At 71.0% G+C, this 50,240-nt stretch carries 55 protein-coding genes and 1 pseudogene; 23 read left to right on the top strand and 33 right to left on the bottom strand.

From position 1 onward, the window contains the following. The first annotated feature begins 88 nt into the window (after positions 1-88). Positions 89-2,965: a phosphoenolpyruvate carboxylase gene (locus FV234_RS14470; protein WP_147829980.1), complete on the top strand. Its 2,877-nt coding sequence runs from the start codon at positions 89-91 to the stop codon at positions 2,963-2,965. A 126-nt stretch (positions 2,966-3,091) separates the two neighbouring features. Here FV234_RS14470 and FV234_RS14465 read toward each other — a convergent pair whose 3' ends face one another. The 4 genes from FV234_RS14465 to FV234_RS14450 form a co-directional block, all read right to left on the bottom strand. Next, on the bottom strand, positions 3,092-3,541 hold the full coding sequence (locus FV234_RS14465) for an NfeD family protein (RefSeq protein ID WP_147829990.1): 450 nt from the start codon (positions 3,539-3,541) through the stop codon (positions 3,092-3,094). Between the two features lie 5 nt (positions 3,542-3,546). Beyond that, positions 3,547-4,530, bottom strand: coding sequence for an SPFH domain-containing protein (locus FV234_RS14460; RefSeq protein ID WP_147829978.1), 984 nt, complete (start codon positions 4,528-4,530; stop codon positions 3,547-3,549). Positions 4,531-4,687: 157 nt separating this feature from the next. Further along, positions 4,688-5,974, bottom strand: a complete 1,287-nt coding sequence (locus FV234_RS14455; protein ID WP_147829976.1) for a nuclease — start codon at positions 5,972-5,974, stop codon at positions 4,688-4,690. Between the two features lie 10 nt (positions 5,975-5,984). Continuing rightward, a complete protein-coding gene (locus tag FV234_RS14450; protein ID WP_238272655.1) occupies positions 5,985-6,869 on the bottom strand; it encodes a hypothetical protein in 885 nt (294 codons plus the stop codon). 351 nt (positions 6,870-7,220) lie between these two features. Here FV234_RS14450 and FV234_RS14445 point away from each other — a divergent pair, with 351 nt between their 5' ends. The 3 genes from FV234_RS14445 to FV234_RS14435 all read left to right on the top strand — a co-directional run bounded on the left by FV234_RS14445 (position 7,221) and on the right by FV234_RS14435 (position 9,239). Then, the gene (locus FV234_RS14445) at positions 7,221-8,195 is read left to right on the top strand and encodes a lipid kinase (RefSeq protein WP_147829986.1); all 975 of its coding nucleotides are present in this window, start codon (positions 7,221-7,223) and stop codon (positions 8,193-8,195) included. Between the two features lie 13 nt (positions 8,196-8,208). Then, positions 8,209-8,928, top strand: a complete 720-nt coding sequence (locus FV234_RS14440) for a TerC family protein (RefSeq protein WP_147829974.1) — start codon at positions 8,209-8,211, stop codon at positions 8,926-8,928. Positions 8,929-9,014: 86 nt separating this feature from the next. Then, the gene (locus tag FV234_RS14435) at positions 9,015-9,239 is read left to right on the top strand and encodes an AbrB/MazE/SpoVT family DNA-binding domain-containing protein (RefSeq protein WP_147762190.1); all 225 of its coding nucleotides are present in this window, start codon (positions 9,015-9,017) and stop codon (positions 9,237-9,239) included. Positions 9,240-9,473: 234 nt separating this feature from the next. Here the strand turns inward: FV234_RS14435 and rho are convergent, their stop codons facing one another. Continuing rightward, positions 9,474-10,832 carry a transcription termination factor Rho gene (gene rho / locus FV234_RS14425; RefSeq protein ID WP_187273690.1) on the bottom strand — a complete coding sequence of 453 codons (1,359 nt, stop codon included), beginning with the start codon at positions 10,830-10,832 and terminating at the stop codon, positions 9,474-9,476. Positions 10,833-11,074: 242 nt separating this feature from the next. Between rho and FV234_RS14420 the strand changes: the two genes are divergently transcribed. After that, the gene (locus tag FV234_RS14420; protein ID WP_147829970.1) at positions 11,075-11,347 is read left to right on the top strand and encodes a hypothetical protein; all 273 of its coding nucleotides are present in this window, start codon (positions 11,075-11,077) and stop codon (positions 11,345-11,347) included. A gap of 97 nt (positions 11,348-11,444) precedes the next feature. Here FV234_RS14420 and FV234_RS14415 read toward each other — a convergent pair whose 3' ends face one another. The 10 genes from FV234_RS14415 to FV234_RS14370 all read right to left on the bottom strand — a co-directional run bounded on the left by FV234_RS14415 (position 11,445) and on the right by FV234_RS14370 (position 17,731). Continuing rightward, positions 11,445-11,987 (bottom strand): ferritin-like domain-containing protein, encoded by a 543-nt coding sequence (locus FV234_RS14415; protein WP_147829968.1) that lies wholly within the window; start codon positions 11,985-11,987, stop codon positions 11,445-11,447. A gap of 209 nt (positions 11,988-12,196) precedes the next feature. After that, a complete protein-coding gene (locus tag FV234_RS14410; protein WP_147762186.1) occupies positions 12,197-12,424 on the bottom strand; it encodes a type II toxin-antitoxin system HicB family antitoxin in 228 nt (75 codons plus the stop codon). Then, entirely contained in the window at positions 12,421-12,663 is a 243-nt protein-coding gene (locus FV234_RS14405) for a type II toxin-antitoxin system HicA family toxin (protein WP_147829966.1), read from the bottom strand. Before FV234_RS14405 ends, FV234_RS14410 begins: the two co-directional genes overlap by 4 nt. Positions 12,664-12,709: 46 nt before the next feature. Continuing rightward, entirely contained in the window at positions 12,710-13,399 is a 690-nt protein-coding gene (coaE, locus tag FV234_RS14400) for a dephospho-CoA kinase (RefSeq protein WP_147829964.1), read from the bottom strand. A 10-nt stretch (positions 13,400-13,409) separates the two neighbouring features. Then, positions 13,410-14,252 (bottom strand): shikimate dehydrogenase, encoded by an 843-nt coding sequence (locus FV234_RS14395; RefSeq protein WP_147829962.1) that lies wholly within the window; start codon positions 14,250-14,252, stop codon positions 13,410-13,412. After that, positions 14,240-15,223 carry a cation diffusion facilitator family transporter gene (locus FV234_RS14390; RefSeq protein ID WP_147829960.1) on the bottom strand — a complete coding sequence of 328 codons (984 nt, stop codon included), beginning with the start codon at positions 15,221-15,223 and terminating at the stop codon, positions 14,240-14,242. The genes FV234_RS14395 and FV234_RS14390 overlap by 13 nt, the downstream gene beginning before the upstream one ends. Positions 15,224-15,232: 9 nt before the next feature. Then, positions 15,233-15,877 (bottom strand): Maf family nucleotide pyrophosphatase, encoded by a 645-nt coding sequence (locus FV234_RS14385; protein ID WP_147829958.1) that lies wholly within the window; start codon positions 15,875-15,877, stop codon positions 15,233-15,235. Positions 15,878-16,093: 216 nt separating this feature from the next. Next, positions 16,094-16,513 (bottom strand): helix-turn-helix domain-containing protein, encoded by a 420-nt coding sequence (locus FV234_RS14380; RefSeq protein ID WP_238272658.1) that lies wholly within the window; start codon positions 16,511-16,513, stop codon positions 16,094-16,096. A 14-nt stretch (positions 16,514-16,527) separates the two neighbouring features. After that, the gene (locus tag FV234_RS14375; protein WP_238272659.1) at positions 16,528-16,851 is read right to left on the bottom strand and encodes a BrnT family toxin; all 324 of its coding nucleotides are present in this window, start codon (positions 16,849-16,851) and stop codon (positions 16,528-16,530) included. 49 nt (positions 16,852-16,900) lie between these two features. Then, the gene (locus FV234_RS14370) at positions 16,901-17,731 is read right to left on the bottom strand and encodes a pyruvate, water dikinase regulatory protein (protein WP_147753725.1); all 831 of its coding nucleotides are present in this window, start codon (positions 17,729-17,731) and stop codon (positions 16,901-16,903) included. 498 nt (positions 17,732-18,229) lie between these two features. Here FV234_RS14370 and FV234_RS14365 point away from each other — a divergent pair, with 498 nt between their 5' ends. From FV234_RS14365 to FV234_RS14355, 3 genes are all read left to right on the top strand, one after another. Beyond that, positions 18,230-19,387, top strand: coding sequence for a uroporphyrinogen decarboxylase (locus FV234_RS14365; RefSeq protein ID WP_147829984.1), 1,158 nt, complete (start codon positions 18,230-18,232; stop codon positions 19,385-19,387). A 292-nt stretch (positions 19,388-19,679) separates the two neighbouring features. Beyond that, a complete protein-coding gene (hemJ, locus tag FV234_RS14360) occupies positions 19,680-20,126 on the top strand; it encodes a protoporphyrinogen oxidase HemJ (protein ID WP_147762178.1) in 447 nt (148 codons plus the stop codon). Positions 20,127-20,300: 174 nt separating this feature from the next. After that, positions 20,301-20,651, top strand: coding sequence for a lysozyme inhibitor LprI family protein (locus tag FV234_RS14355; RefSeq protein WP_147829954.1), 351 nt, complete (start codon positions 20,301-20,303; stop codon positions 20,649-20,651). A gap of 31 nt (positions 20,652-20,682) precedes the next feature. Here FV234_RS14355 and hisG read toward each other — a convergent pair whose 3' ends face one another. Both hisG and FV234_RS14345 read right to left on the bottom strand, forming a co-directional pair. Next, the gene (gene hisG, locus FV234_RS14350; RefSeq protein ID WP_238272660.1) at positions 20,683-21,675 is read right to left on the bottom strand and encodes an ATP phosphoribosyltransferase; all 993 of its coding nucleotides are present in this window, start codon (positions 21,673-21,675) and stop codon (positions 20,683-20,685) included. Then, positions 21,672-22,817: an ATP phosphoribosyltransferase regulatory subunit gene (locus FV234_RS14345; RefSeq protein WP_147829952.1), complete on the bottom strand. Its 1,146-nt coding sequence runs from the start codon at positions 22,815-22,817 to the stop codon at positions 21,672-21,674. The genes hisG and FV234_RS14345 overlap by 4 nt, the downstream gene beginning before the upstream one ends. 179 nt (positions 22,818-22,996) lie before the next feature. Between FV234_RS14345 and FV234_RS14340 the strand changes: the two genes are divergently transcribed. After that, on the top strand, positions 22,997-23,269 hold the full coding sequence (locus FV234_RS14340; protein WP_147829950.1) for a YARHG domain-containing protein: 273 nt from the start codon (positions 22,997-22,999) through the stop codon (positions 23,267-23,269). A gap of 54 nt (positions 23,270-23,323) precedes the next feature. Here FV234_RS14340 and hisS read toward each other — a convergent pair whose 3' ends face one another. The 3 genes from hisS to FV234_RS14325 form a co-directional block, all read right to left on the bottom strand. After that, positions 23,324-24,859 (bottom strand): histidine--tRNA ligase, encoded by a 1,536-nt coding sequence (gene hisS / locus FV234_RS14335; RefSeq protein WP_147829948.1) that lies wholly within the window; start codon positions 24,857-24,859, stop codon positions 23,324-23,326. Between the two features lie 336 nt (positions 24,860-25,195). After that, positions 25,196-25,699, bottom strand: coding sequence for a DUF3429 domain-containing protein (locus FV234_RS14330; RefSeq protein ID WP_147762173.1), 504 nt, complete (start codon positions 25,697-25,699; stop codon positions 25,196-25,198). Between the two features lie 157 nt (positions 25,700-25,856). Next, positions 25,857-27,119, bottom strand: coding sequence for an MFS transporter (locus FV234_RS14325; protein ID WP_147829946.1), 1,263 nt, complete (start codon positions 27,117-27,119; stop codon positions 25,857-25,859). Positions 27,120-27,591: 472 nt separating this feature from the next. Here FV234_RS14325 and FV234_RS14320 point away from each other — a divergent pair, with 472 nt between their 5' ends. After that, on the top strand, positions 27,592-28,581 hold the full coding sequence (locus FV234_RS14320; RefSeq protein WP_238272661.1) for an MCP four helix bundle domain-containing protein: 990 nt from the start codon (positions 27,592-27,594) through the stop codon (positions 28,579-28,581). A gap of 88 nt (positions 28,582-28,669) precedes the next feature. On the opposite strand, the pseudogene FV234_RS26685 reads toward FV234_RS14320, so the two are convergent. From FV234_RS26685 to FV234_RS14300, 3 genes and pseudogenes are all read right to left on the bottom strand, one after another. Further along, positions 28,670-28,860: pseudogene (locus tag FV234_RS26685) on the bottom strand (hypothetical protein); the annotation flags it as partial. Positions 28,861-29,000: 140 nt separating this feature from the next. Next, positions 29,001-29,885 (bottom strand): SDR family oxidoreductase, encoded by an 885-nt coding sequence (locus FV234_RS14305; RefSeq protein ID WP_147829944.1) that lies wholly within the window; start codon positions 29,883-29,885, stop codon positions 29,001-29,003. Positions 29,886-29,993: 108 nt separating this feature from the next. Further along, positions 29,994-30,383: a tautomerase family protein gene (locus FV234_RS14300; protein WP_147753979.1), complete on the bottom strand. Its 390-nt coding sequence runs from the start codon at positions 30,381-30,383 to the stop codon at positions 29,994-29,996. Positions 30,384-30,478: 95 nt separating this feature from the next. Between FV234_RS14300 and FV234_RS14295 the strand changes: the two genes are divergently transcribed. Beyond that, a complete protein-coding gene (locus FV234_RS14295; RefSeq protein WP_147829942.1) occupies positions 30,479-31,339 on the top strand; it encodes a LysR family transcriptional regulator in 861 nt (286 codons plus the stop codon). Positions 31,340-31,343: 4 nt separating this feature from the next. Here FV234_RS14295 and FV234_RS14290 read toward each other — a convergent pair whose 3' ends face one another. The 3 genes from FV234_RS14290 to secB form a co-directional block, all read right to left on the bottom strand. After that, positions 31,344-31,745 carry a hypothetical protein gene (locus FV234_RS14290; RefSeq protein ID WP_147754732.1) on the bottom strand — a complete coding sequence of 134 codons (402 nt, stop codon included), beginning with the start codon at positions 31,743-31,745 and terminating at the stop codon, positions 31,344-31,346. Next, a complete protein-coding gene (locus tag FV234_RS14285) occupies positions 31,742-31,984 on the bottom strand; it encodes a DUF433 domain-containing protein (RefSeq protein ID WP_147829940.1) in 243 nt (80 codons plus the stop codon). The genes FV234_RS14290 and FV234_RS14285 overlap by 4 nt, the downstream gene beginning before the upstream one ends. Before the next feature lie 130 nt (positions 31,985-32,114). Further along, positions 32,115-32,615 (bottom strand): protein-export chaperone SecB, encoded by a 501-nt coding sequence (gene secB, locus FV234_RS14280; protein WP_147754730.1) that lies wholly within the window; start codon positions 32,613-32,615, stop codon positions 32,115-32,117. Between the two features lie 456 nt (positions 32,616-33,071). Here secB and FV234_RS14275 point away from each other — a divergent pair, with 456 nt between their 5' ends. From FV234_RS14275 to dnaQ, 4 genes are all read left to right on the top strand, one after another. Beyond that, positions 33,072-33,788 carry a Tim44/TimA family putative adaptor protein gene (locus FV234_RS14275; protein ID WP_147829938.1) on the top strand — a complete coding sequence of 239 codons (717 nt, stop codon included), beginning with the start codon at positions 33,072-33,074 and terminating at the stop codon, positions 33,786-33,788. A 31-nt stretch (positions 33,789-33,819) separates the two neighbouring features. Beyond that, the gene (locus FV234_RS14270) at positions 33,820-35,007 is read left to right on the top strand and encodes a murein transglycosylase A (protein ID WP_147829936.1); all 1,188 of its coding nucleotides are present in this window, start codon (positions 33,820-33,822) and stop codon (positions 35,005-35,007) included. 337 nt (positions 35,008-35,344) lie between these two features. Further along, positions 35,345-36,031: a Smr/MutS family protein gene (locus FV234_RS14265; protein WP_147829934.1), complete on the top strand. Its 687-nt coding sequence runs from the start codon at positions 35,345-35,347 to the stop codon at positions 36,029-36,031. Between the two features lie 67 nt (positions 36,032-36,098). Continuing rightward, on the top strand, positions 36,099-36,827 hold the full coding sequence (dnaQ, locus tag FV234_RS14260; protein WP_147829932.1) for a DNA polymerase III subunit epsilon: 729 nt from the start codon (positions 36,099-36,101) through the stop codon (positions 36,825-36,827). A gap of 32 nt (positions 36,828-36,859) precedes the next feature. On the opposite strand, the gene FV234_RS14255 is transcribed toward dnaQ, so the two are convergent. After that, positions 36,860-37,225, bottom strand: coding sequence for a helix-turn-helix domain-containing protein (locus FV234_RS14255; RefSeq protein ID WP_238272662.1), 366 nt, complete (start codon positions 37,223-37,225; stop codon positions 36,860-36,862). Next, positions 37,222-37,494: a BrnT family toxin gene (locus FV234_RS14250; RefSeq protein ID WP_147829928.1), complete on the bottom strand. Its 273-nt coding sequence runs from the start codon at positions 37,492-37,494 to the stop codon at positions 37,222-37,224. The genes FV234_RS14255 and FV234_RS14250 overlap by 4 nt, the downstream gene beginning before the upstream one ends. Before the next feature lie 101 nt (positions 37,495-37,595). Here FV234_RS14250 and FV234_RS14245 point away from each other — a divergent pair, with 101 nt between their 5' ends. Both FV234_RS14245 and FV234_RS14240 read left to right on the top strand, forming a co-directional pair. After that, positions 37,596-38,030 (top strand): CopG family transcriptional regulator, encoded by a 435-nt coding sequence (locus tag FV234_RS14245; RefSeq protein WP_238272668.1) that lies wholly within the window; start codon positions 37,596-37,598, stop codon positions 38,028-38,030. A 47-nt stretch (positions 38,031-38,077) separates the two neighbouring features. After that, on the top strand, positions 38,078-39,391 hold the full coding sequence (locus FV234_RS14240; protein ID WP_187273688.1) for a PHB depolymerase family esterase: 1,314 nt from the start codon (positions 38,078-38,080) through the stop codon (positions 39,389-39,391). A gap of 297 nt (positions 39,392-39,688) precedes the next feature. On the opposite strand, the gene panC is transcribed toward FV234_RS14240, so the two are convergent. The 4 genes from panC to bla all read right to left on the bottom strand — a co-directional run bounded on the left by panC (position 39,689) and on the right by bla (position 42,479). After that, complete coding sequence (gene panC, locus FV234_RS14235; RefSeq protein WP_147829926.1) at positions 39,689-40,546, bottom strand: pantoate--beta-alanine ligase; 858 nt, start codon at positions 40,544-40,546, stop codon at positions 39,689-39,691. A 129-nt stretch (positions 40,547-40,675) separates the two neighbouring features. Next, positions 40,676-41,026, bottom strand: coding sequence for a hypothetical protein (locus tag FV234_RS14230; protein ID WP_147829925.1), 351 nt, complete (start codon positions 41,024-41,026; stop codon positions 40,676-40,678). Positions 41,027-41,106: 80 nt separating this feature from the next. Continuing rightward, complete coding sequence (locus FV234_RS14225; protein ID WP_147829923.1) at positions 41,107-41,598, bottom strand: aminoacyl-tRNA deacylase; 492 nt, start codon at positions 41,596-41,598, stop codon at positions 41,107-41,109. Continuing rightward, positions 41,598-42,479, bottom strand: a complete 882-nt coding sequence (gene bla / locus FV234_RS14220) for a class A beta-lactamase (RefSeq protein WP_147829921.1) — start codon at positions 42,477-42,479, stop codon at positions 41,598-41,600. The genes FV234_RS14225 and bla overlap by 1 nt, the downstream gene beginning before the upstream one ends. 148 nt (positions 42,480-42,627) lie before the next feature. Here bla and mnmE point away from each other — a divergent pair, with 148 nt between their 5' ends. After that, positions 42,628-43,932: a tRNA uridine-5-carboxymethylaminomethyl(34) synthesis GTPase MnmE gene (gene mnmE, locus FV234_RS14215; protein WP_147829919.1), complete on the top strand. Its 1,305-nt coding sequence runs from the start codon at positions 42,628-42,630 to the stop codon at positions 43,930-43,932. A 264-nt stretch (positions 43,933-44,196) separates the two neighbouring features. Here the strand turns inward: mnmE and FV234_RS26235 are convergent, their stop codons facing one another. Continuing rightward, complete coding sequence (locus FV234_RS26235) at positions 44,197-44,346, bottom strand: hypothetical protein (protein WP_187273687.1); 150 nt, start codon at positions 44,344-44,346, stop codon at positions 44,197-44,199. A 366-nt stretch (positions 44,347-44,712) separates the two neighbouring features. On the opposite strand from FV234_RS26235, the gene mnmG reads away from it, so the two are divergent. From mnmG to FV234_RS14190, 5 genes are all read left to right on the top strand, one after another. After that, complete coding sequence (mnmG, locus tag FV234_RS14210; RefSeq protein ID WP_147829917.1) at positions 44,713-46,593, top strand: tRNA uridine-5-carboxymethylaminomethyl(34) synthesis enzyme MnmG; 1,881 nt, start codon at positions 44,713-44,715, stop codon at positions 46,591-46,593. Beyond that, complete coding sequence (rsmG, locus tag FV234_RS14205) at positions 46,593-47,225, top strand: 16S rRNA (guanine(527)-N(7))-methyltransferase RsmG (protein ID WP_147829915.1); 633 nt, start codon at positions 46,593-46,595, stop codon at positions 47,223-47,225. The genes mnmG and rsmG overlap by 1 nt, the downstream gene beginning before the upstream one ends. A 72-nt stretch (positions 47,226-47,297) precedes the next feature. Further along, positions 47,298-48,143 carry a ParA family protein gene (locus FV234_RS14200; RefSeq protein ID WP_147829913.1) on the top strand — a complete coding sequence of 282 codons (846 nt, stop codon included), beginning with the start codon at positions 47,298-47,300 and terminating at the stop codon, positions 48,141-48,143. A 204-nt stretch (positions 48,144-48,347) separates the two neighbouring features. After that, positions 48,348-49,244, top strand: a complete 897-nt coding sequence (locus tag FV234_RS14195) for a ParB/RepB/Spo0J family partition protein (protein WP_147752578.1) — start codon at positions 48,348-48,350, stop codon at positions 49,242-49,244. Between the two features lie 278 nt (positions 49,245-49,522). Next, a complete protein-coding gene (locus tag FV234_RS14190; protein ID WP_147829911.1) occupies positions 49,523-49,774 on the top strand; it encodes a hypothetical protein in 252 nt (83 codons plus the stop codon). Positions 49,775-50,240 lie beyond the last annotated feature (466 nt).

Genomic DNA, 50,240 nt, shown 5'->3' with positions numbered 1-50,240 from the left:
CCTCTCCGGTCCCCGGGCCGCCTGCGCCTTGCGCGCGCCGGGCGTCCCCGCCAAAAGCCCCTGCCCCCGTCCTCCCGGAGCCAGACCGATGCGAACGCACGCCCAGCGCGACCCGGAGGAGCTCGAAGGCCACCTCGTCGGGCTGATCGAGGCCTCGCGCGAGCAGGCGAGCGAGGACCCGTTCCGCAACCCCGTGCTGGCGGTGACGCTGGCGATCACCCGCCGCTTCGACCGGGACGAGATCGGCGAGGCCGACCTCGACGCGCTGTTCGTGCGCTTGCGGGCGCAGGCTTTGTCCGACCGCGCGGCGCGGTTGCGCGCCTACGTCGGGATCGAGCACCATCCCGATGCCGACGCCGCGATGCCGGCGCGCCTCGTCGCCGCGGTGCCGGACCGGTCGGACGCGTTCGAGCGCTTCCGCGACGGGATCGGCCGCACCGCCTTCGCCGTGGTGTTCACCGCGCACCCGACCTTCGGGATGCCGAAGGCCGTGGCGGCGCTGCTCGCCGAGGCCGCGAGCCTCGACGACCCGGCGGCGCGCGCGCCCCTGATCGAGAAGGCCGCCCAGCTCTCGACCCGGCCGGACGCGCCGATCACCCTGGACGGCGAGTTCGAGCAGGCCTGCGTGGCAGCCAACCACGGCCGCGAGGCGGTGGACGCCTTCAACGGCGCGCTCCTCGACGCCGCGCGCAAGCGCTGGCCCGACCGCTGGACGGAACTCGTACCGAAACCCTTCGCCATCGCGAGCTGGGTCGGCTGCGACACCGACGGGCGCACCGACATCGGCTGGTGGGACACCCTGCGCTACCGCCTCGAATCCAAGCGCATGCAGCTCGACCGGGTGATGCGCCGCCTGCCCGCCATCCCCGCCGCGGGCGCGGTGCGGGGTCTCGCCGAGGCGGCGCTCGCCGCCGTCAACCGCCAGCTCGCGGTGGCGCCGCGGCTCGGCGACAAGCCGTCGCTGGAGGCGGTGCACCGCTTCGCCCTGGCGCTGATCATCGAGCGCGAGCGGGCGCAAACCGATTCCGCCGCCGTGCTCGCCGGCCTCTCCGCGGCGGTGGCGGGGGCCGAGGACGACGCCGACCGGCGCAGCCTCGCGGTCCTGCGCTCCGGCATCGCCACGCATGGGCTTTCGAACGCGCTGCCGCATTTCCGGCTCAACGCCAGCCAGATCCACAACGCGGTGCGCCGGGTCATCGACCTCGAGGGCGAGCCGACCGATGCGGCGCAGCGCCGCTCGCACCTCTCGGCGATCCACACCCTGCTCAACGACGTGCAGCCGGTGGCGGTGGATTTCGGGGCGCTCGCCGCCGAGCGGGCCTCGGCCGCCCGCCTGATGATGACGATCGCGCAGATCCTCAAGCACGTCGACGGCACCCACCCGGTGCGCTTCCTCATCGCAGAGACCGAGACCGGCTACACGCTGCTGGCCGCGCTGTGGCTCGCGCGGCACTACGGCATCGCCGACAAGCTCGAGATCACGCCGTTGTTCGAGACCGCGAGCGCCCTGGAGCAGGGCATCCGCGTGCTCGACGACGCCCTGCGCAACCCGCACTGGCGGCGCTACCTCAAGCGCATCGGCCGGCTCACCGTGCAGTTCGGCTATTCCGATTCCGGCCGCTACGTCGGCCAGCTCGCCGCCACCTTCTGGATCGAGCGCCTGCGCCTGCGCATCACCGAGATGCTGGTGGCCAACGGGCTCGCCGACGTCGAGCTCGCGATCTTCGACACGCACGGCGAATCGATCGGTCGCGGCGCGCACCCGACCAGCTTGCGCGACCGCCTCGCCTACCTCGCGCCGGAGGACGCGCGCACGCGCAACCAGAAGGCCGGGATCAAGGTCCGCCTCGAATCGAGCTTCCAGGGCACCGACGGCTACCTGCTGTTCGGGTCGAAGGAGATCGCGGAAGCCTCGATCGCGCGGGTGGCCGAGCACGTCTACGCGCTCGAGGTCGCCGAGGACGACGCCTTCCCCGACTACGCCCTCTCCGACGCGGCCGAGGGCGCGGACGCCGACGACGACCCGGTCTACGCCGAGACCGACTTCGCCCTGGAGTTCTTCACGGTCGTGCGCCAGGACATGGAGGCGCTGGTCGACGACCCCGGCTACGCGGCCCTGCTCGGCACCTTCGGCCCGGGGCTGATCGACCGCACCGGCTCGCGCCCGGTGGCGCGCCAGTCGGATTCCGGCGGGCCGGCGCTGATCACCCATCCGCGCCAGATGCGGGCGATCCCCAACAACGCGATCCTGCATCAGCTCGGATACCTCGCGAACTCGCTGCACGGGATCGGCCGGGCGGCGGGCCGCGCGCCCGACCTGTTCCGCGACATGCGCCGCGACTCGGTGCGGTTCTCCCGCGCCTTCCGGCTGGTCCAGCACGCGGCCTCCGTCGGCGACCTCGACGTGCTGCGCGCCTACATCGACACCCTCGACCCCGCCGTGTGGCTGGAGCGCGCCCGCCGCACCCGGAAGGACGGCCGCCGCGACGAACTCGTCGTCATCGCGGGCGCGCTGGACCGCCTCGACCTCGCGCCGAACCTGCGCCGCCTGTTCGGGCGGCTGACCACCGACGCGCTGAGCCTGCAGAGCACCGCCCCCGACCTCAAGAAGATGTCGGTGCGCCTCACCCTGCTCCACGCGATCCGCCTGGCGCTGATCCACCGGATCTGGTTCACCGCCGTCCACATCCCCGGCTTCCGGCCCCAGGCCGGGGTCAGCCGCGACCAGCTGCTGGAGCGGTTCCTGCGCCTCGACATCGACGGCTGCCTCAAGCTCCTCGACGAGATCTTCCCGATCACCCCCGACCCGACGCTCGGCCTCAACTTCGGCGAGCCGGCGGGTCCGCGCGACGTCGGCACCTACGAGGCCGAGCATTCGGGCCTGTTCCAGCCGATCAAACGGATGTTCGCCCAGGTGCGCGAGATCTCGGGGATGATCCAGCACGAGGTCGGGGCATTCGGGTGAGGCGGCGGCTTTTACGTGGTTCCGACCGGTAGGGGTGCGCCGCCCCCGCCATTCCGGGGCGCCGCAGGCGAGCCCAGGATGACGGGGTGGAGCGGGGACGGCCGTGGCCCGTGAGAAACCGCCTCCTCACACCCCCGTCACCCGCAGCACCGTCCCGTCGATCCCCGTGACCCGCACCCGCGCGCCGGCGGGGAGCTCGGGGCCGGTGATGCGCCACAGGGTGTCGTCGAAGCGGATACGGCCGGCGCCGTCGCGGATCGGCTCGGCGAGGAGCCCTTCGCGGCCGAGGAGGCCACGGTCGGCGCGGTTGAGGGTCGGGACGTGGCCGCGGCCGAGGCGGCGGGCGAGGAGCACCGCGGCGACGGCGAGGCCGGCGAAGAGCAGCACCTGCGCCTGCCACGGCAGGGGCGCCAGCGCTGCGACGAGGCCGGTGGCGAGCGCCGCGAGCCCGAGCCAGATCAGGAAGACGCCGGGCGCGGCCAGTTCCAGCCCGGCCAGCGCCAAGCCCGCGAGGATCCAGGCCCAAGCGGGACCGAGGATCGCGAGGGTCTCGGCGACGGTGTCGCGCAAGGTCACGACGCTCACGTCCGCGGAACCCCGACGCTGGGCGGCGCGCCGGAGCGTGGGCGCGCGGGCGCCGCGCCCTCTCCGAACACCGACTTCGTGATCTCGGCGATGCCGCCCAGCGTCCCGGCGAGCGCCGCCGCCTCGATCGGCACCACCACCACGCGCTGGTTCGGCGCGGTGGCGAGCGCCTTGATCGCGTCCACGTACTTCTCGGCCACCAAGAAGTTCGCCGCCGCGATGTCGCCCGCGGCGATTGCGGCGCTGATCATGCCGGTCGCCTTCGCCTCGGCTTCCGCCGAGCGCTCGCGCGCCTCGGCGTCGCGGAAGGCGGCTTCCTTGCGGCCTTCCGCCTCCAGGATCGCCGACTGCTTGCGCCCCTCGGCGCGCAGGATGTCGGCTTGGCGGTGGCCTTCCGCCTCCAGCACCGAAGCGCGCTTCTCGCGCTCGGCCTTCATCTGCCGGGCCATGGCGCCGGCGAGGTCGGCGGGGGGCACGATGTCCTTGATCTCGATGCGGGTCATCTTCACCCCCCAGGGCGAGGCGGCGGCGTCCATCACCCGCAGCAGCCGCTCGTTGATCTCGTCCCGGTGCGAGAGCAGCTGGTCGAGGTCCATCGAGCCGACCACGGTGCGGATGTTGGTCATCGTCAGCGTGCGGGTGGCGACGTCGAGGTTGGAGATCTCGTAGGAGGCGCGGGCGGCGTCGAGCACCTGGTAGAACACCACCGCGTCGATGGTGACGCCGGCGTTGTCGCGGGTGAACGCCTCCTGGCTCGCCACCTCGATCACCTGCTCCATCACGTTGACGCGGCGCCCGATGCGCTCGACGAACGGCGTGATCAGCCCGAGGCCGGATTCGAGGGTGCGGGCGTAGCGCCCGAAGCGCTCGACGGTGAAGACGTAGCCCTGCGGTACGATGTTAATGCCGGTGGCCAGCGTCACGATCACCAGGATCGCCGCCACGACCGCGAACGTGCTCAGACCGATCGAGAGACTCATCGCCATCCCCCTGGCGCCGACGCGGCGCGCCGGCATCCTAGCGCAGCCGGAGGCGACTGCGCGATCGGGCGCCGCTCTTCCTGGTCAGGGGCTGGGTTTCTCCACGTCGTCCGGTAGGATCGGGTCCCCGCTCCCGAACGGGAGTGGGATCCGCGGCTTACCGCTTCCACACGCCGATGCGCTCGGTGCGGGCGTGGTCCTCGGCCGCCACCAGCTCGGGGGAGGCTTCCGGAGAGGCGCGGCCGCCGCCGTTGAACAGGACCACCTCGGAAAGGTCGCGGCCCTCGACGGTGCAGGAGACGCTCTCGCTGCCCGGCACCGGCGTGCAGGTGACCGCACGGCCGGCGAGGTACTTGGAAAGCTCGTCGGCCTGCCCGCCCCGCACCCACTCGACGCCGAACAGGTGCAACACCTTGCCGGCGACGCGCACGGTCGCGGTGTCGATCACCTCGGCCTTGCCGCTGATCGCGTTGGCGGCCGGCGCGGGCGGCGGCTCGGGCAGGCCGACCGTGTCGGCGGTCTCCGGCGGCGGCGTCACTGGGTCGGGCGACGGGGTATTGGGCACGGATGCGTCGGCTTGCGTCGCGGTCTTCGTCGGGGTCTCGCCCTCCGGCGCGCGGTTTCCGACGACGAGCCCGGCCGCCAGCACCGCGAGCAAGGCCGCCGCGGTGCCGCCCGCCAGCCAGCGCCGGTGCTGGCGCACGGATTCGCCCTCGCCCTGCCAGTCGCGCAAGCCGGCGGCCACGCGGCCGATCCCGTCGCGGGCCGAGGCGCCGACCTGCGAGGCCCGATCGCGCCAGGCCGGCTGGGCGACCGGGTTTGGCGCGGCCGTGCCGGGCGTGGCGGCGCCAGACGTGGTGGCGTTGAGCGTCGTCGCGTCGGACCTGGTTCTGTCGGCCGCGGCCCGGCGCGCGGCGAGCCAGGCGGCCATTCCGGCCCGGACGCCGGAGACGCGGTCGACCGCGGATTCCGCGAGCGCCCTGCCCTGCTCGGTGGAGCGTTCGGCGAGGGCGCGGGCGCGCTCCGAGCCGGTCTCGACCAGGCGGGCGGTGGCCGCCCGCATCTCGGCGGCGCCGGCGATCAGCGGGGCGTCCCTCGTCACCTCGGGCTCGGCCGGCGCGATCGCGGGGGGCACGACCGCCGGCAGGAACAGGGCCGGGTGCCGGGCCTGGATCTCGTCGACGAGCTCGGCCAGCGTCAGCGGCGCGTCGGACCCGGCGTGGCGGCGCGGACGGCCGTGGCGATCGACGACGCGATAGCCCGCCGGCTCGGCCGACGGCTCGACCGCCGCCTCGGCCAGCAGCTGCAGCGTGCGCACGGCCACCGGCTTCGGGTTGCGGCGCGCGATCTCGGCCTGGACCTCGCCGCGAAGAGTCGCGCGCTCGGGGGCGCCGAGGACTGGGCGCTCCGTCGGGGCCAGGGTTTCCGCATCCGGGGTTGTCATGGCGTCTCGTCTAGCCGTTGGCGCCGGCTCCGGGAAGCGCGCCGACCGTGGCGCCGCGGCGCAGCACGCGGCTCGATTCCGACACGATCACCGGGCGGCCGCCGGCGAAGCTGACCTCCAGCACCAGCTCGGCCACCCCTTGCGAGCGCGCGCCGCGGGCCGGGCTGCCGGCCTGGAAGTCCACGAGGGTGCGCACGACGCAGCTCTGGAGCGCCGCGTTGCAGGCGGTGCGGGTGTCGCGCGGCTCGTAGCGCCGCTCCGGCCAGCGCTGCGCGAAGCGGCGCTTCTCGGCGAGCAGGGCCGCGAGCGTCGTCATCCGCCCGTGGAAGCGCAGGCGCTCACCGTAGAAGCGCGACGCGCCCGAGACCATGGCGCCGTTCGAGCCCGAGAAGGCGGCGAGGTAATCCTCGGTCAGGCCCTGCGCCTGTCCCGCCCAACCGGAGAAGCGTGGATCGGCAGCCGCCTCGCGCGGGGCGGCGGAAATCCGCGGCGCGACGGTCAGCGCGTTGGCGGCCGGCGTGTCGGAGAGGCGCTGCGCGGCACGCCGCCGAAGCCGCGGCCGCTCGGCCCGGCGGCTTGGGCCGCCCATGGCCGCGCCGTCGCGCTCGGTCTCGGCGAAGGCCGGCGTCGGGTTCGACGCGTTTCCGGCGGGCTTGGCCGCCTCCCGTGTCACCGGGGCGGCCGGAACCGGCGCCGCGGTTGCGGCCGGCTCGACTGGGGCAGGCGGAGCCTCGGCCTTCGGGGCGAGCGGGGCCGCCGGCGTGCCGGGCGCGGCCTTCGCCGGCGGGTCGACCCAGCCCGGGCGCGGCTCGGCCCGGGCCGCCCCGGCGGCGAGGATCAAGCCGAGCGCGAGCGCGGAACGCAGGCCGCCGACGCGTGAGGGATCAGGGCACATGGGATCACCGGAGGGTGGCCGGGCGGGGGGCGACGCGTTCTACGACGGCCGAGGTTAACGCGAACCGGTGGGCGCCCGGTTCCGTGCGGCTCTGCTCCGAAGCGCATCGGAGCCGGCCGATAGCGCTCGGGACACGCGAAACCGCATCTGCGGTCCCGGCAAGTTCGGAATTGCGGGGGCAACGGGGTTGAGATCGCCGGAACGGTACGCCACCTAGGCCGTATTCCGGGTCCGGGCCCCTCTGGCGGTCGAGGCGTCGACCGCGATGTCGGATCTCTGCCACGCCGTCGCCCCCGCGCCTCGCGGGTGGCGGCGAACGCGCCGAAGAGGTTACCGCCCTTGTCCGATCCGTTGAGCCGGTCCGTCGCCGGAGGTTCGCCGACGAGCGCGGAGGCCGAGTCGTCGGGGGCGTCGCGTCCGCGCCGGGCGCTGCTCCTGTGCAACCCGAAGGCCCGCAACGGCGGCGCGGCGATCGATGCCGTGCGCGAGGCGTTGCGCGCGGGCGGCCTCACGCTGGTCGAGCCGGAGCCCGAGCGCGATTGCTGCGCGGTGATCCGGCGGCACGCGCAGGACGTCGACCTCGTGATCCTCGGCGGCGGCGACGGCACCATGAACGCGGCGGCGCCCGCCCTCGTCGAGACCGGCCTGCCGCTCGGCATCCTGCCGCTGGGCACCGCCAACGACCTCGCCCGCTCCCTCGGACTGCCGCTCGATCCGGTGGCCGCCGCGGAGCTGATCACGCAGGCCGCGCCGCAGCCGGTCGACCTCGGCTGGGTCAACGGGCACTACTTCTTCAACGTGGCCAGCATCGGCTTCTCGGCGGATCTCGCCGGCGGCCTCACCGCGGAATCGAAGAAGAAGTGGGGCACGGTCGGCTACGCCATCGCCGCCTTCCGGGTGCTGCGGCGGGTGCGGCCCTTCACGGTGACGATCGAGCACGACGGCAAGCGCGAGCGCGTCACCACGATCCAGGCCTCGGTCGGCAACGGGCGCCACTACGGCGGCGGCATGACGGTGGAGGAGACAGCGACCGTCGACGACGGCAAGCTCGACTTCTACTCCCTTGAGGTGAAGCACTGGTGGCGCCTGCTCGCCCTGCTGCCGGCGCTCCGCCGCGGCACCCACGGCAGGGCCGAGGACGTGCGCGCCTTCCAGACCACCGAGGTGGTGCTGAGCACGCGGAAGCCGCGGGCCGTCAACACCGACGGCGAGCTCACCACCCACACCCCGGCCCACTTCAAGGTCTTCCCGAAGATCCTGAAGATCTATGCCCCGGATGCGGCCGACCGGCCGGGAGCCGGCGGCACCCGCTTCCTGCCGCTCTGACGCGAGGCGCCCGATGGACCATCTCGTTCAACTCGCCGCCGACCCGACGGTGTGGGCGGCGCTGGCGACCCTCGTGGTGATGGAGGTGGTGCTCGGGATCGACAACCTGATCTTCATCTCGATCCTCACCAACAAGCTGCGGCCCGAGCACCAGGCGAAGGCCCGCCGCATCGGCATCGGGCTCGCCCTGGTCCTGCGGCTGGGGCTGCTCGGCACGGTCGCCTTCATCGTGCAGCTGACGAGCCCCGTCTTCTCGGTGCTCGGCCACGCCTTCTCCTGGCGTGACCTGATCCTGCTCGCCGGCGGCCTGTTCCTGCTGTGGAAGGCCACCACCGAGATCCATCACAGCGTCGACCCAGCTCCGGAGAAGGCGACGGGCGACGCGACGCTGGGCTTCGCCGCGGCGATCGGCCAGATCCTGCTCCTCGACCTCGTCTTCTCGATCGACTCGATCATCACGGCGGTGGGCATGACCGAGCACGTGCCGGTGATGATGATCGCCGTCGTGACGGCAGTGGTCGTGATGCTGGTGGCCGCCGAGCCGCTCTCGGCCTTCATCGCGAAGAACCCGACGGTGGTGATGCTGGCGCTCGGCTTCCTGATCATGATCGGCATGACGCTGATCGCCGAAGGCTTCGGGGCGCACGTGCCCAAGGGCTACATCTACACCGCGATGGCGTTCTCGGCCGGCGTTGAAGGGCTGAACATGCTGGCGCGGCGGAGGCGGGCGTAGCGGCCGCCCGTCCCGCGCTTGCGCATCCGCACGGTCCCGCCCATTCTCGAAGGGACCGATCCCCGGCAACCCGTTTGGAAGACGCGATGGTGGCGCTCAAGCTCACGCAGATCGGCGACGCCGTCGGCGTCGTCCTTCCGAAGGAGGTGCAGGCGCGGCTCAACGTGTCGACGGGAGACACGGTCTTCCTCGTAGAAACGCCGGACGGCTACCACCTGACACCCGAGACACCGGATTTCGCGGATCAGATGGCAGTCGCCCGCGCCGTCATGAAGGATCGCCGCGACGCGCTCCGCGAACTGGCGAAGTAGCCGCGACACTCCGCCCTCCACCCCGCGACCTTATCCTGAGGTGCCCGCGCCGGCGGGCCTCGAAGGAGGTCTCCAGACATCGCGCGGCCGGCTGGAGGGCTCCTTCGAGGCTCCCGCTTCGCGTCCGCACCTCAGGATGAGGGCGAGGGGAGGATCGACGGTCAGTCGGGCTGTCATGAGAAAGGCCCCGATCCTGCGATCGAGGCCTTTTTCTCGTTCGAGTCCTAAAAATCGTCAGGTGTTCATCGAGTCGAAGAAGTCGCCGTTGCTCTTGGTCTGGCGCAGCTTGTCCATGAGGAACTCGATCGCGTCGGTGACGCCCATCGGGTTGAGGATGCGGCGCAGCACGTAGGTCTTCTTGAGCGCGTCCGGCGGAACCAGCAGCTCTTCCTTGCGAGTGCCGGAGCGGGTGATGTCGATCGCCGGGAAGATGCGCTTGTCCGAGACCTTGCGGTCCAGGATGATCTCGGAGTTGCCGGTGCCTTTGAACTCCTCGAAGATCACCTCGTCCATGCGCGATCCGGTGTCGATGAGCGCGGTGGCGATGATCGAGAGCGAGCCGCCCTCCTCGATGTTTCGGGCCGCGCCGAAAAAGCGCTTCGGGCGCTGCAGGGCGTTGGCGTCGACGCCGCCGGTGAGTACCTTGCCCGACGAGGGCACCACGGTGTTGTAGGCGCGGCCCAGACGGGTGATCGAATCCAGCAGGATGACAACGTCGCGTCCGTGCTCGACCAGGCGCTTGGCCTTCTCGATCACCATCTCGGCGACCTGCACGTGGCGGGTGGCCGGCTCGTCGAAGGTCGAGGCGATGACCTCGCCCTTCACCGAGCGGATCATGTCGGTCACCTCCTCCGGGCGCTCGTCGATGAGCAACACGATGAGGTAGCACTCCGGGTGGTTGATGGTGATCGACTGCGCGATGTTCTGCATCAGCACGGTCTTGCCGGTGCGCGGCGGCGCGACGATCAGGGCGCGCTGGCCCTTGCCGATCGGGGCGACGATGTCGATGATCCGCGGCGAGAAGTCCTTCTTCGGCGGCGCGTCGAGCTCCAGCTTGAAGCGCTGGGTCGGGAACAGCGGCGTCAGGTTGTCGAAGTGGACCTTGTGCTTGATCTTCTCCGGGTTCTCGAAGTTGATCGTGTTGACCTTCAGCAGCGCGAAGTAGCGCTCGCCGTCCTTCGGTCCCCGAATCGGGCCTTCGACGGTGTCGCCGGTGCGCAGGCCGAAGCGGCGGATTTGCGTGGGCGAGATGTAGATGTCGTCGGGCCCCGGCAGGTAATTCGATTCCGACGAGCGCAGGAAGCCGAACCCGTCCTGCAGCACCTCACAGGTGCCGGCGCCGATGATCTCGACCTCCTTGGCAGCGAGCTGCTTCAGGATCGAGAACATTAGCTCGGCCTTGCGCATGGTCGAGGCGTTCTCGACCTCGACCTCCTCGGCGAAGGCGATCAGGTCGGTGGGCGTCTTGGACTTGAGGTCCTGGAGCTTGACCTCGCGCATGGCGTCGAGGTCGGAGGCCGCGAGCGCGCCCTCGGTCGGCGTGTTCGAGCCGGTGATGTCCGCGAGGGCGGAGACGTCGGACTGTTCGTTCATGGGATGTCTTGAACCGACGAAAGCGAAGGTTGAGGCGGGGAGCCTGGCAATCGGGAGAAGGCGCCGGATGTCTGGCCGCGAAGGGTGCGGCGGACCCGTGCATCGTCTTGGTGGAGCCCCGGGGGCTCACGGATGCTGCGGTGGCGCTTTTTGGGAGGGCAGATCACGCATATCGTGTTTTTCGTGCCGGCTCAAGGGCTGGGTACACGCTCCCGTCCCGGATCGAACGATCCGCCGCGGAGATGCGCGATACCAGCGTTAAAGATTCCGGCTCAAGCCTCGAAACCGTCTCGCCCCGGGAGTTGGTCATGCGTGTGGGGAAGGCGCTTGAGTTGGTGCTGGGGTTCGCGGCGTACAGTCCCGCAGCGCATGCAGCGTCTTCCGCGTGGGCAACGCGCAGTGAGGCGGCCTACCTTGAGGCGGCGTTCAGCCATGATTTGTGGACGCGTGATGACAGCGAATTGCGGACGCTCAACAAGCGGCTGAGCCGGAAGCCGGCAAACACCAAGCCGTAGGGCCGCTCCCAAGATCATCGGACCCCGGGGACGGTCTCGTCGCGACACGCCGGACCGAATGATCAGACCGGCCCGGCGTCATCGCATCGGATCGAGTTCAGGCCGCCTTGCGGCCGGACTTCTTCGTGGCAGGCTCCTCCTCCGTCGGCTCGGTGCCGTCGAGGTTGAGGCTCTCCGCGATCTCCGAGAGCAGCGCGTCGGTCTTCTTCTCCTCCTGCAGGGTCTCGTCGAGGAGCTTGGCCGCGTCGGCGTAGCCGAGCTGGGCGGCCCAGGTCTTCAGGGTGCCGTAGCGGGCGATCTCGTAGTGCTCGACGGCCTGGGCGCAGGCGGCCAGGACCGCGTCGGCGGCGGGGCTGTCGCCGAAATCCTCCAGGTCCTCCTCCATCTCCAAGGTGATGCCCTGCATCGCCTCGCAGGTCTTGGCGCGGGCCGGCTTGCCGATCATCTCGAACACCTGGGTCAGGCGCTCGACTTGGTTGGCGCTCTCCTCGGCGTGGGTCTCGAACGCCTGCTTCAGCTCGGCATGCTCGGCGGCCTTGGCCGACTTCTTGAGCGCCTTCACCGACTGCTTCTCGGCGTAGTAGACGTCCTTCAAGGTCTCGTAGAAGGCATCGTGCAGCGTCTTCGGCTTGGTGGCCATGGCAGGTCTCCGGGTTCTCGCGGGCCGGCCGCGACGGCAGGCGGCCCCTGGGCTGCCAACCCGGCGACGCCGCCTCGGGTCCCGACGAGATCCCGATGAAATATCGCGCCCTGTGGAGGAACCGGACGGCTCCGACAGGCGATCGCTCGCGGCTCATACCGATCACGCGCGTCGCGATGCGGTCCCCGATCGCGGACGGCGGGAGCCGTTCAGCCGACGGCGCGCTGCAAAGTGCGCGAGGGGGCGGGCACGGCATGCCCGAGTTCGCGAGCCATCGCGATCCAAGCATCGATCGCGTCGCGGACGTTCACCAGAGCTTCCTCGGGGGTCTCGCCGTCGGACATGCAGCCTGGGAGATCGGGCACTGTCGCAGCGAAGCCGCCGCCGTCATCGTGGGTCAGCGGGGAAATGACGACGGGATAGGTGAGTTCGCTCATGGCGCGGCTCTGACCTTGTCGATGAACCGGACGAGTTCGCGGATGTACCATCCCTTGATCGGCCGAGCAGCGAGGATCGTCAACTTTTCGAATTGGGAGCGGTGGCCGATCCGATAATGCGAACCGCCGCCGCGTGGGGGATGGCAAACGACGTCGAACTCGGCGCAGAGCGCCATGATGTCCGAAACGGTCCAGCCGGCCATCGGCTTGGCACGCATCGCTTCCAGGCGTTTCGACATGCGGCACCACCTCCTGACTCGAAGGCAATTTTTTCAGAGTGATAAGTTAATTTTCCTCGGACCGGACGTCTACCGCGAATGGGTTAGAATTCGGTTGCGATCTGGGGCGGTCACCGTGATGTCCTGCCTCGTCGGTTAGTTGCGCGACGATCCCCGCCACCTCGGCCTCGGCGGCGGCAAAGCCGAGGCTCGTGTCGAGCACGTAGTCGGCCCGCGCCCGCTTCTCGGCGTCCGGCATCTGCTTGGCTAGGATTGCCGCGAACGCGGCCTCGGTCATGCCGGGGCGGGCCAGCACGCGGGCGCGCTGCACCTCGGGCGGCGCGGTGACCACGAGGACGGCGTCGCACCGGGCCTCGCCGCCGGTCTCGTAGAGCAGCGGGATATCGAGCAGCACCAGCGGCGCGCCCGCATGGCGTTCGAGGAAGGCGTGGCCGATGGCCCGGACCAGCGGGTGGACCAGCCCCTCCAGCCGGGCCAGCGCATCCGGGCGCCCGAGCACCGCGTCGCGCAAATGCGCGCGGTCGACGCCGCCGTCCGGAGCGAGCGTTCCGGGGAACGCGGCGCCGATCGCCCCAGCCGCGGCGCCGCCCGGCCCGTAGAGGGCGTGCACGGCCGCGTCGGCGTCGTGCACCGGCACGCCACGCGCCGAGAACATCGCCGCGGTGGCAGATTTCCCCATGCCGATCGAGCCGGTGAGCCCCAGCACGAACGGTTTTTTGCGCACAGTATCGCTCATCAGAGCGGACCTATCGCGGCAGGTCGGCGACGACGACCGCGCGCAGGGCCTCCGTCACCCTCGGGCGCACGCCGAACCAGGCCTCGAAGCCCGGCACCGCCTGGTGCAGCAACATGCCGAGCCCGTCGATCGCCGGAAGCCCGCGGGCGCGGGCGGCGGCGAGGAGGCCCGTCTCCAGCGGCACGTAGACGATGTCGGCCACCGCCGCGTTGGCCGGCAGCGGAGCGAGGTCGAGGTCGAGCGGCGGGTTGCCGGCCATGCCGAGCGCGGTGGTGTTCACCAGAAGCCCGGCCTCGGGCATCAGCGCCGGGATCGTGTCCCATTCGATCGCGGTCGCGATGCCGGGGGCGAGCGCCGCGACCGTCTCCGCCCGCGCGCGGGTGCGGTTGGCGACGACGATGCGCGCGAGGCCGCGCTCGGCCAGGCCGACGACGACGGCGCGGGCCGCCCCGCCCGCCCCGAGCACCAGGGCGGTGCCGGCCCGCTCGGGCCAGCCGGCGCCGAGGCTCTGGTCGAGGTGGGCGGTGAAGCCCGGTGCGTCGGTGTTGTCGCCGAAGATCCGACCGTCGGCGCCGACCACCAGGGTGTTCACGGCCCCGATGGCGCGGGCCCGCGGGCTCAGCGCGTCGCAGAGCGCAAAGGCCGCCTCCTTGTGCGGGATCGTGACGTTGCCGCCACTGAAACCGGATTCCGGAAGCCGGCGAAAGAACGCCTCGAAGGCGTCGGGCGCGACGGCGATCCGCTCGTAGCTGCCGGCGATCCCATGTTCGCTCAGCCAGTGCCCGTGGATCAGCGGCGAGCGCGAATGCGCAATCGGATGGCCGACGACGAAGGCGCGCCTCACGCCACGCACTCCCGCGCGAGGAGGCAGGGCGGGCCGCCGGCCTCCTCGATCTGCAGGGTCGCGTGGGCGATGCCGAAGCGGGCGCGCAGCGTCTCGGCGACCTCGACGAGGAAGCCGTTGCCCGGGTGGCCGCCGGCCATCACCAGATGCGCCGTCAGCGCGATCTCGGTGGTGCTCATCGGCCAGATGTGGAGGTCGTGCAGGCCCGAGACTTCCGGGCGGGCGTCGAGGTAGGCGCGCACCGCGTCCGGGTCGATGCCGGGGGGCACCGCGTCGAGGGACATCGCCACGCTGTCGCGCAGGAGCCCCCAGGTCGCCCAGACGATCAGGCCGGCGACGACGAGGCTGACGGCGGGGTCGATCCAATCGAGGCCGGTGGCCAGGATGGCGAGGCCCGCGAGCACGACGCCGGCCGAGACCGCGGTGTCGGCGGCCATGTGCAGGAAGGCGCCGCGGATGTTGATGTCGCCCTTGGCGCCGGACGCGAACAGCCAGGCGGTGACCCCGTTCACCAGGATGCCGAGGCCCGCCACCACCATCACGGTCGTGCCGGCCACGGGCTCGGGATGGATCAGGCGCGAGACCGCCTCCCACAGGATCGCGCCGGTGGCGACGAGCAGGAACACCGCGTTGAACAAGGCGGCCAGGATCGAGGAGCCGCGCAGGCCGTAGGTGAAGCGCGCGGTGGAGCGGCGCTTGACCAGCACCGAGGCGACCCAGGCGGCCACCAACCCGAGCACGTCGGAGAGGTTGTGGCCGGCATCGGCCACCAGCGACATCGAGTTGGCCGCCAACCCGTAGCCGGCTTCGATCACCACGAAGGCGGTGTTGAGCGCGATGCCGATCGCGAAGGCGCGTCCGAAGCTCGCCGGGGCGTGGACGTGGCCGAGCCCACCGTGGCTGTGGCTGGCATGACTATGGCCGCCATGGTCGTGACCGTGGTCGTGCCCGGCATGATCGTGGTGATCGTGTCCCGCCATGTCGCGTTCCTAAAACGTCAGGAGCCCGGAGGCCCGCAGCCGCGCGAGCAGCGGCAGCAGCGGCAGGCCCAGGATGGTGCTGTGGTCGCCCTCGACCCGGTCGAACAGGTGGATGCCGAGCCCTTCGAGCTGGTAGCCGCCGACGCTGGCCCGCACGCGATCCGCGCCGGCCAGAGCCACATAGGCCGCGATCGCGTCCGGATCGAGCGGGCGCAAGGTGAGGCGGGCGGTCTCGACGAAGCTCTCGACCCGGCCGCCCTGCACGATCGCGACGGCGGAATGCAGGGCGTGGGTGCGGCCGGCGAGTTCGCCGATCTGCGCGCGGGCCTCCTCCAGGCTGGTGGGCTTGTGGAACACGCGGCCGTCGGCATCGAGCACCTGGTCGGCGCCGACGACGACGCGGTCGGGACAGGTCTGCGCCACGGCAAAGGCCTTCGCCTCTGCGAGCCGCAGGGCCAGCCCCTCGGGGGAACTCTTGGGATCCTGGCCGGTGCAATCGGCCTCGACCGCGCGCTCGTCGACGCCCGGCGCCCGCGCCTCGACGACCAGGCCGGCACTCTCGAGCAGCATCCGCCGCGTCGAGCTGGTGGAGGCGAGGACGAGGGGGCTCGGGCCCCGCCAAACCGAGGGCGAGGGGAAAGACGAGGTTGGCATCCCGCCGGAGTGTCATGGATCGGCGGAACGCCGCAAGCGCCGGCCGGCACCACGCCCAAAACCCCGCCGTCCGGAACGAGCCGGCCGACGGGGCTTGAGGGGACCGATACGCGACGCTGGCCCCGAAGGCAGGATTACCGCGGCGGGGTTAGCGTCCGGTCAACGGGACGGATGGCGACGGGTGCGGGTTGTGGGACAGACATGGGCCGGCCTCGGTCACGCACGCCGTGCAGCCATCTTCGCCCGCCGAAGGTCTGCATCACGCTGAAACCATCTTCCGGTCGGCTTATCCTTCCGCGCCGACTGCGTCCCGGTCTCAGCTTCGAGCGCCTGGTCGTCGGGCACGTCGTCCCGCTCCGCCCATCCGAGAAGGCCCAGGACGTGGCGCGGGTCTGCTGCGACGAGCGCGAGCAGGGTGCGGGCTGCCGGATCGGGCGGCGTCCGCCCCTGCTCCCAGTTCTGCACCGTCTTGAGCGGCACGCCGATCGCCTGTGCGAAGACGGTCTGCGACATGCCGAGATGCAGGCGCAGGCGAGCCGAGGGGACTACCAGCATGCCATCGGGTAAATCGCCATCCGCCGGTTCGCCATCCTCGATCCCGTGGCGGTGGATGTCGGCCTCCGTCGTCGCCGCCATCTTTTCGCGATCGATCATGGGCCGGTGGGTCCGAAGCTCGTCTGCCGTGACCCGAGCCATTGCCGGCGCTCCTTCGCATTGGACAACCGCGCCGAGATGATGCGGCGCACGCCGTCGCGATCGGTATAGATCACCGTCAGAACGAAGCCGTCCCGCTCGCCGGTCGCGCGGATACGGGTCTCTCCGTAATCCCGGCGATCGTCCTCAACCGTGTCGCCGTCGAAGATCCCGGCAGCGAAATCGAAACCGAACCCACGCTCCCGCAGGATCTTCTCGTGTTTCGCATCGTCCCACGCGAAATCCAGGGCAAGGATCGGCCTCAGGCGCAGAATAATCAAGGACTATCCGCTTGAAGCGGACATCATCGAGCCTGCCCGAGAACGCCCCTCACGCGGCGATGAACTTCAGCCGGTGGTCGCGGTACAGGTCGAGGATCGCGGCGGCGGTCTCCTCGATCGAACGGCGGGTGACGTCGATGGTCGGCCAGCGGTTCTTGCTGAACAGGCGGCGCGAGGCGGTGATCTCGTCAGCGACCGCGTCCTTGTCGACGTACATCGAGGAATCGTCGGCGTTGAGGCTGAGCAGGCGGTTCTGGCGGATCTGGACGATGCGCTCCGGCGACGCGATCAGCCCGACGACGAGGGCCTTGCGCACCCGCTCCAGCGCCGGCGGCAGCGGCATGCCGGGCACGAGCGGCAGGTTGGTGGTCTTGAGGCCGCGGTTGGCGAGGTAGATCCCGGTCGGCGTCTTCGAGGTGCGGCTGACCCCGATCAGGATCACGTCGGCCTCCTCGAGGTCGTCGGGCAGGTTGCCGTCGTCGTGGGCGAGCGTGAAGTTCATCGCGTCGATGCGCTTGAAATACTCGGCGTTCAGCGTGTGCTGCGCCCCGGGCCGGGCCGCCTTCTGTGTGCCGAGGTAGGATTGCAACAGGTTGTGCACCGGCTGCAGCACCGAGAGGCAGGGCGAGCTCGATTCCCGGCACGCGGTCTCCAGACGCTCGCCGAGGTCGCCGCCGACGAGGGTGTAGAGCACGAGTCCCGGCGCCGCCTGGATCTCCGAGATCACCCGTTCGAGCTGCGGCCCGGAGCGCACCAGCGGGTAGACGTGCTCGATCGCCGAGACGCCCTCGTACTGGGCGGCCGCCGCGCGGCCGACGTTGATCAGGGTCTCGCCGGTGGAATCCGAGACGAGGTGGAGGTGGAAGTAGCTGCGGCTCATCCGGTCTCCTCCGGTCGCGGAAGCGGGGGAGGCTCCCTTATCCACCGCCGGCCGTCAGGGGAGTCGATAAGTGTGGATAGGATGGCCCGCCGGCCCGGTCCAGCCGGAGTCCGCGAAATCCATCGACTCCCGCGTCAACAGGGTGTCCGATCGAGCGTGTCGGAATCCGTGCGCCTGGGAGAATCCGGGACGCAGGCGCGCAACGAACGCCGTCAGCCCGCGCAAGGCGCTGTCGGGACTGGCCTATCGCAGACATTAGCGGCAATCCGTTAAAGCCTGCTTAACGGCGTTGGGCCCGGGAGAGCCTGTGGACACGCTTGCACTCCCATGACTCATGCCTCCAAGAGAAAAAACAGAGTCCTAGAATCTCTCTTCTCTTAGATTGGACCGGGCTGGGGACGGCCTTCGTCGCGCTTCGACGGGGACCGGACGAACGGGCCTTCGACAACAAGACCTGAGCCCGACAGGGCGGAACGGGAGGCGGCATTGGGGGACACGATGGCCACGCAGGGCACGGTGCAGGGCGGCCCCGACCGGAAGGTCCTCAGGGTGCTCGCCGGCGAGGCGATCTCGCCGCCCCCCGCCTGGATGATGCGCCAGGCCGGGCGCTACCTCCCCGAGTACCGGGCGACGCGGGCGGAGGCCGGCTCGTTCCTCGACCTCTGCTACAGCCCGGACTTCGCCGTCGAGGTGACGTTGCAGCCGATCCGCCGCTTCGGCTTCGAGGCGTCGATCCTGTTCTCCGACATCCTCGTGATCCCGCACGCGCTGGGGCAGGACGTGCGCTTCGTCGAGGGCGAGGGGCCACGCCTCGATCCCCTCGAAGGCCGGGCCGAGTTCGAGCGCCTGCGTCAGGCCGGCGACCCGGCGATCTTCGCCCATCTCGAGCCGGTGTTCGAGACGGTGCGGCGCCTGCGGGCGGAGCTGCCGCCCGACACCACGCTCCTGGGCTTCTGCGGGGCCCCCTGGACGGTGGCAAGCTACATGATCGGGGGACGGGGCACCCCGGACCTCGCGCCCGCCCGCGCCCTCGCCGAAGCCGACACGAGCCTGGTCGACGAATTGATCGACCGCCTGGTCACCGTGCAGACCGAGTACCTGGTGCGCCAGCTCCGGGCCGGCGCCGACGCGGTTCAGATCTTCGAGTCGCATGCCGGCACGCTTCCGCCCGCCCTGCCGGCCGGCACGGCGCTGGTCGAGCCGGTGGGCGACGTGTCCGACAGCGCGCTCCCCGAGGAGACCGAGCAGGACGCCTTGAGCCGCTGGTCGTTCGCCCCGATCGCGCGGATAATCGCCGGCATCCGCGCGGCGGTGCCCGATGCGAAGATCATCGTGTTCTGTCGCGGCGCCGGGCTCGAGGGCCATGCCCGGGTGGTGCCCGAGACCGGCGCCGACGCGGTCGGCGTCGACTGGTCGATCGACCTCAAGGCCCTGCGCGACCGGGTGCCGGCGACGACGGTGACGCAGGGCAACGTCCATCCCGACACCCTTATCGAGGGCGGCGCGGCGCTCGATGCCGCCGTCGACGCGGTGCTCGACGCCACCCGTGGCCTGCCCCACATCTTCAACCTCGGCCACGGCATCACCCCGCAGACGCCGGTGGCGCACGTGGAGCAGATGCTGGCGCGGCTGCGGCGCGGTTCACCGTCGTCTTGAGGGACACCTGCTAGAGGCCGCGCATTCCCCTCGCCCCGCCTGCGGGGAGAGGGTCGCGACGACCTTGTCGTCGTCGCGGCGAGGCGGCAGCCAAGGGTGAGGGGCCTGCGCCGAAGGAGCCTCTTCGTTCGCGCCCCCTCACCGCCGCTGCGGCTTCGCCTCCGCTTCCCACAGGCACGACGAGGTGCCTGTGGGCCTCTCCCCGCAAGCGGGGAGAGGGAGAAACGCGTCCTATCCGCCTAATTCCGGAAACATGCGCCCTGCCCGAACATCACACCCGGAACCCTGACCCGTGCTCGACAACCTCTATCCCTGGATCAAGGCGTTCCACGTCGTCGCGGTGATCGCGTGGATGGCCGGGATGCTCTACCTGCCCCGCTTGTTCGTCTACCACGCGTCCCTGCCCCCCGGCCCGGGCTCGGCGGCGCAGGCGGCGACGTTCAAGGTGATGGAGCGGCGCCTGCTCAAGGCGATCATGAACCCGGCCCTGATCGTCACCTGGGTCCTCGGCCTGACCCTGGCCTGGACGAGCGGCGCCTACGTCACCGGGTGGCTTCAGGCGAAGTTCGCGCTGGTGCTGGCGATGACCGGCATCCACGGCTGGCTCGCCCGGATGGTCAAGGATTTCGCCGCCGACCGGAACAGCCGCGGCCACAAGTTCTACCGCGTGCTCAACGAGGTGCCGACGCTGCTGATGATCGTCATCGTCGTGCTGGTGGTCGTGAAGCCCGGCCTCTAGAGCATTTTCGGTGATCCAGAGATCACCGAAAATGCTCTCTCTTGTTGCGGGGCCGCATGGTTTCCTGCGAGCCGGCATCCACCTCGCTCGAAAATGCTTCGGCGCACGATTTATCCGTTCGGTTCCCCCGGCCGGCGTGCGATGGAGAGCGGAGCACCGCCCCATTGGACCGCCATGACCGCCAAGCCGAGCCTCGTCCTGCCCGTCCTCGCGGCTCTCCTCGCCACCGCGCCCGCCCATGCGGCGAGCTTCGATTGCGAGGCGGCCAAGGCGGCCGACGAGAGAGCGATCTGCACGACGCTCGCCCTCAACGACCGCGACGTCGAGATGGCGACCCGCTTCGAGATCCTGAAGGACGTGCTGCCGATGGGCGGCCGCGCCAAGCTCCGCGACGACCAGGAGAGCTGGCTCACCGAGCGCCGCGCCTGCGCCGCCGACACCGCCTGCCTCAAGGCGATCTACGACGCGCGCCTCAAGGTGCTGCGCGCGGTGCAGTCTGAATTCGCCAAGCAGGGGCCGCAATAGGTCGCTCGGTGGCAAACCCTGACGGGCGGTCCTAAAGCCGCGCCAGCAGCCGCTCCGCCAGGGGGTTCTCGGCGGCGAAGGCGTAGTCGATCCGGCGGACGGTGACGGCCTGGGCGCCCGCCCGCACCAAGCTGTCGGCGAGGTCGAAGACCGCGTCGGCCGGGCAGCGCATCACGATTTCCCCGTCGGGTCCGCGCGGGGCGCCGTAGGGCAGCTCGGCCTCGTGCAGGCCGCTGATGCTGGCGAGGTCGATCGCACCGGATTCCGGCATCGCCGCGCGGACCTCGCGGGTGGTCCGCGCCCGCTCCTCGGCGGCGATCCGGCCGAGCACGGCGCGGAGCGCCGCGCGCTGGCTCTCGCCCCAGGGCGCGTTGAGGGAGGCGACGAGGTTGGCCTCCGAGCGCAGGATCACCCCGTCGTCGAGGATCTTCAGGGCGTTGGCGGCGAGCGTCGCGCCGGTGGTGGTGATGTCGACCACGATCTCGGCCGAGCCGGCGGCCGGCGCGCCCTCGGTGGCGCCCAGGCTTTCGACGATGCGGTAGTCCACCACCCCCTTCTCCGCGAAGAAGCGGCGGGTGAGGTTGACGTATTTCGTGGCGATGCGCAGGCGCCGGCCATGGCGGGCGCGCATCTCGGCGGCGACCTCGTCGAGGTCGGCCATGGCGCGCACGTCGATCCAGGCCTGGGGCACGGCCACCACCACCGTGGCGTTGCCGAAGCCCAGCGGCGTCAACAGCTCGACCTGGCCGTGGACGTCGGGCAGCGTCTCGCGGATCAGGTCCTCGCCGGTGATGCCGAGATGGGCCGCGCCCGAAGCGAGCTGGCTCGCGATCTCGGAGGCCGAGAGGTAGCGCACCTCGACGCCGGCCACGCCCACGAGCTTGCCGCGGTAGTCGCGCGCGCCTGCCCCCTGCGCCAGGCGCAGGCCGGCGCGACCGAAGAAGGCGGCGGCGTTCTCCTGCAGGCGGCCCTTGGAGGGCACGGCCAGCACCAGGGGTGCATCTGCGTCCATGGTCTCGCTCATCGGCCGGCTCCTGCGACGCGGTCGACCCAGAAGGTGCAGCCGACGGCCGGCTGCGCGGTGGCGCTGCCGAGATGGGTGAGGAGCCCGTCGTAGCGGCCGCCGCCGACCAGCACGGGGCCGGGCCGGTCGCCGCCCGCGGCCGTCACCTCGAAGATGAAGCCGGTGTAGTAGTCGAGGTTGCGCGCGAAGGCGCCGGAGAAACGAAACCCGTCGAGCCCCATGCCGCGGGCGGCGATGAAGCCGTTGCGCTCCTCGAACAGGTCGAGGGTCGCCTCGAGTGTATCGTGGCTCAGTCCCGCGTCGCGGACGAGTGTCCGCAGGTCGCGGGCGGCGGCGTCCGGGTCGCCGCCGATCGCGCGGTAGCGATCGACGATCGCGCGGTTCTCGGCGTTCAGGCCGGCGCCGCCGTTGGCCTGGGCCGCGGCCTTGGCCAGGAAGCGCTCGGCGATCTCGCCAGCGCTGCGCCCGCCCACCGCCGAGATGCCGGCGATCGCCAGCACGTCCTCGACGAAGGCGCGGACCCCGCGCGGGTCCTGGCCCTGGATCGCGGCGAGCAGGCCCGCATGCGGGTCCTCGGGCAGCGCGGCGTTGGTGACCGCGTCGAGGGAGCGCCCGGCAGCCAGCGCCCGCAACGTCCGGCGCTTGGCGGCCGGCGGCACGCTCAGGGCCTCCAGCAGTGCCACCGTCAGCCCCATGTCGCCCAGTCGCACGCCCGGGGCCGCGTGCCCGAACAGGGCGAGGCCTTCGAGGGCGATGCCGAGCACTTCGGCGTCGGCGGCCGGGGTGTCGGCGCGGCCGATCGATTCGATGCCGGCCTGGAGGAACTCGTCGGGCTCGTCGGCCGCCAGCCGGAACACCGGGCCGCAATAGCTGTAGTCGGCCGCCCGGCCGTCGCCGCCGGCCAGGTGCAGGCGGCAGACCGGGATCGTCAGCTCCGGTCGCAGGCACAGTTCGGCCCCGTCGGAGTCCTGCGTGACGAAGATGCGCCGGCGGATGTCCTCGCCGGAGAGCTCGAGGAACGGCTCGACCGGCTGCAGCACCGGCGGCGTCACGAAGCGGTAGCCCCCTTGCGCGAGGTGCGCCGAGAGCCGCGCCTGTGCCGACGCGCTCGCCTCCGTCTCTCCTGCCTGCGGTCGCGTCATGATCCTGCCCGTCGTCGTCGAGCGGTTCTGTAGCAACCGGAGCCGGGCTTGGCGACCGCCCCGCCGGGCCTCGCGAGCGGGAATGAACACGCAGGGTCAAACCTTTGGGACGCGCGGGCGCATGCGGCGGCGATCGCATCGGCTATCGTGCGGCTCCCGTCCCCACCGGAGCCGACCCGATGCGCGCCCTCGCCCTTGCTTCCGTCCTGGCGGCCTTGCCGCCGCTCTGCACGCCCGCGCGGGCGGAGTTCCCGTGCGACGAACTCTGGGGCGAGCGCAACGCGGTCTACGGCGAGGCCGGCTACTGCTTCCGCACCCCGCGCGGGATCAAGGCCTTCGGCAACGCCGACTGCCGCTACGACGACATCGCCGACGTGCCGCTTTCGGCTCGGGATCGTGCCAAGGTCGCCGAGATCCAGCGTCAGGAACGCGCCGCCGGCTGCCCGCGCTGAGGCTGCCGCTGCTCGTCCCCCCGCAGAGGGGGGAGGGAGAGCCGGCCCCTACCCTTACGCGTCGGCCGAAAAATGCTGCGCCAGCACGGCGCGCACGCGCTCGACCATCTCGGCCTCGGGACAGGAGAACTGGGCCGGCCGGGCAGCCTTCCACTCGGCGTTGCTGGCGATGTTGCGGGCGGCCTCGGCGCCGGCGACGAGGTCCTTGACCTGGATTTCGCCGGCCTCGCGCTCGTTCGAGCCCTGGATGATCGCCACCGGGCTGCCGCGGCGGTCGGCGTACTTCATCTGCGCCTTCATCCCGGCGCCGCCGAGATAGAGCTCTGCCCGGATGCCGGCCCCCCGCAGGGTGGCGACGAGCCGCTGGTAGGCGGCGATCTCGTCGCGGTCGAGCACCAGCACCACCACCGGGCCGGGCTTGGCCGGGGCCTCGGCGAGCGGGCTGCCGGTGAGCTGCAGCGCCGAGAACAGCCGCGACACGCCGATGGAGAAGCCGGTGGCCGGAACCGGCTCGGACCGGAAACGCCCGACGAGCCCGTCGTAGCGCCCACCCCCGGCGACCGAGCCGAAGCGCACGGTCTGCCCGTCCTCGTTGGTGACGGGGAAGGTCAGCTCGGCCTCGTAGACCGGCCCGGTATAGTATTCGAGGCCGCGCACCACGGAGGGGTCGACGCGGATGCGGTCCACGCCGTAGCCGGCGGCGTCCACCAGCTTGGCGATGGTGTGCAGCTCCTCGATGCCGGCCCGCGCGGTCTCGTTCTCGCCGAAGGCGGTGAGCAACGCGTCGACGAAGGCGAAGCGTTCGGGCGTTTCCTCCGAACCGCCGGCGAGCAGCAGCGCGATCACCTTGTCGGCTTGGGCCCCGTCGAGTCCGGCGCCCTTGGTGAAGTCGCCCGACTCGTCCTTGCGGCCGGGGCCGAGCAGCAGGCGCACGCCCTCCGTGCCGAACTTGTCGAACTTGTCCATGGCGCGCAGCACGGTCAGCCGCTGGCCGGCCTGCGCGTCGCCGCCGAGCCCGATCGTCGCCAGCACCCCGTCGAGCACCTTCCGGTTGTTGACCTTGATCACGTACTGCCCGGCCAAGCCCAGCCGATCCAGCGTGTCGGCCATCAGCATGCAGGCCTCGGCGTCGGCGGCGACGCCGGGCGCCCCGACGATGTCGGCGTCGAACTGCATGAACTGGCGGAAGCGGCCCGGGCCCGGCTTCTCGTTCCGGAACACGAAGCCGTTGCGGAAGCTGCGATAGGGTTTCGGGATCGCGTCGAAGTTCTCGGCCACGTGCCGGGCGAGCGGCGCGGTCAGGTCGTAGCGGAGCGAGAGCCACGCCTCGTCGTCGTCCTGGAACGAGAACACGCCCTCGTTCGGGCGGTCGAGGTCGGGCAGGAACTTGCCGAGCGCCTCGGTGTACTCGACGAACGGGGTCTCCAGCGCCTCGAAGCCGTAGAGCTCGAACGTCGCCCGGATCGTCTCCAGCATCCGCCCCTGCGCCGCGATCTCGGCGGCGCGGCGATCGACGAAGCCGCGCGGCAGGCGGGCCTTCAGGCCGGATTTTTCGGCCTTCTCGGCCTTGTTGGAATCGGCCTTGGACATGAGGGTTCGTTTCGATCGCGCGCTACGGGGGTCGCGCCGGGCTGTATCGCGGCGGCGGGGGCAGCGGCAAGCAGGGCTGGATTTCGAAGGCGGGCGGGTTCTCGCGGCGAGACGATGGTGGGCATTTTCCCTCCCCCTCTGCGGGGGAGGGTGGCCCGCGAAGCGGGTCGGGAGAGGGGAGCGCGTTGTTCGGAGAGGTCGCTCCCCTCTCCCGACCCTCGCTCACGCGAGGCCCACCCTCCCCCGCACCCAAGTCGGGCTCGCCCGACTTGGGCACACAGGGTGCGGATCTCGCGCAAGCCCGAGATCCGTCGGGGGGGAGGGAAGAGGGGCGGCCTAGTAAGGCGAGATCCACTTCAGCCACAGCAGCGCGGCGAGGCTCACCACGGCGATCGGCATCTGCAGCGGGCGCAGGCGAGCGAAGAACAGCGGTGCCTCTCCGGTGCGCGCGGCGATCGGGTCGAGCACGGCGATGGCGGCGTAGCCGACGATCAGGAGGGCGAGCGCCGGGATCGCCTTGCCCATCACCACCGTCACGAGGGCGGAGAGCCCAAGCGCGAACAGCCCGAACATCGTCGCGATCTGCACCACCGTCGGCCCGCCCTCGGTGCGGAAGCTGACGCCGCGGCGCACGCCCGCCAGGAACAGCAGGATCGCGGCGCCGTAGAGGATCGTCACCAGGGCGACGAGGTAGTCGAGGGGCTGGCCGCGCATCCACCAGGCGGCGGCGGCGCCCGCCACCAGCGGCAGCATCGGCCCGAAGCCGAGGACCACGCTGAGCCAGGGCGTCTCGCGCGATTCGTGGGCGGTGAGGGTGCGTCCGGTGGCGTCGTCGCGCATGGGGGTCAGGCCGTTTCCGTGTTGTCTCGGGCAGGTTCGGGCGAAGCCGGCGCGCGGGGACGGCGCGCCGCGCGCCGGCACGTCATGATCCGTGCCATACAGGTGTTGGCCCCCGCCGCGCGAGCGTGAACCCGCGCCCGGCACCGCGGTGCCGGGATTATGTCGCGGCCTGTGCCGTGCGGGCCTGGCGCCGCCGCGACCGGCGGCCGGGCTCGGGCGTCGCGTCGAACCAGATCACCAGGGCGAGCGCCGCAAGCGCAGGCGCGCCGAGCGCCAGGAACGCGCCGGCCCAGCCGAACAGGCCGAAAGCGAGGCCGCCGTACCAGGCCGAGAGCGCGCCGCCGACGCCCTGCACCGCGTTGACGGTGCCGAGCGCCGTCTGCGTCCGGCCCGAGCCCCAGGTCAGGTCGGCGACCACCACCGGCACCGCCACGCCGACGATGCCCGACGCCACCCCGTCGAGGATCTCGGCCAGGATCAGCCAGGTCGGGTCGTCGACGAAGGCCGAGAGCGCGGCGCGCACCGGCAGCACCGCGAAGGCCGCGAGCAGGAGCTTGCGCCGGCCGCGCCGGTCGGCGAGCGATCCGGCGAACAACGCCACCGGCACCATCGTGAGCTGGGCCACCATGACGTAGATCGCCGTCCAGTGCGTCGCGCTGACGGCGGTGGCGACGAGCTTCTGGCCGAGCAGCGAGAGCATGCCGCCGCTGCCGAGGTTGAACAGCGTCAGCGCGCAGGCGAGCACCAGGAGCCGGCGGTCGCCGAGGACGGTGCGGATACCGGCCCGCTGCGGCGCGTCCTCCTCCTTCTTCCCATCCTTGGCCCCATCCTTCGCCTCGTCCTCCTTCCAGCCGACCGCCCGGCGCTGGCTCCAGGCGGAGGCCGGCGTCGCCAGCGCGGCGGCGATCGCCAGCACCGCCATCAGGCCGAGCACCCAGAAGGCGATGGCCGGCCCGAACCGCGCGGTGCCGAGCGTGATCGCGCCGGCGGCGATCAGGATGCCGACGTGGTTGAAGGCCTGGTTGCGACCCTGCTGGCTCGGGAACCGGTCCTTGCCGACGATCCCGAGGGTCAGCGCCGTCACCGCCGGCAGCAGCAGGGTGCCGCCGGCCGCCGCCAGCAGCTGCGCCGTGAACACGAAGGCGAAGGCGCGGGCCGGCAGAAGCAGCAGGGTTCCGGCGAGGATCGCGGCGCAGGCGGCGGCGATCAGCCAGCGCGGCCGCCCGACCCGGTCGACCAGCGCGCCGAACGGGCCGGAGAGCAGCAGCGTGCCGAACCCCACAAGGGTGGTGACGAGGCCGACGCGGGCCGGGCTCCACGATCCGGCCTCGGCGAGCCAGGTGCCGAGGAAGGGTCCCAGGCCGCCCTGGATGTCGCCGATGAAGACGTTGATCAGGGCGAGGTGGGTGGTCGGGGCCATGCCGTCCTTGGGTGTCCGCGGGAGCGGCGCAGGGCGTGGCCCGGCTCCGTCCCGCGGTCAAGCCGCGGCGGATCGGACGGGGGGGCCGGTCTTCACGCCGGTCGCGAGGTCGGCCGGAAGGGAATCGCGTCGTTCCGCTTCCGGGCGGCACAACGGGCCGGGCGACGACCGCCTTGACGGCCTCTCGGTCGGCGTCTTCGTCGGCCTCCTGCGACCATCCGCACGCATCGTGCAGGTCCGCGTGCTGACGCTTCGTCGAGTACATCTTACGGGTGCTGGATACACCCTTCGGTTGTCGAATGAGACCGGATTCGAAGCTGTCCCGCTCAATCGGGCGGCCCTCCGCAGACGGTACGCCGAATTTGAATATAGATTTTATACAAATCCATCGGTTTAAGACCTATTTTAATATCTGAACAAGAATTTTATATTCGTATGCTATAAACGGAAGACTGATTTCGGGCTTACGATCATGCGACTTCTCAGCAACGCAAAAGTCATCCTCAAGGTCGCGCTTCCGCTTGTGATCCTGTCCATTCTCACGGCTGGGCTCGGGCTCTACTCGCGCGCGACGCTAGGCGACCTCGCCGCGCAGACGCAGCAGATCGTGGACGTGCAGGCGACGCGGCTGGAAAGCGTCCTCAACGTTCGGATCAACGTGAACGAGGCCTCGATCCAGGCGCGCAACATCCTGATCGAGACGCGCGAGACCGAGATGGCGCAGTACAAGTCGCGCTACGATGCGGCGATCAAGTCCGCCTTCGAGAACGTCGACCGGCTCATCGCAATGTCCGACACCGCCGAGCGCAAGGCCGTCAACCAGACGCTGCGGGACACCATGACCGAGTTCTTCGCGATCATGGATCGCGCGAACCTGCACGGCATGAAGAACGACAACGAGACCGCCAGCAAGATCCTCCTGACCGAGGCGACCGTCGGCCTTGCGAAGGTTCGTGCAATCACCCAGCCCCGCATCGATCGCCCGACGGCCGAGCTCCGGCAAGCCCGCGACGACGCCGAGCAGGCCGTCTCCCGAGCCTCCACCCTGCTGGTCGCCACCGCCGCCTTCGGCCTGCTCGGCGCGCTGACGCTGGCCTCCCTGATCGTCGTGTTCGGCCTTACGCGGCCGATGGGCAGCCTGGTGGCCGTGCTGCAGCGCATGGCCAAGGGCGATACCGAGGCCGAGATCGTCGAGGCGCGTCACGGCGACGAGATCGGTGCCGTCGGCAAGGCGGTGGAGGGCATCAAGGCGATGGTGGCGCAGAAGACCGCCGGGCAGGCCGAGATCAAGCGCGGAGGTCACCAGCAACATCGCCGGCGTGGCGCAGGCCTCCGAGGAGACGGGGGCTGCGGCGACGCAGGTCCTGGGCGCCGCCTCCGAGCTGTCGCGCCAATCCGAGCACCTCGGCGTCGAGGTCGCGCGCTTCCTCGACACCGTGCGGGCTGCCTGAGGCGCGCCTGACGATCCGAACGCCCGCGCCGGCCGCCCTCCCCCCGCATCGCGCTGCGGGATTCACACGTCCCCGCTTCTGGCGGTTCGCCCTACGCGCATCCCCTTTCCCCGCGCGCGGGGAAAGGGCTTTGCCGACCTCGTCGTCGGCAAAGCGAGGCGGCAGCCGACGGTGAGGGGGCTGATCCGAAGGAGGCTCATCCGTTCGCACCCCCTCACCGCCGCTTCGGCTGCACCTCCGCTCCTCGCACGGACGACGAGGTCCGTGCGGGCCTCTCCCCGCCCGCGGGGAAAGGGGGGAACCCGCAGGTCGTCCGAGGCCGAGATGAGATGTGAGCATACCGCAGCGCGTGGGCAGGCGGCCGACCGATAGCGGCCCGGCATTCGGTCGAGGCCGAAACCGGCCGCCCGGCGACGGCTCGGAGACGGTCTCAGATGGTGACCATGCCGCCCGTCACCGCGATCATCGCGCCGTTGATGTAGCTGGCCGCGTCCGAGGCCAGCATCACGTAGGGCGGCGCCACCTCGGCCGGCTGTCCGGGGCGCCCGGCCGGCGTCATCGAGCCGAAGCTCTCGACCTGGCTGGTGTACATCGTCGCCGGGATCAGCGGCGTCCAGATCGGGCCGGGCAGCACCGCGTTGGCGCGGATGCCGCGCTTGCCCAGGATCTTGGCGAGGTTCGCCACCATGTTGCAGAGCGCCGCCTTGGTCGAGGAATAGGCGAGCTGCTGCTCGACCGGGTTCTTGGCGTTCACCGACGCGGTGGCGATGATCGAGGCGCCGGGCTTCAGGTGCGGCGAGGCGGCCTTGAGGATGTAGAACATCGCGTGGACGTTGACGGCGTATTGCCGGTCCCAGTCGGCGATCTCGATACCCTCGATGTCGTCGGCCAGCACCTGCACCGCGGCGTTGTTGACGAACACGTCGAGCTTGCCGAATTCCGCGACCGTCCGCTCCACCAGCGCCGCGCAGTGGCCGGCATCCGAGACGTCGCCCGGCAGGAGCAGCGCGCGCCGGCCGGCCTTTTCGATCCAGGCGGCGGTGTCCTGGGCGTCGTCGTGCTCGTCGAGATAGGCCAAGGCCACGTCGGCGCCCTCGCGGGCGTAGGCGATCGCCACCGCGCGGCCGATGCCGGAATCGCCCCCGGTGATCAGCGCGACCTTGCCGGCGAGCTGACCGGAGCCGACGTAGCTGTGCTCGCCGTGATCGGGCGGCGGCTGCATCTCGGACGAGCGGCCGGGATAGGGGATCGGCTTGGCCTCGAAGGGCGGCTCGGGGCGTTGGGAGGCAGCGTTGGGCGAGGGCGTGTCGGGCATGGTGGTCCTTTCGGTGGGGCCGCGACCTGTCGGCGGGGCGCGGGCGGCGTCCCCTCGTGAACCCGCCGAGACGCGCACAGGCTCACCCCGCGTCGCCGCGCCGGATCGTCACGCCGGCGGGCCGTAGCTCATCAGCCCGTCGCCGAGCGACCAGTTTTCGCGTGAGACCTCGACGAGGGTCACGAGCACGTTGCCGGGCTTCACGCCCGGATCCCGCCCGAGGTTGCGGGCGATGGCCGCGTAGAGCGCCCGCTTCTGCGCGGTGTCGCGGGTGTCGTTGGCGATGATCTGGATCATCACGAGGTCGTCGTCCCGCGCGATGCCGAGGTAATTCGGATCGTAGATGAAGGCCGAGGCGGCGTGCTCATGGATCACGGTGAACTGGTCGTCCTCGGGCACCGCGAAGGTCTCGCGCATCGCCGCATAGAGGCCGGCCGCGAGCGCCGCGTGGAAGGCCGGGCTCTTGCCGGCGCGAATCGAGATGCGGGTCAGGGGCATGGCAGGGTCCTCGTTTCGGAGCGAGGACAGGATTGCGTCGCGTCGTGATAACGGAAAGATATGCTCTGCTATATCTGCCATAACGGATCGTTGTGATGCCGCCCCGCCCGCTCGACATAGACAGCGTTCAGGCCTTCGTGCTCACCGTGGACCTGGCGAGCTTCACCCGCGCCGCCGAGGCGCTGGAGACCTCGCAGGCCGGGATCAGCCTGCGGCTCAAGCGGCTGGAGGACCGGCTCGGCTGCCGCCTCGTCGATCGCACGCCGCGCAACGTCCGGGCCTCGGCGCAAGGCGAGTGCTTCCTGCCCGCGGCCCGCGGCCTGCTCGCCGCCCACGACCGGGCGATGGCCGACCTCGTCGCGGCGCCCCCTGCCCGTCTGGTCCTCGGGATCAGCGACCACGTCGCCGGCCCGGACCTGCCCGCGCTGCTGCACCGGCTCGGGCTTGCCGGTTCGGGCCTCGTCGTCGAGGTGCGGATCGCCTCCTCGCGCGACCTGATGCGCCTGTTCGATGCGGGCGAGCTCGACGCGGCGATCGTCCGAAGCGAGGACCCGACCGATGCGGGCGGAACGGTGCTGGCCGAGGAGCACCTCGCATGGTTCGCCGCCCCCGGCTTCCGGTTCGAGCCCGGCGCGCCCCTGCCGATGGCGACGCTGGCCGGCCCCTGCAACGTCCGGGCGGCGGCGCTCCGCGCCCTCGACGCGGCCGACCTGCCCTGGTGCGAGACTTTCGTCGGCGGCGGCGTCCTCGCCGTCGGCGCCGCGGTCGGGGCCGGGCTCGCGGTTGCGGCGCTAGCCCCGAGCGTTGCGCCGGCCGGCGCCCGCGACGTCGGCGCCGCGTTCGGGCTGCCGGCCCTGCCGCTCACCCGGATCGTGCTGCACGTCCGGGCGCCGGACCCGCGCGCCGCCGCGGCCTTGCGGACGCTGGCAGCGGCGTATCGCGGCGCGGCGCGCTGAGGGCTCATCCCTTGAAGGTCGGAACCGGCGGCAGGTCGGCCACGACGAGGGTGTCGCCTTCGAAGCCGCGCACCGTGCGCGTGCCGTCGAGGTTCATCAGAAGGTGCCGCCCCGGGGAGGCCCGGCGGATCGTCTCGGCGATGTCGGCGGCCCGTGCCAGCACGACGCCTCTGCGGTTCAACGGCAGGGCGACGACGGCGACGGCAGCGCCCTTCAGGCTCTGTTGGAAGGCCATGTTCTTGTCGTTGGTGAGCAGCACCGAATAGCCCGCCGCCTCCACGCGGCGAAGGAGCACGCCGTTCCGCAGGCCGATCCAGGTCGGATCGAACGCGGCGGCGTCGAGACCGAGGGCACGGAGCGCGCCGGCCAAGCTCCGCGGCACGCCCTCGTCCAGCACGACCTTCATGCGGCCTTCGGCGCCGCCAGACCGGCCGATGCGAGCTGCAGGACCTGCACGACGTCGCCACGGTCGAGCGTCGGATAGTCCTCGAGGATGTCTCCGATCGACAACCCGTCCGCCAGGTTCTCGAACACCACCTCGACGGGGACGCGCGTCCGCCGGAAGACGCGGCGCCCACCGAGTATGCCGGGATCCGAGGTGATCAGGTCGTCCAGCGACAGCGGTTCCTCGCACTCGGTCGTCATCGATCGTCGTCCGGCTCGGTTGTCGGTCGGCGCAGGATGCGGCGTTTACCGTGAAAACGAAACAGCCCGTCCGCGCGAACGGCCGGGCTGTCGTCGGGGCGGGGGCTTAAGCCCCCGAGTGGAATCGAAATCAGGAGGCGAGCGGGCCGGTCGCCTCGGCGCCGCCCTGCGCTTCCATCGCCTTCTGGCGGTAGAGGCCGACGAAGTCGATCGGATCGATGTAGAGCGGCGGGAATCCGCCGTTGCGCACAGCCTCGGCCACGATCTGGCGGGCGAACGGGAACAGCAGGCGCGGGCACTCGATCATCACCGCCGGGTGGACCTGGTCCTGCGGGATGTTGCGCATGCGGAACACGCCGGCATACTTCAGGTCGAAGGCGAACAGCACGTCGCCGTTGATCTTGGCGTCGCCCTCCAGCGTCAACTCGACCTCGAAGTCGGCCTCGGCGAGCTGCTGCGCGTTGACGTTGACCTGGATGCTGATCTGCGGACCCTGGCCGTCCTGGGGCTGGAGCGAGCGCGGGGCGTTCGGGTTCTCGAAGGACAGGTCCTTGGTGTACTGCGCGAGCGCGTTGATCGCGGGGGCCTCGTCGGCCTGACCGTTGCCGTTCGGTGCGGGGGAATCGGCCATGGCGGGTCATCCTTCTCGAAAGATCGAACACCGGCCGCGGGCCGATGGCTAGGGGTGACCGCCTTGCCCGTGTGGTCGCGCGGTCGTTCAGCAGAGGCCCGGCGGCTAACATGCCCGCCCCCGGTGGACAAGCGAGGCGCCGGCAGCCGCGGATGCAGCGCGGGGTCTCCGTAGACGGTCGCCGTCCGGTGAGCCCCGGCCCGGCGCGACGACGCGGCCGGTGCGATCCCCCGCGATGCCGCCTGGAACCGGCCGGCGCATTGCCCCATATGCCCATTGCCCCCTATGCAAAGGGGGACGCGGCGCGTTCTCCGCGAGGCCGGCCACGCCCGCGGCGGATTCGTGCGGCATGACCGGACTCGCGTGCGACCCCTCTCGGATTTCCCGTCAGCCGCGCGCACGGGCCAAGGCTGCGGCCGCGGTCCGGGCTCCACGGCGGCCACCATCGGATCGGTGATGCAGGACAGCTTCGACGTGACGACGATCATCTTCCTGGCGCTCGCCGTCTTCGTGATCTGGCGGCTGCGCTCGGTCCTCGGGCAGAAGACCGGCACCGAGCGCGCACCGTTCAAGCCGGTGGACCGCAGCCGCACCGAGCCCCAGCCCGGCCGCAGCGAGGGCGACAACGTCGTGCGCCTGCCGGGCGCCGACCGGGCGCTCCCCGAGCGCAACGCCGAGACCCAGGCGCGCGACTGGCGCGGCATCGCCGAGCCGGGCTCGGCGGTGGCCCGCGGCCTGGAAGCGATCGTCCAGGCCGAGCCCGGCTTCGAGCCGCGCGCCTTCCTCGAAGGGGCCAAGGGCGCCTACGAGGCGATCATGATCGCCTTCGCCAAGGGCGACCGGAAGACCCTGAAGTCCTTGCTCTCCCGCGAGGTCGGCGACGCGTTCGAGCGCGCCATCGCCGAGCGCGAGAAGAACCGCCAGACGGTGGAGACCACCTTCGTCTCGATCGACAAGGCCGAGATCGTCGCCGTCGACGTGAAGAACCGCGTCGCGCAGGTGACGGTGCGGTTCCTCTCGAACCTCATCACCGCCACCCGCAACGCCGACGGCGTCGTGGTGGACGGCAGCGCCGAGGCAGTGGTCGAGGTGCCCGACGTCTGGACCTTCGCCCGCACGCTCGGCACCCGCGACCCGAACTGGCAGCTCGTCGCCACCGAGGCGGGCGCCTGAGGCCGTCCACGCAACCGATCGTTCCCGACCTATGGCACTCCGACGCCTCCCCCGCCCGACCGCAGCGTTCCGCGCTGCGGTCGCTCTCGTTTCAGGGATCGCCCCGGCCACCGCCGAGCCGCTGCGCGTCGGCAACGCCGTGCTGGAGCCGGTGGAGCTTGCCGCCCTGCCCGGCTGGCAGGCGGACGAGACGCGGGCCGCGTTCGAGGCCTTCCGGCGGACCTGCGCCGCGCCCGGCCCCAACCCGCCGCAGGCCGCCGGCGTCGCGGGCTATCCTGCCGACCTCGCCGCCGCCTGCACGGCCGCCGCCGCCCTCGCACCGGATCAGGCGAAGGGCTTCTTCCGCGAGCGGTTCTCCGCCTACCGGGTCGTGCGCCCGGCAGACGGCACCGAGCCCGAGCGCAGGGCCGGGTTCCTCACCGGCTACTTCGAGCCGCAGCTCGACGGATCGCTGACCCCCGGCCCCGGCTACACGGCAGCCGTGCTCGCCCGTCCCGACGACCTCGTGACCCTCGGCCCCGGCGAGACCCGTCCCGGCCTCGATCCGGCTCTTCGCGCCGGGCGGCAGGGGGAGGCCGGGTTCGAGCCCTATCCCGACCGCGCCGCGATCGAGGATGGGGCGATCGCCGCCCGCACCCATCCGCTGCTGTGGCTGCGCGACGCCGTCGACCTGTTCGTGCTGCAGGTGCAGGGCTCGGGCCGCGTCCGCCTGCCCGACGGCACGGCGATCCGCGTGCTCTACGACGGCAAGAACGGCCGGCCCTACACCTCCATCGGCAAGCTGCTGGTGGGGGAGGGGCACTTGGCGTTGAACGACCTCAGCCTCGCCCGCTGGACCGCGTGGCTGCGCACGCACCCGGACCACGCCCGCCGCCTGATGCGGATGAACGCCTCCTACATCTTCTTCCGCATCGAGCCCGTCGTCGATGCGGCCCTGGGTCCGCCGGGTGCGGCCGGCGCACCCTTGAGCCCCGGCCGCAGCATGGCTGTCGACAGCGGCCTGTGGCGCTACGGGCTGCCGTTCTGGCTGGACGGCAAGCTGCCGGGACAGCCAGGCAGCGGGCACCTCGTGATCGCGGCCGACACCGGCTCGGCCATCCTCGGCCCGGCCCGCGGCGACCTCTACGTCGGCACCGGCGCGGCCGCCGGCGTCGCGGCAGGCGACCTCCACACCAAGCCCGGATTCATCGTGCTGCTGCCGAAGCCGGCCGCGCCATGAGCGGGCTTATCGATGGTTCGCAGGCACCCACCGATGCGCGCCTCGGCCCGCTCCCGCTGACCGACCGCGCAAATCCGGTTTTCGGCCCCTCCCCGTCATTCCGGGGCGCCGAAGGCGAGCCCGGAATCCAGAACCCCAGGTCGTTGTCCAGCCTGGCACGTCGGCGGCTCTGGATCCCGGGCTCTGCTGCGCAGCCCCGGGATGACGGGGAGGGGGTTGGATCAGGATCGACCCCTTCGGCTCCGATCACGGTGACCTGGACGACGGGACCTCGCGAGACAGGATCGCGCAGGCTCCTCGGCGGCTGCATGTCCCAACTCCTTCGCAGAGTTCCGGCATGAAACCGCCGCGTCGGCCGCGGGCGCTGTCCCGCGAGGATGCGCATCTGTGGGGGGAGATCGCCAAGCTGATCACCCCGCTGCGTGCCCGCGTGACGCTGCGCAAGCCCAAGCTAGCCGCCGTGGACGCCACGCCCGCCGCGAAGGCCACGGCGAAGAATTCGCCGGCTAAGGGCATCGCCAGGAAGCCGGCGCCTGCACCGAAGCCCGTGCCGGCGATGCCGGTTGCCATCCCCGGCCCGGTCGCCGTGGTCGCGCCGGCGAAGCCGGTGAAGCGCGTGGTCCGGCTCGGCGCGGGCGCGCCGCCGGCCCCGGCCGCGCCGGTCCGCCCGGCCTTCGTCCCAGCCCCCGCCCCGCCCGGGCTGGAGCGTCGCGAGCGGCAGCGGATCAGCCGCGGCCTGCTGGCGATCGAGGGTCGGATCGACCTGCACGGGCTCTACCAGGCCGAGGCCCATGCGGCGTTGGTCGGCTTCCTGATGCGGGCGCGGGCCGCCGGCCACGCGCGGGTGCTGGTCGTGACCGGCAAAGGCGGCGAAGACGCCTACGCGGAGCGCGGCGTGCTGCGCCGCTCGGTGCCGCACTGGTTGCGCGGCGCGGACCTGCGCCCGATCGTGCTCGGCTTCGAGGAGGCCGCCCGCCACCACGGCGGCGCCGGCGCGCTCTACGTCCGCCTGCGGCGGCGTTGAAGGCGCGGGTTAACCGGCGCAGGCTAATTGGGTAGGCGAAGCGGGGAAGCGTTCGGGACCGAACATCATGCACGACGTCGTACGCGAGATCGTCCTCGACACCGAGACCACCGGCATCGATCCCAAGACCGGCGACCGGCTGATCGAGGTCGGCGCGGTCGAGCTCCTGAACCACATTCCCACCGGCCGGACCTTCCACAAGTACTGCAACCCGCAACGGGCGGTCTCCGAGGGCGCCTTCAAGGTGCACGGCCTGTCCGACACGTTCCTATCCGACAAGCCGCTGTTCTCGGAGATCGCCGACGCGCTCGTCGCATTCTGCGGCGACGCCCGCCTGGTGATCCACAACGCGCCGTTCGACGTCGGCTTCCTCAACATGGAATACGCCCGGCTCGGGGCGAAGGCGCCGCCGCCGATCGTGCTCGAGAGCGTGGTCGACACCCTGCCAATGGCGCGCCGCAAGCATCCCGGCGCGCCGGCAAACCTCGACGCCCTCTGCAGTCGCTACGGCATCGATACCAGCCGCCGCACCAAGCATGGCGCCTTGCTCGACGCGCAGATCCTGGCGGAGGTCTACATCGAGCTGCTGGGCGGCAAGCAGACCGGGTTCGACCTCGGCGCCGGCGCTGTGGCCGAAGCGGTCGCCGACTTCGGCGCCGAGAGCGTCGTCCGCACTGCCCGCACCACCCGCGCCCGCCTCACCGACGCCGAGCGCGCGCGCCACGCCGCCTTCCGCGCAAGCCTCGGCGTCAACGCGATCTGGGCCGAGTACATCGGCGAGGATTCTGCGGTCTGACGATGGTCGATCGATTTACACGCCCGCGGGGATCACGAGGTCCCGGTGGACCTGTCCGATTGTCCGCCCAAAGCGTCCATGGCGGCTTCGGGCATCCGCGAGACGACGACGAGGAGAGCCGCCGCCGCCGGTTCCAGGGTGACGCGTCCCTGTTCCCAGTTGCGCCAGGTGCCGAGGGGAATGCGCAACGCCGCGGCGATTTCCTTCTGCGTCAGCCCCAGACGCACGCGAAGCGCCTGGGGCGACTCGACCACGCGGGCGACATCCGGCACGGGAAGGTCGCCGTAGCCGTCTTCGCTTCGGTACGCCTCGATCTGTGCCTCGGTGGTTGCGTCCAGCTTGGCTCGATCGACCGTCGGCGCATGCGTGCGGAGTTCGCTCAGACTGATCTTCGTCACAAGGCACGCTCCTTCCGATGCGACGGCCATGCGGTGATGATCCAACGGATCGGCGCGCCTGCTTCGGTCGTCCGGTCGCCATAGACCACCATGTAGAACGTGCCGTCCCGGACGCCGACCGCGACCATCCGGATCTCACCGTCGTCCGTCCGGGTGTCCTGCCACGCGACCACCCGATCGAGGAAGATCCCGGTCGCATCCGCGAAGCCGCAGCCGCGCGCTCGCTCCTTGCGGGGCTGGCCCTCCGCCCCATGACCGATCCGCCGCATCACGTCTTGCTGCGCCGCCGCAAGATCGTATTGCAATGCAAAAACCGCTTCCCATATGCCATCCACACGGATGGTGACGGGATGGTGACGGGATGGTAGCGATGATGGAAGCGATGGTGCGGCCCAGAACCGCGAAGGTGCCGGCCCGGCAGCCCGACAGCGAGAAGATCACGATCAACCTCGGGCATGTCGATCTCGGGCATGTCGATCTCCTCGTCGCGGAAGGGCTGTTCTCGAACCGCAGCGACTTCATCCGCACCGCGATCCGCAACCAGATCGAGCGGCATGCCGACGTGACGCGCCAGTCGGTGGCGCGGCGCAGCGTCGAGCTCGGCCTGCGCCACATCGACCGGGCGAGCCTCGAGGCGGCACGGGCCGAGGGGCGGATGCTCGACATCCGCGTGCTCGGCCTCGCCACCATCGCCGCCGACGTGACCCCCGAACTCGCCCGTGCGGCGATCGCCTCCCTCGACGTGCTCGGCAGCCTCCAGGCCAGCCCCGCCGTCCGCGCCGCCCTGGCCGACCGGCTGCGCTGAGCTGCCCCGCCCTTTCCGATCCGCCCCCGGCGATCCGAGGACATCCCATGACCGATCCTTCCGAGCAGATGCGCGACCGCTTCGCCGACATGATGGAGGCGACCCGGCTCACCGGTGCGGGACGCCTCGCCGAGGCGACCGACCTGATCCAGCGCAGCCTCGGCGGCCTCGCGACGCCGCGGGACGCCCCGAAGGCGATCGAGCCGCCGACCCTCGACCTGACCGCCGAGCGCGTCGACGACCCCCCCCGTGCCGCGTCCTGGACGCAGGCGACGGCGCAGCCCCAGGCCTCCACCAGGACCGAGAGCGCGCCGAAAAGCGAGACTACGACGAAGACCGAAGCCGGGCTCGCCGGCCCGATCCCCGAGAAGCTGCGTGCCGCCGTGGACGGCGTCGTGCGCGGGCTGGCGCCGGTGCTGAAGGGGTTGGCGGCCAAGGGGCTGACGCCCAAGGGCTTGGCCCCGCAGGCTCCGGGCTTCGGCTTCGCCAAGCCGCAGACGCCTGACCGGTCGGTCGAGACCGCCGCGGGCGCAGGTTCGGTCGTCACCAAGAGCTTTGCCGGACCGGCGGGGACGCGCGAGTATCGCCTGTTCGTCCCGAGCCGGCCGCAGGTTCCGGCGGCCCTCGTGGTGATGCTGCACGGCTGCAACCAGACCGCGGACGACTTCGCCGTCGGCACCGGCATGAACCGGCTGGCGGAGCGTGACGGCCTGTTCGTCGCCTACCCGGTCCAGACCGGCCGCGCCAACGCGCAGCGCTGCTGGAACTGGTTCGAGCCGCGCGACCAGGGCCGCGAGACCGGCGAGGCCGCCATCATCGCCGGCCTCACCCGCGCGGTCATGGCCGGTCATGCGATCGACCCGAGCCGCGTCTTCATCGCCGGGCTCTCGGCAGGCGGGGCGGCGGCGGCCAACATCGCCCGAGCCTTCCCCGACCTCTACGCCGCGGTCGGCGTGCATTCCGGGCTCGCGGCCTCCTGCGCCCGCGACGTCGGCTCCGCGATGATGGCGATGCAGATGGGCGCGCCCGGCCCCGGCGGTGGCGCCCACGTGCCGACCATCGTCTTCCACGGCGAGGACGACACCACGGTGAGCATCCGCAACGCCGACCAAGTGCTGGCCCAGGCGGGCGCCGCCGCGCTGACGCCCGCGCGCGAGCGTTTCGACGGCGACGGACGCCCCTACACCCGCACGCGCTACGCGGACGCGGCGGGCCGAGTGTTGCTGGAGGATTGGCGGGTTCGTGGCGCTGGCCACGCCTGGTCGGGTGGGGACCGGGCTGGCAGCTTCACCGACCCGCAGGGGCCCGACGCCTCGCGCGCCATGCTCGACTTCTTCGCCGCGCATCCCAAGGGGTTTTGAGGGCAGGGGGCGCGGGTCGTCGACGGCCTGCGCCCTCTCGTTCGGCATCCATCGTTCATACGGTTTCCGATCGATGACTTCGCCGGCGCGACGTTTTCCCGGACGCCCGGAGCGTCAGCGGAAGGTGATCCGGGACCCAGCATCATCGAGGGCCGCGTCAGCGGCTCGATCCGAACGGCGCAAGGTTTCGACGCTTCGCGATGCCTTCTGCTGGGTCTCGGATCGGGTTCCGCTGACGCTTCACCCGTCCGGGAAAACGGGCGCGGTGCTCACCGAGCTAATCCACCGGAAATCGTATCAGACCGGGACGTTGTCGATGAGCCGCGTCTTGCCGAGGTAGGCGGCGGCGAGCACGCGGGCAGGGCCGTCGACCCGGGCGAGCGGCGCCAGCGTTTGCGCATCGCAGACCGCAAGGTACTGCACCGAGAACCCTGCTGCCTCCAGGGCGGCGATGCCCTTCGCGATGGCGGGCGGCGTCTCCGCATCGTCCCGCGCCTCCGCCGCGATCCGCGACAGCACCGCGTGGAGCGTCGGCGCGGCCGCCCGCTCCGCGGGCGCGAGGTAGCGGTTGCGCGAGGACAGGGCGAGGCCGTCCGCCTCGCGGACCGTCGGCATGCCGTGGATCGCGACGCCCATGTCGAGGTCGGCCACCGCGCGGCGGATCACCTGCAACTGCTGGAAATCCTTCTCGCCGAACAGGGCGGCGTCCGGCCGGACCTGGTTGAGGAGCTTCGTCACCACCGTGGCGACGCCGGAGAAGTGGCCGGGCCGGAACGCGCCGCACAGGCCCTCGGTGAGGCTACCGACCGTGATCTGCGTGGCGAAGCCGGGCGGGTACATCGTGCCGGCCTCCGGCATCCAGGCCAGGTCCGTTCCCGCCTCGCCGAGCAGCGCGAGGTCGCTCGCGGCGTCGCGCGGATAGCGGGCGAAATCCTCGGTCGGGCCGAACTGGGTCGGGTTGACGAAGATGCTCGCCACCACGCGCGCGCCCAGCGTTCGCGCATGGGCGACCAGCGCGAGATGGCCGCGATGTAGCGCCCCCATGGTGGGCACCAGCACGACGCGCTCCCCTTTCGCCCGCCATGCCGCGACCGTTTCCCGCAGGGCGGCGGGATCGGAGATGGCCCGCGTGTCGGCGGTGGATCGAGAGGGCATGGGCGGCTCCGGCGAGGTCGGCGGACGCTGCCTTAAGCTGCCTCTCCCCGGCATGCCAGCATCGCCCGTCGATTTGTCGAGATCCGTCGACTCACCGAGAACCCTAGCGGACGAGGTCTGCGATCGCCGTCACCGGCAATACGGCAGCAGCGGCCGGCCGAACGGATCGTCGACGCCCAGCGGCGGCGTGAAGCCGTAATAGCTCGGCTTCGACAGGCCGTAGGTCGATCCGACGTAGCTCGGGTCGTCGGGAGCGTTGGTCGGCACCGGCACGCGGCGCGGCAGGCAGCCGGTGCGACGCACGGGCAGGGGGCGAGCCTGCAGGACGTTGTCGCTGCCGTCGCCGCGGGGGAAGTAGCGCGGTGCGTTGCTCGGCAGGTCGTAGGTCGGCGCAGGCTCGGCGCCGAACAGGTCGGCCGCATTCGCCGGCACGGCGGCGAGACCGCAGGCGAGGGCCGGGATCATCCATGTCGCGCGCATGCGCCCGTCGTCCCCTCAGGTCCCGTTTCGCGGCGTTCGGGCGCGCGACGCGACTATCGGCCGTTAAGGTGAATCGAACGTTACTGCTCGGCCAGCACGACCACCTGCGCCTGCAGCGCGGCGACCAAGTCGGTGGTCGCGAGACGCAGCTGCAGGCCGCGTCCGCCGCCGTTGACGTGGATCTCCGGTCGGTCCGCCAGCGAACCTTCGTCGATCAGCACCGGCACCCGACGCTTGGCGCCGAACGGGCTGATGCCGCCGACATGGTAGCCGGTGATCCGCTCGGCCTCCGGCGGCTTCAGCATCGCCGCCGCCTTGCCGCCCATCGCGGAGGCGACCCGCTTCATCGCCACCTCCTTGTCCGAGGCGACGAGCAGGCAGACCGGTTGGCCGTCGACCGCAGCCATCAGGGTCTTCAGGATGCAGCCCGGCTCGACGCCGAGCGCGTCGGCAGCTTGAAGACCGATGCGGGGGGCCTCCGCGTCGTAGGCGTAGGCCACCATCGCGTAGGCGATGCCGGCCTTGTCCAGGGCGCGGGAGGCGGGGGTCGCCCGCGGCGTCGCTTTCGCCATCACAACGCCTCCACGAGGATGCGGCCGATCTCGGCATGGGCCGCGTCGCGCGTCGCCGGCGGCGCCTCCGAGCCGGTCAGGAAGAGACCGGCGACGATCGGCGGACGCCCGGGCGGATGCAGGATCGCCACGACGTTCGACGTGGCGTTGTCGCCGCTTCCGGTCTTGTCGCCGACCGTCCAATCGAGCGGAAGGCCGGCGCGGAGCTTCGTTCGGCTGGTCTCGCACGTGACCATCCAGCCTTCCAACCGCGCGCGGTGCGGCGGGGTCAGCACATCGCCGAGGAGGCAGCGTTCTAGGGTGCCTGTGATCGCGGACGGGCTCGTGGTGTCGCGCGGATCCCCCGGCAGCGCGGTGTTCAAGGTCGGCTCGGTCCGGTCCAGGCGCGTCACCGCATCTCCCTGCCCGCGCAGCCAGGCGGTGAGCGCGGCAGGACCGCCGAGGGCGTCGAGCAGGAGGTTCGCCGCCGTGTTGTCGCTCCATACGATCGCGGCGGCGCAGAGGGCCTCGACGCTCAGCTCCGCGCGCGCGCCGCCCGCATTCGCGAGGGCGGCGCGCGTCACCGGGCCGTAGCTTTGCAGGTCGGCGGCGCCGTAGGCGATGCGGCGATCCAGGGTTTCGGCGCCAGCTGCGGCGCGCGCCAGGATCGCAGCCGCGGCGAGAACCTTGAAGGTGCTGCACATCGCAAACGCCTCGCCCGCACGGTGGCCGAGGAACACGCCCGGGGCATCCCGGAACGCGACGCCGACCCGCCCGCCGAGCCGCGCCTCGACCGCCGCGATCCGGGCGGCGGCCGACGCAAATCGGGCCTCCGCGCGGGTGGCGAGGGCGGGTGCCGCCAGTGCCAAGCCGGCGACGACGGTGCGACGGGTATGAACCATGGCGTCATCATCCCTAGCTGCGCTTCGCGGGCGCCCGGTTTGCGCATCACCCTCCGTCGAGGCAAGCCCAATCCGTCGGCGGCGCGTTTCCGGTTCAGCCGGCGGCGCCCGCGTGTCGGCGAAGGCCGACGAACCAGGACGGAGCCCGATGCACGATTCCAGCACCCTGTTCGCGCCGGCCTCCGGCTTCGGCCGTGCCGCCATCGCGGTGATCCGCATCAGCGGGCCGGCCGCGGCGGGTGTGCTCGTCGCGCTTGCGGGTACCCTGCCGACTCCGCGCCGGCTTTCGCTCCGCACGCTGCGTGATCCGGCCGACGGCATGATGCTCGACAAGGGGATGGTCGCCTGGATGCCCGGACCTGACACGGTCACCGGCGAGGACATGGCCGAGCTACACCTGCACGGCGGCGTCGCGGTGCGGGCGGGGGTGATCCGCGCGCTCACCGCCTTCCCTGGCTGCCGCGCGGCGGAGGCGGGGGCCTTCACCCGGCGCGCCGTGCTCAACGGCCGGATGGATCTCACCGAGGCCGAGGGTGTCGCCGACCTGATCGAAGCGGACACCGAAGCCCAGCGCCTCCAGGCCCTGCGTCAGCTCGACGGCGCCCTCGGGCGCCAGGTCTCCGCGTGGCGGGAGGAGGCGATCGACTGCCTCGCCGCCACCGAGGCGGCCCTCGACTTCGCCGACGAGGGCGACATCGACGATGCCGTGCTCGACCGAGCCGTGCTCGCCCGAGCCGCCCGGCTCCGTACTGCCATCTCAGCCGCACTCGCCGACGGACGGCGCGGCGAGCGCCTGCGCGAGGGGTTTCAGGTGGTGCTCGCGGGCCCACCGAATGCCGGCAAGTCGACCCTGCTCAACGCTATCAGCCGACGCGACGCCGCCATCGTCTCACCGGTGCCCGGCACCACCCGTGATGCGATCGAGGTGCGGCTCGATCTTGGCGGATTGCCGGTAATGCTCGTCGACACGGCGGGCTTGCGCGAGACGAGCGACCCCGTCGAAGCCGAGGGCATTGCGCGAACCCGCCGGCGGATGGCCGAGGCCGACCTCGTGTTGATGCTGGTCCCGCCGGGTGCTGCTTCTGAGGAAGTCTCAGGAACGAGCCGTGTCCTTTGCGTGCGAACGAAGGCCGACCTGGATGCGGCGCCGGGTGCCGACCTCGCTGTTTCGGCGCTGACGGGGCAGGGGCTTCTGCTCCTGCTCGACGCGATCACAGCAGAGGCCGAGGTGGCGCTCGGCGGCGGCGACGCCCTCGTTACCCGCGAGCGTCACCGCGACGCGCTGGAGCGCTGCGTCGCCCACCTCGACCGCCTGCCCGCCGCCACCGGGATGCCGGAACTGGTCGCCGAGGACCTACGCTTGGCCGTACGCGCGCTCGGTGAGGTCGGCGGCCAGGTCGGCATCGAAGAGGTGCTCGACCGCCTTTTTTCGGGGTTCTGCATTGGGAAATAGCCGATGGCTTCATCACCGAGTGGTCACGTGCAGCGGGCGGCGGCTCCCGCTCCCGTTCGGGAGAGGGTTAGGGTGAGGGGACAGAATTCTCCGAAGAGGTCGCACCCCTTACCCTGCCCCTCTCCCGGACGGGAGAGTGGACCCGCGCCTCTTTCTCGATACGCGGTGAGATGCGTGACAGCGGTGGCGGGCGGATCTGTGAAGGATCGGCACGGGTACCGCCGACCAAAGCCCGCAATGTTTCACGTGAAAACCTGCCCCGCCTTATGAGCGGGTGAGAAACATCCCCGTCAGCAGGAAGCCGAAGCCGGCCAAGCCCAGGGCGCCTTCCTTGCGTTGGCTCGGGTCGGTGAAGTGAGCGAGCGCGCCGCCGGCGCAGCAGAGTGCACCCAGGCCGATAGCGATGATGTGCATCGTCTTGATCCTCGTTGGTCGCCCTCACCCGTGCGAGCGAGGTCCGCGATGTCACGAAATCCCGGGTGGCCGGGACGGACGCCGTTGTCCGTTCATAAATCGTTCACAGATTCTCGATGCCATGCAGACCAGTGAGTCGCAAGAGTTTTCGTATGACCCGATAGTGCGAAATTACTCTGAGGCCGGGCGATCCGCAGTGTCCGGATTGAAAACGACAGTCCTGCATTTGATGGTGACTTTGAAAATGTAGTCAAAAATGCCGAGCACGCGAGCAGATTGCTCACGAGGAAGGCAAGCTCCGCTCGGAGGAGCGCCTGTGAGGGGCGGGTGATTGACCTTTTCGCGGGGTGGCGGCACATCCCGGGGATGCCCGAAACGTTTCCACAGGCTTTCGATGTCGTCGTCGTCGGCGGCGGCCATGCCGGCGTCGAGGCGGCGGCCGCCGCCGCGCGGTGCGGCGCCCGCACGGCGCTCGTGACCCACGATGCGGCGACCGTCGGCGCGATGTCCTGCAACCCGGCGATCGGCGGCCTCGGCAAGGGCCATCTCGTGCGCGAGGTGGATGCCCTCGACGGCCTGATGGGCCGAGTGGCGGATGCGGCCGGCATCCAGTTCAGGCTGCTGAATCGGAGAAAGGGGCCGGCGGTGCGTGGCCCCCGCACCCAGGCCGACCGGAAGCTCTACGCGTCGGCGATGCAGGCGGCGGTAGCCGAAACCGAAAACTTGACGGTGCTCGCGGGCGCTTGCGAGGATCTGACGGCTCGCGACGGCCGCGTCGCCGGCATCGTTCTCGGTGACGGGCGGCGGCTCCGCTGCGGCGCGGTGGTGCTCACCACCGGCACGTTCCTGCGCGGGCTGATCCATATCGGCCCGGTCCAGATTCCGGCTGGCCGCGTCGGCGAGGCGCCGGCAATTGGGCTGGCGCAGACCCTGGACCGTCTCGGCTTCCGGCTCGGCCGCCTGAAGACCGGTACGCCGCCGCGGCTGGATGGCCGCACGATCGACTGGTCGGCCATGGAGATGCAGGAGGCCGACGCCGAGCCTGTGCCGTTCTCTGCGCTGACCGATCGGATCACCAACCCGCAGATTCGCTGCGGCATCACCCGCACGACGCAAGCCGTCCATGACCTGATCCGCGACAACCTGCACCTATCGCCAATGTATTCCGGGGGGATCAGCAGCCGCGGCCCGCGCTACTGCCCCTCGATCGAGGACAAGGTGGTACGCTTTGGCGATCGCGAGGGCCATCAGATCTTCCTGGAGCCGGAGGGGCTCGACGACCCGACGATCTACCCGAACGGCATTTCGACCGCGCTGCCGGAGGCCGTGCAGCATCGGCTCATCGCGCTGATCCCGGGCTTGGAGGCGGCGCGGATCCTGCGGCCGGGCTACGCCATCGAGTACGATTATGTCGACCCGCGCGAGCTCGATGCCGGGCTTCAAGCCAAGCGCCTGCCGGGCCTGCTGCTCGCCGGACAGATCAACGGCACCACCGGCTACGAGGAGGCGGCGGGGCAGGGGCTGGTTGCCGGGATCAATGCCGCGCGGATTGCCGGGGGCGCAGCGGTCACGACTTTCGACCGGGCGGAATCCTATCTCGGCGTGATGATCGACGACCTCGTCACCCATGGGGTAAGCGAGCCCTACCGCATGTTCACCTCGCGCTCGGAGTATCGCCTCTCCCTGCGGGTAGACAACGCCGACGAGCGGCTGACCCCGCGTGGGCAGGCGCTTGGCTGCGTCGGGACCCGGCGGGCGGCGCACTTCTCCGCCTCGCAGGCCGAACTCTCGGCCGTGCGGGCTCGGCTCGACGCATTGAGCCTGACGCCGACCCAGGCGCAATGTTACGGCGTCGCGCTCAACCAGGACGGCATCCGCCGCAACGCGTTCCAGCTCCTGTCCTACCCTGATCTCGACTGGCCCCGGCTCGCGGCGGTCTGGCCCGAGCTGAACGCCGTCTCCCCGCGCATCGCCGAACGGCTCCAAACGGACGCCACCTACGCCGTCTACCTCGACCGCCAGAACGCCGACATCGCCGCCTTCCGGCGCGACGAGGCGGTGCGTCTGCCCGTGCGCCTCGATTACGGACGGATCGCCGGGCTCTCCAACGAGATGCGGATCAAGCTCGAGACCGTGCGGCCTGGCACGTTGGGCCAGGCGGCGCGGATCGAAGGTGTCACCCCGGCGGCACTGACGTTGCTGGCGGCGCACGCGCGGCGGGGCGATACGACCGGTGTGGGCGCCTGATGGAAGGCTCGAACGATCGCGACAGCGTCCTCGCCACGGCGGATGTTTCACGTGAAACAGCGCAAAAGCTCGATCTTTACGTGGCGCAGCTGGTGCGCTGGCAGACGATCAAGAACCTCGTCGGGCCGGCGACGCTGGCCGAGGTCTGGACGCGGCACATCGCCGACGCGCTGCAGCTGCTCGATTTGATGCCGGCGGCGCGCACGTGGCTCGATCTCGGGTCCGGCGCCGGCATTCCAGGGTTGATCCTGGCGATCGCCGGGCCGCCAGGCATCCGTGTGGATTTGGTCGAGAGCAACGCGCGCAAATGCGCCTTCCTCACCGAGGCGGCGCGGGTCACCGGTGCGTCGGTGCGGGTACACAATGCCCGGATCGAGGCTGTGATCAGCGATCATCGCGGGGTCGACGTGGTCTGCGCCCGGGCACTCGCCCCCCTTGACCAACTTCTCGCCTGGACCGAGCCGCTGTTGAAAACGGGCACCACCGGGCTGTTTCCGAAGGGTCGCGAGGCTGCTGCGGAATTGACCGATGCCGCGGCGCGGTGGACAGTCGGTCACGAGCTTGTCCCGAGCCGAACCGAGTCGCCCGCCCGGATCGTCCGCGTCACCGCCCTCGCGTCCAAAAGCTCGTAGATCCGATATCCGTCGCGCATACGCGACGCGCACCGATCCGTCACTCCGAGAGCCCAGGTCAGCCAGGCCCCCATGACAAGCGACGCGATTCCCAATCCTGCGGCCGAGGCTCCGGCGCGGCCACTCAGGGTGCTGGCGTTGGCCAACCAGAAGGGCGGCGTCGGCAAGACCACGACGGCGATCAATCTCGGTACGGCGCTCGCCGCCATCGGCGAACAGGTGCTGGTGATCGACCTCGACCCGCAGGGGAACGCCTCGACGGGCTTGGGCATCGACCGCCGGGCGCGCCGCGTCTCCACCTACGAGGTGATGGCGGGCGAGGCTTCGCTGGCGCAGGCGGTGGTGCCGACCGCCGTGCCGCGGCTGTCGGTGGCGCCCTCGACCATGGACCTGCTCGGGCTGGAGCTGGAGCTGGCTTCGCTGCCCGACCGGGCGCACCGCCTGCGCAACGTGCTGAAGGGCCTTCGCGATTCGAAAACCACGCGCGACGTCAGCTACGTGCTGATTGACTGCCCGCCCTCGCTGAACCTGCTGACCATCAACGCGCTCGCCGCGGCCGACGCCGTGCTGGTGCCGCTGCAATGCGAGTTCTTCGCGCTGGAAGGCCTGAGCCAGCTGCTGCGCACCGTCGAGCAGGTGCGCGGTGCGCTGAACCCGAAGCTGACGATCCAGGGCATCGTGCTGACGATGTTCGATCCACGCAACAACCTGTCGACGCAGGTGGTGGCGGATGTCCGCGGCTTCATGGGCGAGAAGGTCTACGAGACCATGATCCCCCGCAACGTCCGCGTGTCGGAGGCGCCCTCGCACGGCAAGCCCGTGCTGCTGTACGATCTGAAATGCGCGGGTTCGCAGGCCTACCTGCGGCTCGCCTCTGAGGTGATTCAGCGCGAGGGCCGGGTGCCGGCTGCGGCTTGAGGGGAAGTGCCTGTCCCATTCGGCGACCTCATCCTGAGGTGCCCGCGCGAGCGGGCCTCGAAGGAGAACTCCAGGCGGCGGGCGATCCCTGGAAGTCTCCTTCGCGGGCTCCGCTGCGCTCCGCCACCTCAGGATGAGGGGCGTGGGTGGGGTTTTGCGAAGACGAGTACGAAGCGTGCGTAACGGAGTGAATGGGTGAGCGGAATGGCGGACGAGGTGGCACGGCCCCGGCTGGGGCGTGGACTCGCGGCCCTGATCGGCGATTTCGGCGATGCGGGCAACGATGCGGGCAAGGTGCAGCCCCAGCGCAAGGTCGCTGTCGAGTTCCTACGGCCGAACCCGCGCAACCCACGCCGCAGCTTCAGCGAGGCCGACCTCGACGAGCTCGCCGCCTCGATCCGCATGCGCGGCATCATCCAACCGATCGTGGTGCGGGCGCTCGGCGAAGTGCCGGGCACGTTCGAGATCGTGGCCGGCGAGCGCCGCTGGCGCGCCGCCCAGCGCGCCGGGCATGACGAGGTGCCGGTGGTCGTGGTCGAGATCGACGACCGCGCCTCCCTCGAATTCGCCATCCTGGAGAACATCCAGCGCGCCGACCTCAACGCCATCGAGGAGGCCTCGGGCTACGAGCGCCTGATGAGCGAGTTCTCCTACACCCAGCGCGAACTGGCCGAGATCCTGGGCAAGAGCCGTAGCCATCTCGCCAACACCCTGCGCCTGCTCAACCTGCCGGCGAAGGTGCAGGAGCGTCTGGTCGCGGCCGAGATCACCGCCGGCCATGCCCGCGCGCTCCTCGGCGTGCGCGCGCCCGAGCTGGTGGCCAAGCGCATCGTCGAGGAAGGGCTGACGGTGCGCGATGTCGAGGCGATCGCGGCCTCCGAGCAGCAGGCCGACGACGTGCCGCGTCCTGGCCGACCTCGAGGCCTGACAGAGAAGACCGCCGAGGTGCGCTCGTTGGAGAGCCGCCTCGCCCTGGCGCTGGGCCTCGGCGTGACCCTCAAGGCGAAGTCGCCCGAGGCCGGTGAGATCCGCATCCGCTACGGCACCGCTCAAGAGTTCGAGGACCTCTGCCGACGCTTCCAGGTGCCGGACGCCGGCTGACCGCCGAGGCTGGGCGGCTGGATTATCGCGGCGTCCGAATCTTTCGGCTGTGCGTCCGCCCGGACGGCTTTCGCGCGCGCTTGCCTTGAAGCACGCCTGCGTCTCTCCTTAGAAGCCAGCCGCGCACTCGCGCGGTGGCCGCTCGATTTCGCGCGCCGATCACCGATCTTAAGACTCGCGCCGGGTTCATCCGTCAGGCACTCGACCCGTCCGCACCTATCGGCCGTCTTCGATCGCACCCGCGGACGGCGCAGACCCTTGGCTCCCACGGACATCCCATGCCCCGCCTCCGCACCGCCCTCCTCGCCGCCGGCCTGTTCGCGCTTCCCGGCGCCGGGCTCGCGCAGACGAACCCCCTGCGCGAGGTGCTGAAGCTGAACTGCACCGGCGACTACCTCGAGCATTGCAGCGAGCATCCGCCCGGCGGCCCAGCGGTCGAGGCCTGCTTCCGCGTCAACCTGAAGAAGCTCTCCCCCGACTGCGCGTCGGCGATCACGCGCTACAAGCGCGAGACGAAGGTCAGGCACTGACTTCCCGAGACCCGCTGAGCGGTGAGATCGGAGATGACCGGTGGCCGAGACGATCGAAGACGTGAAGTGCCTGGTGGTGCCGGCCCTCGTGGTGGCCGGAGGCCTTGGACTGGACCGGCTGCCACGCTGACGTGCGCCGTGATGAACCGCCGGGTCGCGGTAGCCGCATCGACTGCGGGGTGCCCCGAGTTGGTCGCCACGGCGATGTGCATCCCCTCCCCCGCACAGGGGAGAGGGAAGAGCGGCGCGCTTGACCGGCCTCGTGCGCACGCCGTCGGCCGATGGCTGTGCGGTCGCATTCTCATCACGCGAGCCGACGTCCACCGCGCTTGAAGATGTTCTAGCAGGCTGCTGCAGAAGTCTGTGGCGGTGTGGCCTTGGAGATGATTCGCTCTGCCTGAGCGAGAGGCGGGGTTTGATCGATGCGCGGACGTGAGGCGGCCTCGACCAACCTGTTCAGCTACGT

The organism is Methylobacterium sp. WL8, assembly GCF_008040045.1.
GTDB classification, from domain to species: Bacteria; Pseudomonadota; Alphaproteobacteria; order Rhizobiales; family Beijerinckiaceae; genus Methylobacterium; species Methylobacterium cerastii.
This window is presented reverse-complemented; position numbering and strand designations above follow the sequence as displayed.

Excerpts from the sequence above, each read along its gene's own strand:
- dnaQ (WP_147829932.1), top strand. The coding sequence starts at position 36,099 with ATGCACGACGTCGTACGCGAGATCGTCCTCGACACCGAGACCACCGGC.
- panC (WP_147829926.1), bottom strand. The coding sequence starts at position 40,546 with ATGCCCTCTCGATCCACCGCCGACACGCGGGCCATCTCCGATCCCGCC.
- FV234_RS14330 (WP_147762173.1), bottom strand. The coding sequence starts at position 25,699 with ATGCGCGACGACGCCACCGGACGCACCCTCACCGCCCACGAATCGCGC.
- FV234_RS14230 (WP_147829925.1), bottom strand. The coding sequence starts at position 41,026 with ATGCGCGCGACATGGATGATCCCGGCCCTCGCCTGCGGTCTCGCCGCC.
- FV234_RS14450 (WP_238272655.1), bottom strand. The coding sequence starts at position 6,869 with ATGTGCCCTGATCCCTCACGCGTCGGCGGCCTGCGTTCCGCGCTCGCG.
- FV234_RS14415 (WP_147829968.1), bottom strand. The coding sequence starts at position 11,987 with ATGGCCACCAAGCCGAAGACGCTGCACGATGCCTTCTACGAGACCTTG.
- FV234_RS14420 (WP_147829970.1), top strand. The coding sequence starts at position 11,075 with ATGCGCGATACCAGCGTTAAAGATTCCGGCTCAAGCCTCGAAACCGTC.
- FV234_RS14300 (WP_147753979.1), bottom strand. The coding sequence starts at position 30,383 with ATGCCCCTGACCCGCATCTCGATTCGCGCCGGCAAGAGCCCGGCCTTC.
- FV234_RS14380 (WP_238272658.1), bottom strand. The coding sequence starts at position 16,513 with ATGGCGGCGACGACGGAGGCCGACATCCACCGCCACGGGATCGAGGAT.
- FV234_RS14190 (WP_147829911.1), top strand. The coding sequence starts at position 49,523 with ATGCCCCGCCTCCGCACCGCCCTCCTCGCCGCCGGCCTGTTCGCGCTT.
- FV234_RS14385 (WP_147829958.1), bottom strand. The coding sequence starts at position 15,877 with ATGCCAACCTCGTCTTTCCCCTCGCCCTCGGTTTGGCGGGGCCCGAGC.
- FV234_RS14355 (WP_147829954.1), top strand. The coding sequence starts at position 20,301 with ATGACCGCCAAGCCGAGCCTCGTCCTGCCCGTCCTCGCGGCTCTCCTC.
- mnmE (WP_147829919.1), top strand. The coding sequence starts at position 42,628 with ATGCACGATTCCAGCACCCTGTTCGCGCCGGCCTCCGGCTTCGGCCGT.
- FV234_RS14340 (WP_147829950.1), top strand. The coding sequence starts at position 22,997 with ATGCGCGCCCTCGCCCTTGCTTCCGTCCTGGCGGCCTTGCCGCCGCTC.
- FV234_RS14290 (WP_147754732.1), bottom strand. The coding sequence starts at position 31,745 with ATGAAGGTCGTGCTGGACGAGGGCGTGCCGCGGAGCTTGGCCGGCGCG.
- FV234_RS14405 (WP_147829966.1), bottom strand. The coding sequence starts at position 12,663 with ATGTCGAAACGCCTGGAAGCGATGCGTGCCAAGCCGATGGCCGGCTGG.
- secB (WP_147754730.1), bottom strand. The coding sequence starts at position 32,615 with ATGGCCGATTCCCCCGCACCGAACGGCAACGGTCAGGCCGACGAGGCC.
- bla (WP_147829921.1), bottom strand. The coding sequence starts at position 42,479 with ATGGTTCATACCCGTCGCACCGTCGTCGCCGGCTTGGCACTGGCGGCA.
- FV234_RS14265 (WP_147829934.1), top strand. The coding sequence starts at position 35,345 with ATGAAACCGCCGCGTCGGCCGCGGGCGCTGTCCCGCGAGGATGCGCAT.
- FV234_RS14320 (WP_238272661.1), top strand. The coding sequence starts at position 27,592 with ATGCGACTTCTCAGCAACGCAAAAGTCATCCTCAAGGTCGCGCTTCCG.
- FV234_RS14455 (WP_147829976.1), bottom strand. The coding sequence starts at position 5,974 with ATGACAACCCCGGATGCGGAAACCCTGGCCCCGACGGAGCGCCCAGTC.
- FV234_RS14305 (WP_147829944.1), bottom strand. The coding sequence starts at position 29,885 with ATGCCCGACACGCCCTCGCCCAACGCTGCCTCCCAACGCCCCGAGCCG.
- FV234_RS14440 (WP_147829974.1), top strand. The coding sequence starts at position 8,209 with ATGGACCATCTCGTTCAACTCGCCGCCGACCCGACGGTGTGGGCGGCG.
- mnmG (WP_147829917.1), top strand. The coding sequence starts at position 44,713 with ATGCCCGAAACGTTTCCACAGGCTTTCGATGTCGTCGTCGTCGGCGGC.
- hisS (WP_147829948.1), bottom strand. The coding sequence starts at position 24,859 with ATGTCCAAGGCCGATTCCAACAAGGCCGAGAAGGCCGAAAAATCCGGC.
- FV234_RS14275 (WP_147829938.1), top strand. The coding sequence starts at position 33,072 with ATGCAGGACAGCTTCGACGTGACGACGATCATCTTCCTGGCGCTCGCC.
- FV234_RS14295 (WP_147829942.1), top strand. The coding sequence starts at position 30,479 with ATGCCGCCCCGCCCGCTCGACATAGACAGCGTTCAGGCCTTCGTGCTC.
- rsmG (WP_147829915.1), top strand. The coding sequence starts at position 46,593 with ATGGAAGGCTCGAACGATCGCGACAGCGTCCTCGCCACGGCGGATGTT.
- FV234_RS14240 (WP_187273688.1), top strand. The coding sequence starts at position 38,078 with ATGACCGATCCTTCCGAGCAGATGCGCGACCGCTTCGCCGACATGATG.
- FV234_RS14250 (WP_147829928.1), bottom strand. The coding sequence starts at position 37,494 with ATGCGGCGGATCGGTCATGGGGCGGAGGGCCAGCCCCGCAAGGAGCGA.
- FV234_RS14245 (WP_238272668.1), top strand. The coding sequence starts at position 37,596 with ATGATGGAAGCGATGGTGCGGCCCAGAACCGCGAAGGTGCCGGCCCGG.
- FV234_RS14285 (WP_147829940.1), bottom strand. The coding sequence starts at position 31,984 with ATGACGACCGAGTGCGAGGAACCGCTGTCGCTGGACGACCTGATCACC.
- coaE (WP_147829964.1), bottom strand. The coding sequence starts at position 13,399 with ATGAGCGATACTGTGCGCAAAAAACCGTTCGTGCTGGGGCTCACCGGC.
- FV234_RS14460 (WP_147829978.1), bottom strand. The coding sequence starts at position 4,530 with ATGAGTCTCTCGATCGGTCTGAGCACGTTCGCGGTCGTGGCGGCGATC.
- FV234_RS14390 (WP_147829960.1), bottom strand. The coding sequence starts at position 15,223 with ATGGCGGGACACGATCACCACGATCATGCCGGGCACGACCACGGTCAC.
- FV234_RS14470 (WP_147829980.1), top strand. The coding sequence starts at position 89 with ATGCGAACGCACGCCCAGCGCGACCCGGAGGAGCTCGAAGGCCACCTC.
- FV234_RS14410 (WP_147762186.1), bottom strand. The coding sequence starts at position 12,424 with ATGAGCGAACTCACCTATCCCGTCGTCATTTCCCCGCTGACCCACGAT.
- rho (WP_187273690.1), bottom strand. The coding sequence starts at position 10,832 with ATGAACGAACAGTCCGACGTCTCCGCCCTCGCGGACATCACCGGCTCG.
- FV234_RS14325 (WP_147829946.1), bottom strand. The coding sequence starts at position 27,119 with ATGGCCCCGACCACCCACCTCGCCCTGATCAACGTCTTCATCGGCGAC.
- FV234_RS14370 (WP_147753725.1), bottom strand. The coding sequence starts at position 17,731 with ATGAGCCGCAGCTACTTCCACCTCCACCTCGTCTCGGATTCCACCGGC.
- FV234_RS14270 (WP_147829936.1), top strand. The coding sequence starts at position 33,820 with ATGGCACTCCGACGCCTCCCCCGCCCGACCGCAGCGTTCCGCGCTGCG.
- FV234_RS14195 (WP_147752578.1), top strand. The coding sequence starts at position 48,348 with ATGGCGGACGAGGTGGCACGGCCCCGGCTGGGGCGTGGACTCGCGGCC.
- FV234_RS14200 (WP_147829913.1), top strand. The coding sequence starts at position 47,298 with ATGACAAGCGACGCGATTCCCAATCCTGCGGCCGAGGCTCCGGCGCGG.
- FV234_RS14365 (WP_147829984.1), top strand. The coding sequence starts at position 18,230 with ATGGCCACGCAGGGCACGGTGCAGGGCGGCCCCGACCGGAAGGTCCTC.
- FV234_RS14435 (WP_147762190.1), top strand. The coding sequence starts at position 9,015 with ATGGTGGCGCTCAAGCTCACGCAGATCGGCGACGCCGTCGGCGTCGTC.
- FV234_RS26235 (WP_187273687.1), bottom strand. The coding sequence starts at position 44,346 with ATGCACATCATCGCTATCGGCCTGGGTGCACTCTGCTGCGCCGGCGGC.
- hisG (WP_238272660.1), bottom strand. The coding sequence starts at position 21,675 with ATGAGCGAGACCATGGACGCAGATGCACCCCTGGTGCTGGCCGTGCCC.
- FV234_RS14345 (WP_147829952.1), bottom strand. The coding sequence starts at position 22,817 with ATGACGCGACCGCAGGCAGGAGAGACGGAGGCGAGCGCGTCGGCACAG.
- FV234_RS14225 (WP_147829923.1), bottom strand. The coding sequence starts at position 41,598 with ATGGCGAAAGCGACGCCGCGGGCGACCCCCGCCTCCCGCGCCCTGGAC.